General features: G+C 68.8%; 51 protein-coding genes. 22 read left to right on the forward strand and 29 right to left on the reverse strand.

The window, feature by feature from the left end; genetic code table 11:
• Positions 1 to 52 precede the first annotated feature (52 nt).
• Together ACFWMR_RS24610 and ACFWMR_RS24615 are read right to left on the reverse strand one after the other, a co-directional pair.
• Positions 53 to 1432, reverse strand: coding sequence for a dicarboxylate/amino acid:cation symporter (locus tag ACFWMR_RS24610; protein ID WP_378380048.1), 1380 nt, complete (start codon positions 1430 to 1432; stop codon positions 53 to 55).
• Between the two features lie 100 nt (positions 1433 to 1532).
• Entirely contained in the window at positions 1533 to 2162 is a 630-nt protein-coding gene (locus tag ACFWMR_RS24615; protein ID WP_093934971.1) for a Maf family protein, read from the reverse strand.
• 166 nt (positions 2163 to 2328) lie between these two features.
• Between ACFWMR_RS24615 and ACFWMR_RS24620 the strand changes: the two genes are divergently transcribed.
• A complete protein-coding gene (locus ACFWMR_RS24620) occupies positions 2329 to 4134 on the forward strand; it encodes a glycoside hydrolase family 3 protein (protein ID WP_378380049.1) in 1806 nt (601 codons plus the stop codon).
• Positions 4135 to 4259: 125 nt separating this feature from the next.
• On the opposite strand, the gene ACFWMR_RS24625 is transcribed toward ACFWMR_RS24620, so the two are convergent.
• The 11 genes from ACFWMR_RS24625 to ACFWMR_RS24675 all read right to left on the reverse strand — a co-directional run bounded on the left by ACFWMR_RS24625 (position 4260) and on the right by ACFWMR_RS24675 (position 14277).
• Positions 4260 to 5873 (reverse strand): DHA2 family efflux MFS transporter permease subunit, encoded by a 1614-nt coding sequence (locus ACFWMR_RS24625; protein WP_378380050.1) that lies wholly within the window; start codon positions 5871 to 5873, stop codon positions 4260 to 4262.
• Positions 5854 to 6480, reverse strand: coding sequence for a PadR family transcriptional regulator (locus tag ACFWMR_RS24630; RefSeq protein ID WP_093934905.1), 627 nt, complete (start codon positions 6478 to 6480; stop codon positions 5854 to 5856). Before ACFWMR_RS24630 ends, ACFWMR_RS24625 begins: the two co-directional genes overlap by 20 nt.
• 400 nt (positions 6481 to 6880) lie before the next feature.
• Positions 6881 to 7201, reverse strand: a complete 321-nt coding sequence (locus ACFWMR_RS24635; RefSeq protein ID WP_093934904.1) for a hypothetical protein — start codon at positions 7199 to 7201, stop codon at positions 6881 to 6883.
• On the reverse strand, positions 7198 to 7407 hold the full coding sequence (locus ACFWMR_RS24640; protein WP_378276734.1) for a DUF397 domain-containing protein: 210 nt from the start codon (positions 7405 to 7407) through the stop codon (positions 7198 to 7200). The genes ACFWMR_RS24635 and ACFWMR_RS24640 overlap by 4 nt, the downstream gene beginning before the upstream one ends.
• A 197-nt stretch (positions 7408 to 7604) precedes the next feature.
• Complete coding sequence (locus ACFWMR_RS24645; protein WP_378380051.1) at positions 7605 to 8438, reverse strand: helix-turn-helix domain-containing protein; 834 nt, start codon at positions 8436 to 8438, stop codon at positions 7605 to 7607.
• Positions 8439 to 8558: 120 nt separating this feature from the next.
• Entirely contained in the window at positions 8559 to 8777 is a 219-nt protein-coding gene (locus tag ACFWMR_RS24650; RefSeq protein WP_093934901.1) for an acyl-CoA carboxylase subunit epsilon, read from the reverse strand.
• Entirely contained in the window at positions 8774 to 10411 is a 1638-nt protein-coding gene (locus ACFWMR_RS24655; protein WP_378276732.1) for an acyl-CoA carboxylase subunit beta, read from the reverse strand. The genes ACFWMR_RS24650 and ACFWMR_RS24655 overlap by 4 nt, the downstream gene beginning before the upstream one ends.
• 351 nt (positions 10412 to 10762) lie before the next feature.
• On the reverse strand, positions 10763 to 11425 hold the full coding sequence (locus tag ACFWMR_RS24660) for a response regulator (RefSeq protein WP_093934899.1): 663 nt from the start codon (positions 11423 to 11425) through the stop codon (positions 10763 to 10765).
• Positions 11422 to 12573: a sensor histidine kinase gene (locus tag ACFWMR_RS24665; protein WP_093934898.1), complete on the reverse strand. Its 1152-nt coding sequence runs from the start codon at positions 12571 to 12573 to the stop codon at positions 11422 to 11424. Before ACFWMR_RS24665 ends, ACFWMR_RS24660 begins: the two co-directional genes overlap by 4 nt.
• 68 nt (positions 12574 to 12641) lie before the next feature.
• Positions 12642 to 13454 carry an SRPBCC family protein gene (locus ACFWMR_RS24670; protein WP_378380052.1) on the reverse strand — a complete coding sequence of 271 codons (813 nt, stop codon included), beginning with the start codon at positions 13452 to 13454 and terminating at the stop codon, positions 12642 to 12644.
• A gap of 52 nt (positions 13455 to 13506) precedes the next feature.
• A complete protein-coding gene (locus ACFWMR_RS24675; protein WP_378380053.1) occupies positions 13507 to 14277 on the reverse strand; it encodes an NAD(P)H-dependent oxidoreductase in 771 nt (256 codons plus the stop codon).
• 44 nt (positions 14278 to 14321) lie between these two features.
• Here ACFWMR_RS24675 and ACFWMR_RS24680 point away from each other — a divergent pair, with 44 nt between their 5' ends.
• The 5 genes from ACFWMR_RS24680 to ACFWMR_RS24700 all read left to right on the forward strand — a co-directional run bounded on the left by ACFWMR_RS24680 (position 14322) and on the right by ACFWMR_RS24700 (position 18665).
• Positions 14322 to 15332 carry a GlxA family transcriptional regulator gene (locus ACFWMR_RS24680; protein WP_378380054.1) on the forward strand — a complete coding sequence of 337 codons (1011 nt, stop codon included), beginning with the start codon at positions 14322 to 14324 and terminating at the stop codon, positions 15330 to 15332.
• Positions 15333 to 15393: 61 nt separating this feature from the next.
• Positions 15394 to 16092 carry a lysoplasmalogenase family protein gene (locus ACFWMR_RS24685; protein ID WP_378380055.1) on the forward strand — a complete coding sequence of 233 codons (699 nt, stop codon included), beginning with the start codon at positions 15394 to 15396 and terminating at the stop codon, positions 16090 to 16092.
• A 59-nt stretch (positions 16093 to 16151) separates the two neighbouring features.
• A complete protein-coding gene (locus ACFWMR_RS24690) occupies positions 16152 to 16469 on the forward strand; it encodes an ArsR/SmtB family transcription factor (protein ID WP_378380077.1) in 318 nt (105 codons plus the stop codon).
• Complete coding sequence (locus ACFWMR_RS24695) at positions 16466 to 16906, forward strand: SRPBCC domain-containing protein (protein ID WP_378276725.1); 441 nt, start codon at positions 16466 to 16468, stop codon at positions 16904 to 16906. The genes ACFWMR_RS24690 and ACFWMR_RS24695 overlap by 4 nt, the downstream gene beginning before the upstream one ends.
• A 4-nt stretch (positions 16907 to 16910) precedes the next feature.
• Positions 16911 to 18665 (forward strand): S9 family peptidase, encoded by a 1755-nt coding sequence (locus ACFWMR_RS24700; RefSeq protein ID WP_378380056.1) that lies wholly within the window; start codon positions 16911 to 16913, stop codon positions 18663 to 18665.
• Here the strand turns inward: ACFWMR_RS24700 and ACFWMR_RS24705 are convergent.
• The 5 genes from ACFWMR_RS24705 to ACFWMR_RS24725 all read right to left on the reverse strand — a co-directional run bounded on the left by ACFWMR_RS24705 (position 18662) and on the right by ACFWMR_RS24725 (position 21176).
• Complete coding sequence (locus ACFWMR_RS24705; protein WP_093934890.1) at positions 18662 to 19093, reverse strand: VOC family protein; 432 nt, start codon at positions 19091 to 19093, stop codon at positions 18662 to 18664. The genes ACFWMR_RS24700 and ACFWMR_RS24705 overlap by 4 nt on opposite strands.
• Before the next feature lie 57 nt (positions 19094 to 19150).
• On the reverse strand, positions 19151 to 19771 hold the full coding sequence (locus ACFWMR_RS24710) for a LysE/ArgO family amino acid transporter (protein ID WP_378380057.1): 621 nt from the start codon (positions 19769 to 19771) through the stop codon (positions 19151 to 19153).
• 237 nt (positions 19772 to 20008) lie between these two features.
• The gene (gene trxA, locus ACFWMR_RS24715; RefSeq protein ID WP_093934888.1) at positions 20009 to 20344 is read right to left on the reverse strand and encodes a thioredoxin; all 336 of its coding nucleotides are present in this window, start codon (positions 20342 to 20344) and stop codon (positions 20009 to 20011) included.
• On the reverse strand, positions 20345 to 20740 hold the full coding sequence (locus ACFWMR_RS24720) for a MerR family transcriptional regulator (protein WP_093934887.1): 396 nt from the start codon (positions 20738 to 20740) through the stop codon (positions 20345 to 20347). It lies immediately after the preceding gene.
• Between the two features lie 40 nt (positions 20741 to 20780).
• On the reverse strand, positions 20781 to 21176 hold the full coding sequence (locus ACFWMR_RS24725) for a nitroreductase/quinone reductase family protein (RefSeq protein ID WP_378380058.1): 396 nt from the start codon (positions 21174 to 21176) through the stop codon (positions 20781 to 20783).
• A 27-nt stretch (positions 21177 to 21203) separates the two neighbouring features.
• Between ACFWMR_RS24725 and ACFWMR_RS24730 the strand changes: the two genes are divergently transcribed.
• Complete coding sequence (locus ACFWMR_RS24730) at positions 21204 to 22031, forward strand: alpha/beta fold hydrolase (protein ID WP_378380059.1); 828 nt, start codon at positions 21204 to 21206, stop codon at positions 22029 to 22031.
• Positions 22010 to 22567, forward strand: coding sequence for a histidine phosphatase family protein (locus tag ACFWMR_RS24735; RefSeq protein WP_378380060.1), 558 nt, complete (start codon positions 22010 to 22012; stop codon positions 22565 to 22567). The genes ACFWMR_RS24730 and ACFWMR_RS24735 overlap by 22 nt, the downstream gene beginning before the upstream one ends.
• Before the next feature lie 326 nt (positions 22568 to 22893).
• Here the strand turns inward: ACFWMR_RS24735 and ACFWMR_RS24740 are convergent, their stop codons facing one another.
• Positions 22894 to 24009 carry a C40 family peptidase gene (locus ACFWMR_RS24740; protein WP_208635974.1) on the reverse strand — a complete coding sequence of 372 codons (1116 nt, stop codon included), beginning with the start codon at positions 24007 to 24009 and terminating at the stop codon, positions 22894 to 22896.
• A gap of 80 nt (positions 24010 to 24089) precedes the next feature.
• Between ACFWMR_RS24740 and ACFWMR_RS24745 the strand changes: the two genes are divergently transcribed.
• The 5 genes from ACFWMR_RS24745 (at position 24090) to ACFWMR_RS24765 (ending at position 27738) form a co-directional block, all read left to right on the forward strand.
• The gene (locus ACFWMR_RS24745; protein ID WP_378380061.1) at positions 24090 to 24914 is read left to right on the forward strand and encodes a biotin--[acetyl-CoA-carboxylase] ligase; all 825 of its coding nucleotides are present in this window, start codon (positions 24090 to 24092) and stop codon (positions 24912 to 24914) included.
• Between the two features lie 97 nt (positions 24915 to 25011).
• The gene (locus ACFWMR_RS24750; protein ID WP_378380062.1) at positions 25012 to 25593 is read left to right on the forward strand and encodes a PH domain-containing protein; all 582 of its coding nucleotides are present in this window, start codon (positions 25012 to 25014) and stop codon (positions 25591 to 25593) included.
• Positions 25593 to 26525 carry a hydroxymethylglutaryl-CoA lyase gene (locus ACFWMR_RS24755; protein WP_378380063.1) on the forward strand — a complete coding sequence of 311 codons (933 nt, stop codon included), beginning with the start codon at positions 25593 to 25595 and terminating at the stop codon, positions 26523 to 26525. Before ACFWMR_RS24750 ends, ACFWMR_RS24755 begins: the two co-directional genes overlap by 1 nt.
• Positions 26526 to 26641: 116 nt before the next feature.
• Positions 26642 to 27466, forward strand: coding sequence for a TNT domain-containing protein (locus tag ACFWMR_RS24760; protein WP_378380064.1), 825 nt, complete (start codon positions 26642 to 26644; stop codon positions 27464 to 27466).
• Positions 27463 to 27738: a hypothetical protein gene (locus ACFWMR_RS24765; protein WP_378380065.1), complete on the forward strand. Its 276-nt coding sequence runs from the start codon at positions 27463 to 27465 to the stop codon at positions 27736 to 27738. Before ACFWMR_RS24760 ends, ACFWMR_RS24765 begins: the two co-directional genes overlap by 4 nt.
• 1 nt (position 27739) lies before the next feature.
• On the opposite strand, the gene hisN is transcribed toward ACFWMR_RS24765, so the two are convergent.
• Complete coding sequence (gene hisN, locus ACFWMR_RS24770; protein ID WP_378380066.1) at positions 27740 to 28525, reverse strand: histidinol-phosphatase; 786 nt, start codon at positions 28523 to 28525, stop codon at positions 27740 to 27742.
• A gap of 42 nt (positions 28526 to 28567) precedes the next feature.
• Between hisN and ACFWMR_RS24775 the strand changes: the two genes are divergently transcribed.
• From ACFWMR_RS24775 to ACFWMR_RS24785, 3 genes are all read left to right on the forward strand, one after another.
• Positions 28568 to 29272, forward strand: coding sequence for a response regulator transcription factor (locus ACFWMR_RS24775; protein ID WP_378380078.1), 705 nt, complete (start codon positions 28568 to 28570; stop codon positions 29270 to 29272).
• Between the two features lies 1 nt (position 29273).
• Positions 29274 to 30557, forward strand: coding sequence for an ATP-binding protein (locus ACFWMR_RS24780; protein WP_093934876.1), 1284 nt, complete (start codon positions 29274 to 29276; stop codon positions 30555 to 30557).
• Positions 30558 to 30620: 63 nt separating this feature from the next.
• Entirely contained in the window at positions 30621 to 31133 is a 513-nt protein-coding gene (locus ACFWMR_RS24785) for a hypothetical protein (protein ID WP_378380067.1), read from the forward strand.
• On the opposite strand, the gene ACFWMR_RS24790 is transcribed toward ACFWMR_RS24785, so the two are convergent.
• The 8 genes from ACFWMR_RS24790 to ACFWMR_RS24825 all read right to left on the reverse strand — a co-directional run bounded on the left by ACFWMR_RS24790 (position 31111) and on the right by ACFWMR_RS24825 (position 39410).
• Positions 31111 to 31524: a hypothetical protein gene (locus ACFWMR_RS24790; RefSeq protein ID WP_378380068.1), complete on the reverse strand. Its 414-nt coding sequence runs from the start codon at positions 31522 to 31524 to the stop codon at positions 31111 to 31113. The genes ACFWMR_RS24785 and ACFWMR_RS24790 overlap by 23 nt on opposite strands.
• 4 nt (positions 31525 to 31528) lie before the next feature.
• Complete coding sequence (locus ACFWMR_RS24795) at positions 31529 to 32161, reverse strand: helix-turn-helix transcriptional regulator (protein WP_378380069.1); 633 nt, start codon at positions 32159 to 32161, stop codon at positions 31529 to 31531.
• 156 nt (positions 32162 to 32317) lie between these two features.
• A complete protein-coding gene (locus ACFWMR_RS24800) occupies positions 32318 to 32965 on the reverse strand; it encodes a response regulator (protein WP_093934872.1) in 648 nt (215 codons plus the stop codon).
• A 603-nt stretch (positions 32966 to 33568) separates the two neighbouring features.
• The gene (locus tag ACFWMR_RS24805; RefSeq protein WP_378380070.1) at positions 33569 to 34405 is read right to left on the reverse strand and encodes an NAD(P)H-binding protein; all 837 of its coding nucleotides are present in this window, start codon (positions 34403 to 34405) and stop codon (positions 33569 to 33571) included.
• Positions 34406 to 34416: 11 nt separating this feature from the next.
• Positions 34417 to 35775, reverse strand: coding sequence for an MDR family MFS transporter (locus ACFWMR_RS24810; protein WP_378380071.1), 1359 nt, complete (start codon positions 35773 to 35775; stop codon positions 34417 to 34419).
• A 235-nt stretch (positions 35776 to 36010) separates the two neighbouring features.
• A complete protein-coding gene (locus ACFWMR_RS24815; RefSeq protein ID WP_378380072.1) occupies positions 36011 to 36550 on the reverse strand; it encodes a GtrA family protein in 540 nt (179 codons plus the stop codon).
• A gap of 84 nt (positions 36551 to 36634) precedes the next feature.
• Complete coding sequence (locus ACFWMR_RS24820) at positions 36635 to 37123, reverse strand: GtrA family protein (RefSeq protein ID WP_378380073.1); 489 nt, start codon at positions 37121 to 37123, stop codon at positions 36635 to 36637.
• Positions 37124 to 37133: 10 nt separating this feature from the next.
• On the reverse strand, positions 37134 to 39410 hold the full coding sequence (locus ACFWMR_RS24825; RefSeq protein ID WP_378380074.1) for a sigma-70 family RNA polymerase sigma factor: 2277 nt from the start codon (positions 39408 to 39410) through the stop codon (positions 37134 to 37136).
• Between the two features lie 258 nt (positions 39411 to 39668).
• Between ACFWMR_RS24825 and ACFWMR_RS24830 the strand changes: the two genes are divergently transcribed.
• The 5 genes from ACFWMR_RS24830 (at position 39669) to purE (ending at position 44849) form a co-directional block, all read left to right on the forward strand.
• Positions 39669 to 40529, forward strand: coding sequence for a GGDEF domain-containing protein (locus ACFWMR_RS24830; protein ID WP_378276691.1), 861 nt, complete (start codon positions 39669 to 39671; stop codon positions 40527 to 40529).
• An 80-nt stretch (positions 40530 to 40609) separates the two neighbouring features.
• Entirely contained in the window at positions 40610 to 41962 is a 1353-nt protein-coding gene (locus ACFWMR_RS24835) for a glycosyltransferase 87 family protein (RefSeq protein ID WP_093934866.1), read from the forward strand.
• Positions 41937 to 43142 carry a glycosyltransferase 87 family protein gene (locus tag ACFWMR_RS24840; RefSeq protein WP_378380075.1) on the forward strand — a complete coding sequence of 402 codons (1206 nt, stop codon included), beginning with the start codon at positions 41937 to 41939 and terminating at the stop codon, positions 43140 to 43142. The genes ACFWMR_RS24835 and ACFWMR_RS24840 overlap by 26 nt, the downstream gene beginning before the upstream one ends.
• A 13-nt stretch (positions 43143 to 43155) precedes the next feature.
• Entirely contained in the window at positions 43156 to 44340 is a 1185-nt protein-coding gene (locus ACFWMR_RS24845) for a 5-(carboxyamino)imidazole ribonucleotide synthase (protein WP_093934864.1), read from the forward strand.
• Positions 44341 to 44351: 11 nt separating this feature from the next.
• Positions 44352 to 44849: a 5-(carboxyamino)imidazole ribonucleotide mutase gene (gene purE, locus ACFWMR_RS24850; protein WP_093934863.1), complete on the forward strand. Its 498-nt coding sequence runs from the start codon at positions 44352 to 44354 to the stop codon at positions 44847 to 44849.
• A 69-nt stretch (positions 44850 to 44918) separates the two neighbouring features.
• Here purE and ACFWMR_RS24855 read toward each other — a convergent pair whose 3' ends face one another.
• On the reverse strand, positions 44919 to 46568 hold the full coding sequence (locus ACFWMR_RS24855) for a class I adenylate-forming enzyme family protein (RefSeq protein WP_378380076.1): 1650 nt from the start codon (positions 46566 to 46568) through the stop codon (positions 44919 to 44921).
• Between the two features lie 105 nt (positions 46569 to 46673).
• On the opposite strand from ACFWMR_RS24855, the gene ACFWMR_RS24860 reads away from it, so the two are divergent.
• Positions 46674 to 47846, forward strand: a complete 1173-nt coding sequence (locus ACFWMR_RS24860) for an acyl-CoA dehydrogenase family protein (RefSeq protein ID WP_199745652.1) — start codon at positions 46674 to 46676, stop codon at positions 47844 to 47846.
• Positions 47847 to 47898: the final 52 nt, after the last annotated feature.

Below are 47898 nucleotides of genomic sequence, written 5' to 3' on the forward strand. Positions count from 1 at the left end.
TCCTTGCGCCAGGCGCAAGGAAGGGGGCCTTCATGTACTCAAAGCAGAGCCGTCAGGCCCCAGCGGTAGCCGGTTCCTTCTCTGAATCCGAATCCGAATCCGAAGGAGCAGTAGCCGCTTCGCCGCTGTCAGTGGGCGAAGGGTCCGTAGGCGAGTTGAGCACCTCGTCGTCCAGGATGCCTTCGCCGCGAGCGACGACGACCGGCACGACGATCTGGCCCGCGACGTTGGTCGCGGTCCGGATCATGTCCATGATCGGGTTCACCGAGTAGATCAGCGCGATCCCGAGCGCGACCTGCGCCGGGTCGAGCCCGATCACCGAGGCGGTCAGGGTCAGCGCGGCCAGCCAGCCGGTGACGCCCGCGGTCGCCAGCGCGCCGAACACCGCGGCCGCGACGATCCCGAGGTACTGCCAGAAGCTCAGCGAAACGCCGGACAGGTTCGCGATGAAGATCGCGCCGATCGCCGGGAACACCGCCGCGCAACCGTCCATCTTCGTCGCGCTGGCCAGCGGAGTCGCGAAGCCCGCGTAGCCGGGCTGGACGCCCAGGTTCACCGCGGCCTGGCGGGTCAGCGGCAGGGTCGCGCCCGAGGAGGACGACGCGAACGCGAACTGGATCGCGGTGCCCGCCTTGGAGAAGAACCTCAGCGGGCTGACCTTCGCCACGAACTGCAGCAGGATCGGGTAGACCACGAACAGGACCAGGAAGCAGCCGACGTACACCGCGAGAGTGGCGGTGAACAGGGGCTTGAACAGCGAGTCACCGTAGGTCGACACGGCCTTGCCGATCAGGCCGATGATGCCGATCGGGGCCAGGCGCACGATCCAGCCGAGGTAGCGCTGGATGATCTCGAAGACGCTGCTCGTGAAGTCGACGAACGGCTTCGCCTTGTCGCCGAGGCTGTAGGCGGCCGCACCGATCAGGACGGCCAGGAACAGCACCTGAAGCGTCTCGCCCTCGGTGAAGGCGGTGAGGAAGTTCTTCGGCAGCAACCCGTTGATGAAGTCGCTCCACGAACCCCAGGTCGCCTTGGCGGCCTTGTCGGTGTTCTTCGCGGTCGCGGCGACACCTTCGCCGAGACCGCCGCTGCCCGGATTGAACAGCTTCGCGACGGCGATGCCGATCAGCGAGGCGATGAACGAGGTGATCGCGAACCACAGCACGGTCTTGCCGCCCAGCCGCGCGGCCTTCTTGCCGCCGCCGAGGTTGCGCAGGCTGCTGATGCCGACCACGATCGCCGTGAAGACCAGCGGGATCACCGCGATCTGCAGCAGCGTCGTGAAGATCGAGCCGATCTGGGCGAGCAGTTCGGTCAGCCAGCTCGCTTCGGTGCTCCTGGCGAGGACGCCGAGAAGGGCACCCACGACGAGCGAGCCGAGGACTGCCACCGCGAAGACTTTTGGCCTGGTGTAGGTCCGAATGAAAGACACGGGGCGACTCCGGTGCGTGAAAGTTTCCTGATTGGCCGAACGTGAAGAACGTTCGGCGAAGCAGGACTCTTCCGGATCACCCGATCGTGTGGGAGCTGTCTCAGGATGCGGGACGGGTCCAAAGATCGATGACGCTCACGCCGACCTCGGTCAGCAAACGCCGGGTCAGCGGCAGGCTGATCCCGATGACGCTGGAGAAATCGCCGTCGATTCCCTCGATGAACCAGCCGCCACGGCCGTCCAGGGTGAACCCGCCGGCGACCTGAAGCGGCTCGCCGGACGCGATGTACGCCTCGATCTCTTCTTGCGACGGTGTGCCGAAGCGAACAGTCGTGCCTTCGGTCCCGGAGGCTTCCTTCGTCCTCTCGCCGTTCTCGACGCGGATGATCGAGTGGCCGGTGAGAAGTTCACCGGTCTTGCCCGCCATCGACGCCCAGCGCTCGCGCGCGGCCTCCGGCGTGAGCGGCTTCCCGACCATTTCGCCGTTGATCGACAGCATCGAATCGCAGCCAACGATGACCATGTCGGCGTGCGTTCCGGCGAGCGTCTCGTAGACGGCTTCGGCCTTCGCGACGGCGAGCGCGCGGACCAGCTCCACCGGGGCCGGATCGGTCAGGGACGCGGCAACCGCGTCCTCGTCGACGCCGGAGACGACGACGCTCGGATCGAAGCCGGCGGAACGCAGGACACCGAGGCGGGCAGGGGACTGGGACGCGAGGACGAAACGCACCATCGGAAGGTACTCGACGGCCCTCCGTTGCCCGATTGTGACCTGGAACACCCGGGCGTGAAGCTAGTTTGTTGTGGCGCGCAACATATGGATCGTTCGAGCTACGGAGGAACCAATGCCGCCCCGCCTCCGCGTCAGAAGATCACTTCGCACGACGCAAACCACAGTGCTCGCAGGCCTGCTCGTGGCCGGTTCGGCCCTCGCTCCGATGGCGTCGGCCGGCCCCGGGCCGCTGTACAAGAACCCGCACGCTTCGACGTCCGCGCGGGTGAACGACCTGCTCAAGCGGATGAGCCTCGACGACAAGATCGGCCAGATGACCCAGGCCGAACGCGGCGCGGTCACCCCCGAGGGGGCCGCCGCGCTCAAACTGGGGTCCTTGCTCTCCGGCGGTGGCTCGGTGCCCGCCAGCAACACGCCGACCGGCTGGGCCGACATGGTCGACTCGTACCAGAAGGCGGCGGTCTCGACGCCGCTCGGCATTCCCACGCTGTACGGCGTCGACGCCGTACACGGTCACAACAACGTCTACGGCGCGACGATCTTCCCGCACAACATCGGCCTCGGCGCGGCCAACAATCCGCGCCTGGTCGAGAAGATCGGCCGCGCGACGGCGGTGGAAGTCGCCGGAACCGGTCCGCAGTGGGACTTTTCGCCGTGCCTGTGCGTCGCCCGTGACGACCGCTGGGGCCGGACTTACGAATCCTTCGGCGAATCCCCGCGCGACGCCATCGCCAACGCGTCGGCGATCACCGGCCTTCAGGGGCGCGAACTGGGGGAGCGGCCGGGTTCGGTGCTCGCGACGGCGAAGCACTACGTCGGCGACGGCGGTACGACGAACGGCGTCGACCAGGGCGACACCGCGATCAGCGAACGCGAACTGCGCCGGATCCACCTGCCGCCGTTCCGCGAGGCGATCGACCGCGGCGTCGGCTCGGTGATGATCTCGTTCTCCAGCTTCCAAGGTGTGCGCATGCACGCCCAGAAGTACCTGATCACCGACGTCCTCAAGAAGGAACTGCGCTTCTCCGGCCTGGTGATCTCGGACTACAACGCGATCAACCAGATCGACGGCGAGGAAGGCTTCACCCCCGAGGAGGTGCGGCTTTCGGTCAACGCGGGCATCGACATGTTCATGGTCCCGTGGGACGCGCCACAGTTCATCTCCTACCTCAAGGCCGAGGTCGAGGCGGGGCGTGTCTCGCGCGACCGGATCGACGACGCGAACCGCCGCATCCTGACGGAGAAGTTCGAACTCGGCCTGTTCGAGCATCCGTACACCGACCGCTCGCTCCAGAAAGCCTTCGGCGGCAAGGAACATCGCGAACTGGCCCGGCAGGCCGTCCGCGAATCCCAGGTGCTGCTGAAGAACGACGGTGTGCTGCCGCTGGCGAAGAAGGACAACAAGATCTTCGTCGCGGGCAAGAACGCGAACGACATCGGCAACCAGGCGGGCGGCTGGACGCTCACCTGGCAGGGCCAGAGCGGCCCGGTCATCCCGGGCACGACCATCCTCGACGGCCTGAAATCGGGCGCCGGGAAGGGAACCACGGTGACCTATGACCGTGAGGGTGACGGAATCGACAAGAGCTACCGGGTCGCGGTCGCCGTGGTGGGCGAAACGCCGTACGCCGAGGGGCAGGGAGACCGTCCGAACGGCTTCGGACTCGACGCGGAAGACCTCGCCACGATCGCCAAGCTGAAGAGCACCGGGGTTCCGGTCGTCGTGGTGACCGTGTCCGGCCGCCCGCTCGACATCGCCGCGCAACTGCCGCGCTTCGACGGGCTCGTCGCCGCTTGGCTCCCCGGTAGCGAAGGCGCCGGTGTCGCCGATGTCCTTTACGGCGACTACAACCCGACCGGGAAGCTGACGTTCAGCTGGCCCGCCAGTGCGGCGCAGGAACCGGTGAACGTCGGTGACGGCAAGAAGGCGCTGTACCCGTACGGCTACGGCCTGCGGTACCGCCGGTAGGACTCCGCCCTCCCGCGGATGAGATGAAAGGTCCTTTCCTTGCAAATTTCGCAAGGAAAGGACCTTTCATCGCGCCGGTGGTGGGCCCCGCGAACCGCATTCAGAGGACGAAACGCGGAAGGGGGTCAGGCGGCGCTGGGGGCGGGTTCCGGAGCCGGGGTGTGGTGGGCCCGCGGAACCGGACGGCGCATGGTGAGCGCGGCCAGCACGCCCAGCAGCAGCACCGCCGCCGGAAGCAGCAACGTCACCCTGGCCGCGTCGGTCAGTCCATTGTGGACGGCTTCGAGCGCGAGCCGCTGAGCCTGCTCGGCGACACCGGAAGGCAGGCCGGGCATCGTCGCGGGGCCGGAAGACCCGAACTCCCCGGTGGATTCCGCGGCCTTCGCGATGCCTTCCGCGAACGGTGCCCGGTACTGTTCCGGCAACGCGTTCGCGGCGGTCGCCGCCTCGTCGGCGATCGAAGCGCTGATCCGCGCCTGCAACAGCACGCCGACGGCCGCGCTGCCGAGCACGCCGCCGACCTGGCGAGCGGTGTTGAAGATGCCCGACGCGGTCCCGATGAGCCGCGGTTCGACCGAACTCATCGCCAGGTTGCCCATCGGCGCGAAAATGAACCCGATACCCGCGCCCGCCACCAGCAGCGCCGGCGTCAGTGCCCACGCGTTCGCGTCGGCACGGGCGAGCAGCGCCACCAGAACCATCCCCGCGGCCAGCGCGGACAGCCCGATGATCAGCAGGATCTTGCCGTTGACCTTGTCCGACGCGCGGCCGACGAACGGGCCGATCATGCCCGCCAGCAACGACATCGGCGCGAACAGCAGCCCGGACATCGTCGGCGACTCGCCCAGCACGGCCTGGATGTAGATCACCAGCGGCAGGAACATGCCGGTCATCGCGAAGCCGACGGTGACCGAGGTCAGCGTCCCGGCCGAGAAGTTGCGGTTCCCGAAAACGCTCAGCGGCAGCAGCGGTTCCTTGCGGTTGTACCGTTGCCACACCACGAAAGCGATCAGCAGGGCGACGCCGAAACCGATGATCTCGAGCACGGTGACCGGCCCGAACACCCGGCCCCAGTCGTAGTGCTGTCCATTTTGGACGCCGTAGACGATGCAGAACAGTCCCGCGCCGGACAGCAGGATTCCCGGCACGTCGAAGGAATGCGAGTGCTTCGGCTGCCAGTCCGGCACCTTGAGCAGCGCCAGCGCGATCGCGACCACGCCGACCGGCAGGTTGACGAAGAAGATCCATTCCCAGCCGAGGTGGTCGACGAGCACGCCCCCGAGCAGCGGACCGACGATGGCCGCGATTCCGGCGACACCACTCCAAAGACCCATGGCGGGGCCACGCTTCGACGGCGGGAACAGGTGACTGATGAACGCCAAGGTCTGCGGCGTCATCAAGGCGGCGCCGAGACCCTGCACCGCGCGGGCCGCGATGAGCATCTCGACCGAGCCGGACAGGCCGCACCACAGCGAGGCCAGCGTGAACACCACGAGCCCGGCCAGGTAGACGCGCTTCGGCCCGAAGCGGTCACCGAGGCGGCTGGCGAACAGCATCGGCACCGCGTAGGTGAGCAGGTAGACGCTGATCACCCAGACGATGGCGTTCAACCCGGCGCCGAGTTCGCGCAGCATCGCGGGAATCGCGGTCGAGACGATCGTGGTGTCCAGCAGGATCATGAAGAAACCCAGGCACAGCGCGGAAAGCGCGGCCCAGGGATTAGCTTGTCTTGCGTTCATCGCTGTCTTCCTCGGTGACCAGGTTCAGTTGTGGCGTGCAGTGGCCCTGGAACCGGATACGGCCGGATTCCAGGTCCTCGATCAGTTTTCGGGTCCACTCCAGCTCGAAGGCGCGCCGAGCGGAGGCGTAGGACCAGTCGAGCCAGTAGATCTCGGGCAGGTGCTGCTCGTTGACGACGCTTTCGAGCACGACCTTGTCGGCGGCGGCGGAGGCCTGGAGCCGCAGCACGCGGTGCTTGAGCTGGGTGATCGACATCTCCGGGCCCAGCTCGTCGATGACGGCGAGCGCGCTGAGGTACTCGGGGTACTCCTCGGCGGGCGTGCTGAGCATGTGCTGCGCGCGGACGACGAACTCGTCGCGGCCGGTGTCCGTCATCGCGTACACGGTGCGTTCGGGGCGCCTGCCGTCCCGTTGTGTCTCGACGACCTCGATGAAACCGTTCTGCACCAAGCGATCCACCGTGTGGTACAGCGACCCGGCCTTCACCTTGACGCGCGTGCTGACGTACCGCTCCTTCATCAGCTGCGCCATCTCGTAGGGGTGCATGGGCCGCTCGTGGAGGAGTTCCAGTACCGCCATGGCGAGCGGGGTGAGCTTCGCGGCCATGCCTGTTCCTCTCGGAAGATTCCGTATCGATTATTCCGCGTGGACTATATGGCACGACTCCGGCGGTCTTCAAGGGGGTTACGCCGTCCGTCGGCGGGCCGGGCGGCTCGCGCGGACGCACCTCGACGGAGGTGCCGGCGCCGGATGGGACGCGGGCCTCGCTCAGGAAACGGTCGAGACTATGGGGCGTCGGGAAACCGGTCAGCGCGGGCGACTGGGGCTCGGCTGGACGCTCTGAGACCGGGACGGCACGCCCGGTTACGGCCACGACGGCTCGGCCGTCGGGCGATACGCCTACCTGCGGGTGATTCCGTCCGCGGGTGCGGCCTTCGCGCCGGTGACATGGCGGACCATTCGCCACGGCCGGCCCGGGGCCTGGTCCCCGTCACCGCGGGGACGCTTAGTTCAGCGGTCTCGGACCGATTTCGCGGTCGAGGAAGCGGTGGTACTCGATGGCCGCCACCGAATTCTCGAGCTGTTCGAACGTCGGCGCGGGGAGCGCGCCGTTGAAGACGATCGTCAGGCTCTTCCGCGGGATGTTGATGACGTACGGATCGACGCCGAGCTCTTCGCAGTACTCGCGCAGGACGGCGGTCCAATGGTCCAGGTCCTCGTTCTCGCCGAGGTGCTCCCACCTCGCGACGATCCAGTTGCCGTTGATCAACTGGCCCGCCATCTCCCGTGGATGGTGGACCATGTACGGCTCGGCGACGTCGTTCATCGACCGAGGTGATCGAGGAGCGCGCTGAAGGACGCGGCCGGGACGACCAGAATCGGCCGGGACCGGTCCGGCAGCGCCCACTGCTTGGTGTCCCGGATGCCGACGAGGCCGGGCGCGCCGCCCACCTCGACACAGGCGTTCTCTTCCCAGTGCGTGTAGGTCGACTTGTGCCAGCCGGTCATGTTCTCGTGCCAGGTGGTGGTCATAGGAGGGCCTTTCCCCAGTGACTGTTTCGGCAAGTAGACGGGTTGCGCCGCAGCAAGGTTGGCGAAATCGGGTGATCTGTTCCGAATGGTCGGTGAACGGCTCGGCCGATCGCGTTCGGCGCACGAAAAGGGGCCTTCACCGACAGCCGCTTTACTCAAGATGCACCCTCAGGGTGCATAGCGCAAAGGGTCTTTTGTCACCGAAGTGGTTCGACCGCGAGCTGTCGGTAGTCGGCCGCGATCCGCGCCAGATGCGAGCAGGCGACGTCGTCGTAGGTGGCGTAGCGCTCGACTTCGGCGAAGTTCTTTTCGTAGTCGGCCACTTCGCGTTCGTCCGTGACGAGCGCCGTGGCCGTCTGCGTCCCGAGGAGCACCGCGCGCGAGTCGTAGATGTCGAAACCGTGGAGGACCGGGACCGAAACCGCCGTGGTCCACGGGATCACGCCCAGCCGGATCCGGCCGCGGCGCGACAGCTCGATGAGGTGGCAGACCTGGGCCTGCATGGTCGCCGCCCCGCCCATGTTCCAGCGCAGGGCGCCCTCGGTCACCACGAAGTGGAACTCACGGTCGGAGTCGAGGATCCGCTGGCGCTCCAGCCGGGCGTCGACCGTCTGGTCGCGCTCGGCGTCCGGCAGGGAAGTGCCGAACAGCGCGGTGATGTAGGCGCGGGTCTGGAGCAGGCCGAACACGATGGTCGGCTGGAAGCTCCGGATGCGGGCGGACGCGGTCTCGATCTTGCCGATGCGCTGCTGCATCCGCCAGGCACCGCGCTGGAAGACGACCCGGGCGGACGACGCTTCTTCGCGGAGGTCCCGCGTGATCGCGACCAGTTCCCGCCGGATCTTCGCCGGCGCGCGGTAGGCGCGGCACAGCGCGACGACCTGCTCCTCGGTCGGCATGAAGGCGCCGGTTTCGACGCGCGACACCTTCGATTGGCTGAGGCTCGTGAGCCTGGCCGCTTCGGTTCCGGACAACCCGGCGGCCTTGCGTAGACGGCGCAATTCGGCGGAGAGACGGTCTTGGTTGGTCACGCACGGCTTTCTGGGGCGATCGCGGATACCGAAGACCTGGCGAACCGGACGAGCCGGACCGCCAGATCAGCAACGATAGCCCGCGAAAGCCCGATCCGCGCGGTTCGCCGTGACCCGGTTTCAGCGAGGAAGCGCCGAGGCCCGCCAAGCGCCTTCGCCGGGCGCGAGCGGTGCCCGGACCAGCGAAGCCTTGTCGGCCCACCATGAATCCCGCTTCGGCGCCGGTTCCGGTGCCCGCGCGCTCGCCGCCGCCGCGACGACGGCGGTGAGCGCGGCGAGTTCGGTGTCGCTCGGATCGCCCTTGACGACCCGCAGCAGCGGGGTTTCGGGCGCGCTCACAGCGGGATGTTCCCGTGCTTCTTGGGCGGCAGCGTCTCCCGCTTGCCCTGGAGCAGCGAGAGCGCCTTCGCGATGTGCCCGCGGGTGTGCGCGGGCACGATCACCGAGTCGACGTAACCGCGCTCGGCCGCCGCGTACGGGTTCAGGAGCGTGTCTTCGTACTCCTGGATCAGCTCGGCCCGCAGCGCGTCGACGTCCTTGCCGTCGGCGGCGGCCGCGGCGAGCGTCTTGCGGTGCACGATGTTCGCCGCGCCCTGCGCGCCCATGACCGCGACCTGCGCTGTCGGCCACGCCAGGTTGACGTCCGCGCCGAGGTGCTTCGAGCCCATGACGTCGTACGCGCCGCCGTACGCCTTGCGGGTGATGACGGTGACGAGCGGGACGGTCGCCTCGGCGTAGGCGTAGATCAGCTTCGCGCCGCGCCGGATGATGCCGTTCCACTCCTGGTCGGTGCCGGGGAGGAAGCCCGGGACGTCGACGAAGGTCAGCACGGGGATGTTGAACGCGTCGCAGGTGCGCACGAACCGCGCGGCCTTCTCGGACGCGTCGATGTCGAGGCAGCCGGCGAACTGGGTCGGCTGATTCGCCACGATGCCGACGCTGCGCCCGTCCACCCGGCCGAAGCCGACCAGGATGTTGGGCGCGAACAGCTCGTGGACTTCGAGGAAGTCGCCGTCGTCGACGACGCGGTTGATGACCTCGTGCATGTCGTACGGCTGGTTCGGCGAGTCCGGGATCAGCGTGTCGAGCTCGCGGTCGGTCTCGGTGACGTCGTCGAAGAAGCCACCAGGCGCCGAGTCGGTCTCGAACAGCGGAGCCTCGGACAGGTTGTTCGCCGGGAGGAACGCGAGCAGTTCCTTGACGTAGGCGATGGCGTCCTCGTCGTCGGAGCCGAGATAGTGCGCGACGCCCGAACGGGTGTTGTGCGTGCGCCCGCCGCCGAGTTCTTCGAAGGAGACCTCTTCGCCGGTCACGGTCTTCACGACGTCGGGGCCGGTGATGAACATGTGCGAGGTCTTGTCGACCATCACCACGAAGTCGGTCAGCGCCGGGGAGTAGACGTGCCCGCCGGCGTTGGCGCCCATGATCAGCGAGATCTGCGGGATGACGCCGGACGCCTTGACGTTGCGGTTGAAGATCTCGCCGTACAGCCCGAGCGAGACGACGCCTTCCTGGATGCGCGCGCCGCCGCCTTCGTTGATGCCGATGATCGGGCGGCCGGTCTTGATCGCCAGGTCCATCACCTTGACGATCTTTTCGCCGTACACCTCGCCGAGCGAGCCGCCGAAGACGGTGACGTCCTGGCTGAACACGCACACCGGGCGCCCGTCGACCGTGCCGTAACCGGTGACGACGCCGTCGCCGTAAGGCCGGTTCTTCTCCTGGCCGAAGTTGACCGAGCGGTGCTTCGCCAGCTCGTCCAGCTCGACGAAGGAGCCTTCGTCCAGGAGCAGGTCGATTCGCTCGCGAGCGGTCTTCTTGCCCTTGGCGTGCTGTTTCTCCACCGCCCTCGCGGAACCCGCGTGCACCGCCTCGTCGTACCGGCGGTACAGGTCGGCCAGCTTGCCGGCCGTGGTGTGGATGTCCGGTTCGTTCTCGGGCGGCGTCCCGAGCGGCTCCGTCGCACTGCTCATGAAACCGCAGCCTAGCTACTCGACGGTCACTTCGCGTGTGGCGTAGGCAACGTCCCACGTCAGGCGGAAGCGCGTATGCCGGGGTCGCGGCGGGCCCGGCTCGGTGACCAAGCTCTGCACTTTCGCGTGACTGGGTGGACGGCGCATGTGATCAGGTGGACGACACGCGTGACCAGATGGACGACACTCTCGCGGCCGAGGCTCCGGTCCCTGGCGTCCATCCAGACACGCGTGTCGTCCGTCCGGTCACGCGTGTCGTCCACCTCGTCACGCGAAACCGCCTGACTGTCGGTACCCAAGACACCCCGGACGAGACGCGTGACCAGACCAGCCCGCCGGTCGGACAGAGCGCTAGACCGAGGCCCGGACCAGGCCCGACTCGTAGGCCGCGATCACCAGCTGCGCCCGGTCCCGCGCCGCGAGTTTGTGCAGGAGGTGGCTGATGTGCGTCTTCACCGTCGCCAGCCCGAGGTGCAGCGAGCCGGCGATCTCGTCGTTCGACAGGCCTCGCGCGATCAGGCTCAGGACCTCCCGCTCGCGCGTGGTGATGTTGTCGAGTGAGGCCGCGACGCGCTGGCCGGGTTCGGGCAGCCGGGCGAACTCGGCGATGAGCCGGCGCGTGATCGACGGGGCGAGCAGCCCTTCGCCCGCCGCGACGACCCGGATCGCGGTCAGCAGCTCGGCGGGCGGGGTGTCCTTCAGCAGGAATCCGCTCGCGCCCGCGCGCAGCGCCGAATAGACGTAAGAGTCGAGGTCGAAGGTCGTCAGCATCAGCACGTGGACCCCTTCGGTGCCGCTCGACGCGCAGATCCGCCGGGTCGCCTCGATCCCGTCCATCTCGGGCATGCGGACGTCCATCAGCACGACGTCGGGGCGTTCCTTCCCGGCCAGTTCCACCGCCTCCGCGCCGTCGCCGGCCTCCCCGACGACTTCGAGATCCGGCGCGCTGTCGACGAGCACACGGAAGCTGCCGCGCAGCAGCGCCTGGTCGTCGGCGATCAGTACGCGGATCATCGTGTCCCCATTTCCTTGGCGGCGTACGGCAGCCGCGCGTACACCCGGAATCCCCCGGCGGGCAGGGGGCCCGCTTCGAAGTCTCCACCGTAGACCGCGACGCGTTCGCGCATGCCGATCAGACCGTGGCCGCCGACGGTCGCGGGCGAGCCTTCGCCGCGGCCGTCGTCGACGATCTCGACGCTGACCTCGCCCGGGTCTTCGGTGATCGTGATCCGGCAGGACGACGGCCCCGCGTGCTTCACGACGTTGGTCACCGCCTCCTGCGTGATGCGGTAGACGGAAAGCGCGACGCCTTCGGGAAGGTCGTCGATCAGCTCGCCGGTCAGCTCGACGCGCACTCCGGCCTGTCCGGCGCGTTCGGCCAGCGTCCGCAGGTCGGAGAGTTTCGGCGCGGGACCGAGCGCGGCCTCGGGCGTTCCGTCGCCGGAGCGCAGGACGCCGAGCATCCGCCGGAGTTCGACGAGGGTTTCGCGGCTGGTGAGTTCGATGACCCGCAGCGCTTCCTGCGCTTCTTCGGGTTGTTCCCGGGCGACGTGGTTGCCGACGGCCGCCTTGACCGCGATCAGGCTCATGCTGTGCGCGACGACGTCGTGCATCTCGCGGGCGATCCGCAGCCGTTCGTCGGAGACGGCCTGATTCGCCTGGGTTTCGGCGAGCTGGGCGAGGTTCGCGCGTCGTTGCCGCGTCATCCAGCCCAGCGCCCACGAACCCGCCACCCCGCCGCCCGCGAAGGCCGTCGACGCGATCGTGTTCGGCCCGAGCCGCAGGAGCTCGAAGATCATGACGACGACCAGGCCGAGGCCCATCGCGATCAGCGACGTGATCCGGTGGTGTTTCAGCGCCACGGTGTACAGGGCGCACCCGGTGGCCAGGAGTGCGGCCGGGGCCAGTCCGTTGCCGGCGATCAGGGCGGGAACGAAGCTGCCCAGGCCGAGGCCGTAGGCGATCAGGGGCCGGTGACGGCGCAGCGCGATCGCGACACCGCTGGCGGCGACCGTCGCCCACGCGAGCCACATCGGGATCGCGACGAGGAACGTCCAGGTGCCCGCCGAAAGGTTCCCGCCGACGGCCACGACGAGGACCAGCGCGAGGAGCACGTCGATCGTGTTCGCGACGCGGCGGGAAAGCCCCGACGGTTGTTTCATACGGCGAACTTATCCGGGAGGCCGCGATATCCGCGTCCGTCCGGTGGAGGTCATCCCCTGGGTGGAGATCAGCTTCGGTGCGCCGCCGCGAAGAACTCCTTCAGTTTCTCGCGCCAGCTTCGCAGCGCCTCGGGCACGACGTCTTCCTGTCCGGCCGGGACGGTCTGAGTCACCTCGACCATGGTGCCTTCGAGGTCGGAATGGCTGAACTCCCAGCGGACGACGCCGCCCTGCGGCAGCGAGTACTCCAGCAAGCGCGGGGGTTCCTCGCGGATGACCGTGCCCTTTTCGGCGGCGAGAAGGGCCCAGACCTCATCGAGGGGTTTCCAGACCAGATCCCGGCGGAAGCGGATCACCTTGCCCTCGCCGGTTTCCAGGACCTCACCGTCGGCGAGCCCGAACTCCTCGACATAGGCCTCGATGGGGCCGACCCAGTCCTTCGGCTGCTCAGGGTCTTCGCCGTCGAGCGACGCGGTGAGCGCGACGAGGCAGCTGTCCCAGCCGGCGGCGGTGCGGCCCGCCGCGATCCTCGCGATGGCGGGTTCGCCGCGGCCGAACGTATGCGTGAACAGCAGACGGCTGCCGTCACCGTCCGGGGTGATCTCCCAGCGCAGCACGTCGTCGTTCCAGCTGAACGCGAACAGGCGAGGCTCGTCGGCTTCGAGGACCTCGCCCGCCGTCGGGGTCTCATCGCCCTCGAAGGTGAACTCGATGGTCCCGCCCGGTCGTAAGTCGACGACGACCGCCGCCGGGAACCATTTCGCCAGCTCGGAAGGTTCGGTGACCGCTCGCCAGACCCGCTCCGGGCGGTGCGCGAGACGGCGTTCGATCCGCAGCGCGGGCCGTTCTCCGACGGTTTCCAACCGGGCGCGAGGGTTCACGGTTACCTCCTAATGTGCCTCCAGGGGAATATAACCGTGACGTGATATTAGGTCAACCGGCGAGGTGGACGCCGATGCCGCTCCGGCCGGGCGCGAACTCGTCGCGCAGGACCAGGCTGTCGTCGTAGTCGCCGCCGTTCTGGTGGCGGAACGGGATCGGGTCCTGAGTGGACAGTGTCCGCAGGCGCTCCCGCAGCGCTTCCGCGGCGGCGTCGTACTGCTCGGCGGAAAAGCGGTCGGCGCCGCAGATCGTCAGCGGGGGAAGGACGGACATCCCGGTGTACCAAAGGGCTCCGTGCTGCAATGGGAACAGGATCTCGTTGATCTCGCCGTTGACGCCGCGTGGTCCGACCGCGGCCTCCGGCGAGCCCGTGGTGAGTACGACCATGGCGCGTTTCCCGTTCATCGTGCCTTCGCCGTAGCGGGCCGTCCGGCCGTCGGGACGCTGGATGCCGTAGCCGAGACCCTTGACGAAGACGCGGTCGAACCAGCCCTTGAGGATGGCGGGCATTCCGTACCACCACAGGGGGAACTGGACGATCACGGTGTCCGCCCACGCCAGCTTCTCGTGTTCGGCGCGGATGTCGGCGCTGAGTTCGCCGGTCTGCAAGGCGCTCTTCGACGTCGAGCCGACGAACAGCCGGTCGCTTCCGGCGGCCGAGCCGAAGTCGTCGGCGTCGACGACGGGGTTCCACTTCATCGCGTACAGGTCGGATTCCCGGACGTCGGCGCCCTGCGCGCGAAGGGTGCGTACGCCCTCGTCGCGCAGTGAGCCGCCGAGGGAACGGGGTTCAGGGTGGGCGAAGATCCACAGCACGTTCATGTCCCCACCGTCGCGCGGCCGGGTGGTTCGGCGCGAGTGGCCCGATGGCCAACATGTGCAAGAATCAGGCCATGGGCTTTTTCGCACGTCCTGGCCGTCACCGGGTCGCCGTGCTGGTCCGGCACGGGATGCTGGTGATGGAGCTGGGCATCGTCACCCGGCTGTTCGGCACTGCCAAATCGGCCGACGGCGAGCCGCTCTACGAGGTCATCACCTGCACGCCGGAGCCCGGCCGGATCCGGACCGACGCCGACGTCACCGTCTCGGTCGGCCTCGGCCCGGAGGTCCTGGCCGAGGCCGACACCGTGATCATCCCGGCGTCGTCCATCGAGTACGAACCCTCGGGGCAGGACCTCACCGAACCGCTCGCGCGGGCGCTGGAGCTGATCCGGCCGGACGCCCGGATCGCGTCGATCTGCTCGGGCGCGTTCGTGCTCGCCGCCGCGGGCCTGCTCGACGGCCGGAAGGCGACCACGCACTGGCGTTCGGCGCTGGATTTCCAGGCGAAGTTCCCGAAGGTCGCCCTCGATCCCAACGTGCTCTACACCGACGACGGGAACGTGCTGACCTCGGCGGGTGTCGCGTCCGGGATCGACCTCTGCCTGCACATGATCCGGTGCGATCACGGCGCCGTCGTCGCGAACGAGGTCGCGCGCGGAACGGTCGTCTCGCCGCATCGCGAGGGCGGGCAGGCGCAGTTCATCCGGCGGCCGGTGCCGGAACCGCAGTCCTCGTCGACGGCGACCGCGCGGGCCTGGGCGCTGGAGAACCTCGACCGACCGCTGACCCTGCGCGAACTCGCGGCGAAAGAGGCGATGAGCACGAGGACGTTCACCCGGCGATTCCGCGACGAGGTCGGGATTTCGGCGTTGCAGTGGCTGACCCAGCAGCGGATCGAGCGAGCTCGTCAGCTGCTCGAAGAAACGGATCTGCCGGTGGACAAGGTCGCCACCGAGGCGGGTTTCGGCACCGCCGCGTCGCTGCGTCAGCACTTGCAGGCGGCGCTGGGAGTCTCGCCGAGCGCGTACCGGAACACCTTCCGTGAGGCCGTCTAGGAGACGCCCAGAGAGCTGACCTCCTGGTAACTTACCCAGAAATAAGTTCCGGAGGTGGTAGGTGAAGGCCCTCAAAATCGCCGAACGGGTGCTGTTCGGCGCCGCCGCGATCGGCACCGTGTATTCCGCCAGGACGGGCAATCGGAAGTTGCAGCTGGTGACCAAGCCCGCCGCGGTCCCGGTGCTCGTCGCCCGGGTCGCGCGGGCGCGCAAGCTCGCGCCGGGGGAGAAGGGCCTGCTCGTCGCCGCGCTGGTCGCGGCCGGGGCGGGCGACCACTTCATGGGCAGGTCCGACGAGGACGGCGAGCTGATCAAGGGCGCGACGTCGTTCGGCGTGATGCAGGTGCTGTATTCGGTGCTGCTGTGGCGTCGCGGCGCTCGTCCGCGCGCCGCGACCGCGCCGCCCCGCCTCGGGGCCTGGGCGGCGGCCGCCGTCGCGATGGCGCTGCCGAAGCCGTCTCCGGTGTCTTCGGTGCTTTCGGTCTATGGCGGCCTGCTGAGCACGACGTCGACCCTCGCCGCCGACCCGGTCCTGGCGCCGAAGGCCAAGGTCTCGGGCGGCATGGTCGTCCCGTCGGGTGACCGCCGGACCTGGATCGCGGCCGGCGCGCTGCTGTTCTCCGCGTCCGATCTGGCGATCCTGATCCGCCGCAACTTCGTCACCAGCGAGCGGGTGCGGGCCAACCTGGAGACCTTCGTGCTGACCTCGTACCTCGCCTCGCAGTGGCTGCTCGTCGAAGGTATGACCGCAGAAAGTTAAGTACTTGCTTGACTATTTCCTGGCGCGGGTGCATGGTTAAGCATGTGCCTAACCAACGGATGGACCAGGTGTTCAAGGCGCTTTCCGACGGAACGCGCCGCGAAATGATCGAGCGCCTCACCCGGGGACCCGCCTCGGTGGGGGAGCTCGCGCAGCCGTTGTCGATGTCGTTGCCCGCCGTGATGCAGCACCTCCAGGTGCTGGAGGCCAGCGGGCTCGTCCGGTCGGAGAAGGCGGGCCGCGTGCGGACCTGCCACCTCGAATCGGACGGCCTGCGGATGGCCGAGGACTGGCTCGGCGGGCAGCGCACCGGCTGGGAACACCGGCTCGACCGTCTCGGTGGCTTTCTGGAGTCCGACGAAGGGAAAAGGTCATGACCGTCAAACACGCCACTTTCACCCTGGAGCGCGTCTACCCCGTGTCGCCGGATCGCGTTTTCGCGGCCTGGTCCGACGCCGCCGCGAAAGCCGGCTGGTTCACCGTGCCCGGTGGCGGGCACTCCCTGGACTTCCGCGTCGGCGGCCGCGAGGTCACCACCGGTCCTCCCGACGACGGGAAGGGGATGGTGTTCGACGCGCGCTACGAGGACATCGCAGAGAACGAGCGGATCGTCTACTCGGGGACACTGTCCGCGAACGACGTCCTAGCGACGGTGTCGGTCACGACGGTGCTGCTCGAAGCCGAGGACGACGGCACCCGGCTGACGCTGATCGAACAGGGCACTTTCCTCGACGGGCACGAAGAACCGAGCTGGCGCGAGCAGGGCACCGGGACTTGGCTCGACAACCTGGGGAAGGTTTTCTCGGCAGTATGAACACATGCTGACCGCTGAGCTGATCGTCGACCATCATGTCCCGTCGGAACCCGCGCTGTCCCCGGACGGACTCCGGATCGCGTACCAGGTCGAGACCGTCGCCAAAGGCGCCCCCGAGATCTGGCTCGCGGACAGCGGCCGAGAACCCCGGAAGGTGGCCGAGGGAAGCTCGCCGAAGTGGTCGTCGGATTCCCTTCACTTCCTACGGGACGGCCGGATCCACACGGTGGACGGGCAACTCTTCGCCTGGGGGAGTGAGATCACCGGGTTCGTCCCGATGCGCGACCGGATCGTGTTCATCGCCGAGGACGAGACGCCGGCCGCGGACATCTGGGTCTGGAGCGAAAGTCTCCGCCCGGCGCGGCTGCGGAGCTTCGATCCGAAGGCCGGTGAGATCACCACACTGATCGAGGACCACGTGGTCGGGGTCGCCGGTCGTCAGGACGACAAGGCGGTCGCCGTCATCACCTGGTCGACGCCCGAGATCGATCCCGGCGGGCTCGAACCCCGGCTTTCCTTGCTGGACCTGGAAACCGGGGAACGGCGGGAGCTCGGGAAGACCCCGTTCGAGGCCGAGAGCCCGGTCTGGTGGCGGGAAGGCGACAGCTGGCACGTCGCGTATCTCGCGACGCCGGAGAGGGTGGGTGGCCGGGCGGTCTTCGACGTTCCCGTGGAAACAGGGGAGCACCGGAATCTGACACCGGAATCGGCCTGCCCGATCAGGCTCGCGCAGGTCGATTCCGGTGCGCCGTTGGTGCTCGTCGCGGACGGGCTGGACACCGCGCTTCATCGTCTCGGTGACGGCGAAGTGTCGTTCTGGCGCGGGCAAGCGGACGCGATCTCTTCGAACGGCGAGATCGTGGCCATCGTGCTGAGCACCGCCCATCAGCCGAAGGGTGTCCACAGTGGACCTGTGAGTGGGGCTTTGACGCGCGTCTCTGACCTGGTTCCGGAGTTCGCCGATATCACCTGGGGAACACAGGAACGCTTGTCCTATAAGGCTTTCGATGGCCTCGCCCTGGATGGCTTGCTCGTCCTTCCGCCGGGTAAGACGCGAGAGGACGGGCCCTTCTCCCTGATCACGATCCCGCACGGCGGACCGTACGACCGGCACGCGGACGGGTTCCGGCTCGCCTGGTTCCCGTCCGCGCAATGGCCGGCCTCGGCGGGACACGCCGTCTTCCTGCCGAATCCCCGTGGGGGACAAGGCCATGGTCATGAGTTCGCCGCTTCGGTCGCCGGACGTGTCGGCCTCGAAGAATGGAGGGACATCGAAACCGGGATCGACCTCCTCGTCGCCGAAGGGGTCGCCGATCCGGACCGGCTGGGGATCATGGGCGGGAGTCACGGCGGTTTCATGACGGCCTGGGCGGTCGGGCAGACCAGCCGGTTCAAGGCGGCCCTGATGGTGGCCGGGATCTGCGACTGGGGGATGCTCGCCGGGACCGGCGAATTCGGTCCTTACGATGCCCTGCTCGGCGGAAGTACCGGCTGGGAAGGGGAAGGCCCGCACCGGCACGACCGGCTGAGCCCGATCTCCTACGCGTCGAAGATCGAGACCCCTGTGCTGATCGCGCACGGCGCTGACGACACGAACGTCCCGTTGTCCCAGGCGGAATACTTCCACCGGGCGCTACGGCACTTCGGCGTCGAACACGACTTCGTCGTCTATCCAGGCGAAGGGCATTCGTTCCGCAAGCGGGAAAACCAGCTGGATCTGCTTCGCCGTATGCACGAGTGGTTCGCGCGCCTGCTTTAGCTCCAGTCGGTCGGCTCGCCGGGGACGTGCGTGCCGAAGGTCCATTCGTAGCCTTCGAGATCGTCGACGCGGAAGCGGTAATTGCCCCATTCGGTGTTCTCGGGCTTCCAGACCGTCGTCGCGCCGGCTTCGACGGCGGAGGCGAAAACGGCGTCCACGGCCTCTTGCGTCGGAAGGCTGACGTAGAGGCCGTGGCCGACCGTTTCCCCCTTGCGGTTCGCGCGGTCGTAGTCCTCCTCCGCGCTGAACACGATGATGGAGGCGCCGCCGAGCCGCAGTTCCGAATGCTGGATCAGGCCCTTGTCGTCCGGGTACTCCATGACGGTTTCGAAGCCGAAGGCGCGTTCGAGCCAGCGGAGCGCCTTCGCCGCGTCGTGGTAGGCGAGGTAGGAGTGGAGGGAGGCGGGGCGTTCCTGGGTTTCGGTCATGGGCACAGCCTGGCAACCGATGCGGACTGCCGCTGTCCTCGATTCTTTTCGGTGTCGTCAGATCAGGCGGATACCGAGTACGGCGATGAGCGCGCTGGACGTGAGCGCGGTCGCCAGTCGTCCACGACGTCCGGTCAACGCCTTGCCCAGCACCGCGCCGCCGCTCGCGAGGAGCAGTTGCCAGCTGGCCGAGGCCGCGAACGCCGCGATCACGAAGACCACGTGCTCCGACGTGCTCGCGGCGGCCATGTCCTCGCTGCCGAGCACGAGCGCGGTGAAGTAGACGACCGTCGTCGGGTTGAGCAGCGTGATCCCGAGCAGGCGCACGTAGGCCTTCAACGGTCCGATCGCGGCCGGTTCGGTCAGCTCGGCTTTCGCGGAGTCGCGGAAATTCCTTACCCCGGTGATTCCGATGTGGACGGCCAGCACGAGCAGCACCGCCACCGAAACCCAGCGCAGCGGCTCGGCGATCGGCTGGATGACCGAGACGAGGTTGCTGCCGCCGAGCACCGCGATCAGGGCGTAGAGCCCGTCGGCCGTGGCGATGCCCAAGGCGGCGTACGCGCCGATCTTGAGGCCTGCGCGAGCCGTCAGCACCACGAGATAGGTGCCGACCGCGCCCACCGGAATGGCGATGCCATACCCGGCGAGCAGGCCCGCGACGAGCGCGGCGCTCACGATCGGACTGGTGCCGGCCTCCGCCAGGACGTCTTCTGCTGCTGCGCCCGCACCCGTCGGACGACGGTGGGCGACGGCAGGAAGGCGAGGGTCGATGTCATGTGCTGAAGGATGCGAACGGACGGCCCCGGGCGCAACACAATTACGTCGCCGCCCACGCACCTGGATGTCATGAAAGGGTCTTTCCTGACGAAATTCGTCAGGAAAGACCCTTTCATGACACTGCCGGAAGGCGAGTCAGACGCGGGCCGCCTCCAGGACGGCGTCCAGGTCGGCCAGCAGCCGCGCCTTCGGCCGGGCCCCGACGGTCGTCCAAACAGGACTTCCGTCCCGGAAGAGGATCAGCGTCGGCAGGGACATGACCTGGTAATCCCTTGCGGTGAGGGGATTTTCGTCGGAGTTGAGCTTGCGGATGATCAGCGAGTCGGCGCGTTCCTCGGCGATCTCGGTGAGCACCGGGACGATCATGTGGCAAGGCGGGCACCACTGCGCCCAGAAGTCCACCAGGACGGGCTTCTCCTGCTCCAGGACCAGCTCTCGGAAGGTTTCGTCGGTGACGACGGAAAGGGACATTCAGGCCTCCTCGGTTCGCGGCACGACGACGCACGGCCCCGGCGGTGTCTTCAACGCGCCCGCGAGCTTGGTCAGCAGGCTGTCCCGCACGTCGTTGAGCCTGGCAAGACAGGCGTCCACCTCGGCGAGTTTGCGTTGGTAGACCTCGATCGAATCGGCGCACGAGTCGCCGGTCTCGTGACCGGCGCGCAGGCATTCGACGAACGGCCTGGTGTCCTCCAGACTGAGCCCGACCGCTTGCAGGGTCAGGATCTCGTTCACCAGGCGGTAGTCGTCCTCGTCGTACTCCCGGTACCCGTTCGACGCGCGCCGAGCGTCGAGAAGCCCTTGTGACTCATAGAAACGCAGCGCGCGCGTGGTGGTCCCGGTCCGCGCGGCGAGTTCGCCGATCCGCATGGTCCGAGCGTAAACCTTGCCCTTGGCGTCAAGGCAAAACTCATTCGTCGAGATCGACCCGGATGGTGAGGAGATCCGTGCCGATCGCCTGCACGGCGGCGCTGTTGAACCTGGGCAGGGCCTTCAGCCGGGCGCGGGGGTCGTCGTCCGGGAGCAGGTGCGCCGTGCCGGTGTGCCACTGGCCCTTGAGCCGGAGCCGGACGCGCGGATCCGCCTGGATATTGCGGACGTACTGCGATTTCTCGCCGAACTCAGAGACGATCCAGAACTCGCGGCCCACCTTGCGGCCGCCGATCGGCGTCTGCCGGGGTTCCCCGGACTTGCGACCGGTGGTCTCCAGGACGGGCTGGGCGGGCAGCCGCCGGAGGAGTGGGTTGCCGACGTGCCGCTGGAAGGTGGTGGCCACCCGGTGCTTGATCTCGTGATAGCGCGACATGGGTCCAGGGTGCCCTACGCTCGGCCGATGGTGAACGAGTTCGACGTGGACCTGGGGAACGGGACCATTCTGCACACGTACGACACCGGCGGCACCGGTCCGGTGGTGTTCTGGCACCACGGGACTCCGAACATCGGCGCCCCGCCGTCACCGCTCTTCCCGGCCGCCGAACGGCTCGGGCTGAGGTGGGTCTCCTACGACCGGCCCGGGTACGGCGGCTCCTCGCCGCGCCCCGGCCGAGATGTCGCGTCGGCGGCGTCGGACGTCGAGAAGATCGCCGATGCCCTGGAGATCGAGCGGTTCGCGGTCTACGGGCATTCCGGCGGCGGACCACACGCGTTCGCGTGCGCTGCTCTGCTGCCGGAGCGGGTCTCGGCGATGGTCGGCGTCGCGAGCATGGCTCCGTACTCCGAGAGCTGGGAATGGTTCGCGGGGATGAGCGCGGCGGGCGTCGGCTCGCTGACGGCGGCCCTGGCTGGGCGGGAAGAGAAGGAGCGTTACGAGGCGACGGCCGAGTACGACGCCGAGATGTTCACCCCGGCGGATCACGCGGCCTTGGCGGATGACTGGAAATGGCTGCTCGACGTCGTCGGTCCCGCGATCGAGGGCGGCCCCGGCGCACTGATCGACGACGATCTCGCGTACGTCGCGCCGTGGGGATTCCAGCCGTCCGACGTCAAGGCCCCGGTGCTGCTCGTGCACGGCGGCGCCGACCGCATCGCGCCCGTCGGGCACGGGGAGTGGCTCGCGCGGCAGTGCGCCACGGCCGAGTTGCGCGTGTTTCCGGAGGACGGTCACATCTCGGTTCTCCGTCAGGGGGAAGCCGCCCTCGAATGGCTGGCCGACCGTTTGTGAACTGCGAAATCGTCCTCGTACGGCACGCCGAGTCCGTTCCGCCGTCGCCGGGAAAGCCCGACGACCCGGATCGGCCTTTGACAACGGCGGGCATCGCGGCCGCGGAGCTCCTCGCGCCCGAACTCGCCGCGATGAACCCGACGGCGGTGGTGTCGAGTCCGTACCGGCGAGCGGTCGCGACGGTCGAACCCACGGCGAGACTGGCCGGGCTCGAAGTCACCACGAGCTGGGAGCTCCGCGAATGGGACTCAGGTCTGGAGCCGACGCCGGACTACGCCGTGCACTACGCGCGCAGCTGGGCCGATCCGGATTTCGCTCGTACTGGCGCCGAGAGCCTGCGGCAGCTGACAGCGCGGGCGATCGCGGCCGTCGAGCGGCTGGCGGAGCAATACGCGGGCGGTGTCGTGCTGGTGGGGAGCCACGGGACTTTCGTGTCACGCCTGCTGGCGGGAATCACCCCGGGAATCGACTGGCCCTTCTCGCGGGACATGCCGATGCCCGCCATCCACCGGCTGCGCTGGCCGCCCGGCTCATGAGTGACTGAGACGTGATCAGGCGGCGATCACCGAGTTCGCCCTCTGATCACGCGAGTTCCGTTCCTGATCACGCGAGTCACGCCTTCGCGCACGGCGGGTTCGGACACGACGCCACCTTCGCCGTACCCCTCACGACCCTTGGCCCAGCGGAGTCTGGTGGGACGGCGGTGTTGCGAAAGCCACTTTCGCAACCTTCAACGTTGGCTTTCGCAACATCCGAAGCCGGTCGGCCCCCCCGGTTCTGATCCGCTTCGGTGTCCCGAGCGCCACGCACGGGACGCTCAACGTCTCAAGCGTGGCGCTCGGGACGTGGAAATCAGCGGAAATCAGGCGGAGGGCCGCCCGGCGCCGGTGTAGTCGTCGCCCTTCGAGTGGTACGTGTGGATCTGGATCGCCTGGCCCTCGGTGGGCGCGTTGATCATCAGGCCGTTCCCGAGGTACAGCCCCACGTGGTGGATCCGCGTCGACGGGTTCCCGTAGAACACGAGATCGCCGAGCTTCGGCTCGCCGGGCACCTGCTGCAAGGCCCGGAACTGGCTGTCCGCGGTCCGCGGGAGCGCGACCCCGGCCTCGTCGTAGGACGCCTTCGTCAGCCCGGAGCAGTCGAAGCCCGCCGCACCCGCTTCCGGTCCGTTGCCGCCCCACACGTACGGGAGTCCCAGCTGGCCGAGCGCGAACCGGGTCGCCTTCACCGCGGGGCTCGAGCTTCGCGCGGGGTCGAGGGACAGGGTCGCGTACAGCTGAGCGTTGCCCAAGACGCGCTGGCGGAACAGTTCGGCCTCGTTGCCCTTGCCGCCCTGGTAGCCGGCGATCGCCTTCCACCAGCCGTTGCCGCCACCGAGGTCGGCTCCGGAGGAGCACAGCGCGCGACCGGCGGCGACCGAGGAGGAGTCGGGGTCGGCGAGCGCGGGCTTCGCGATGCCGGGGATCGACCCGCCGTGCTTCTTCCACTGCTGTGCCGAGAGGCCGAGGGGGTTCTCGCCGCCGCGTCCGTGGTTCGAGCTCGCGGCGCCGATCCCGGCCAGGGTGACCCAGGACAGGTGACAGTTCGGCTGCTCGCCGCGCAGCGCGAGTTCGCCGTTCGCGTAGCCGATGAGCGACTTCGCCGGGATGTCGAGCGGTCCGGCGAGTTTCTCGGCCCACTCTTCGAGCGGCCGGACGCCCTTCGGGGTCTCCTGTGCCTTGACCGGCGCGCTGACTTCGAGGACCGACGGACCCGCGCCGCCGCCGACGGTGGCCGGATCCTGCTTCGCGGCGGGAACGGGCACCGGCTGGTTCCCGTCGGCGGGCGCCGGGTCGTTGCCGCCCGCGAGCAGCCAGCCCGCCGTCGCGAGCCCGGCGACCAGCGGGAGCGCGACCAGGCCGCGCATCGCCACGCCGTGCGCCCACGACTTCTTCGGGCTGGTTTCGGGCGCGTTCGAAGCGGAGTCGGGCTCGGTCACGCCGTCAAGATTATTGGAGACCACCTCTGCGTAACGAGCGAACGCCTTGCACGTTAGGGGGACTCTCATATTCTGGGCAGATGAGTGAGACGGGAGCCCTCGACGCCGAGCGTCTGAGCGCCGCGCTGTCCGGCCGGTACGCCGCGATCCAGGTCGTGGCGAGCACCGGGTCCACCAACGCCGACCTGCGGGAAGCCGCCTCGAAGGGGGCCGAAGACCGCACAGTGCTGATCGCCGAAGAGCAGACGGCCGGCGTCGGCCGCCGCGCGCGGCAATGGTCCTCGCCGAAGGGAGCGGGCCTTTACGTCAGTGTCCTGCTGCGTCCGGGCGGGGTCCCGTTCGCCAATTTGGGTTCACTTTCCGTGGTCGCGGGACTCGCGGTCCGGGAGGTCGCCGCGGGCCTCGGGGTCGACGCGGTCCTCAAATGGCCGAACGACGTCCTGGCCGGTCCGGAGCGCGCGAAATGCGCGGGCATCCTGGCGGAGGCCGTCGCGGGCGACCAGACCACCGTGATCCTCGGCATCGGCCTGAACGTGCTGCCGCTCGGCGAGAACGTCCCGGCCGGGCCCGGTGGCCTGCCCGCGACCTCGCTGGCCGAGCAGGGGGCGACGGAGACCGACCGCGCCGAGATCGCCACCCGCCTGCTCACCGGCTTCGACGAGCTCGAACACCGCTGGCGGCTCGCCGGTGGGTCGCTGGCCGAGGCGGGCCTGCTCGGGGACTATCGGCGGCATTGCGCCACGCTGGGTCAGGACGTCGAGGTCCAGTTGCCCGACGGTTCGGCGCTGACCGGCCGCGCCGCCGACATCGATCCCGCCGGTCAGCTCCAGGTCGACGTTCCCGGTGGTGAGCGCTACACGGTGTTCGCCGGAGACGTCGTCCACGTGCGGCCCGCCGGGTCCTGATCCGTGCGGTGTGTTTTGCGGCGTCCGGTCTTCCACCGGGACCGTTCGCCGGTACGGTGAGCTCACCAGCGCCGAACACACTTTGGGAGCGTCCGTCGTGGCCTATCCGGACGATTTGCTCAGCGAGAACGAGCACGTCGTGGTGCACAGTCACCCGCATTTCAAGATGCTGATCTTCCCCTTCCTCGCGTTGATCGTCACGCTCGGCGGGGGCATCGTGCTCGGCCTCTTCGCGAAGGACGCGGCGGCCCCATGGGACCTGATCTGGCTGATCGCGATCGCCGCGGTCGGCCTGGTCCTCGTCGTGTGGCTCTTCCTGGCCCCGTTCGTCCGCTGGCGCACGACGCATTTCATCGTGACCACGGACAGGCTGATCGCCCGTGAAGGAGTGCTGAAGCGGACCGGGATCGACATCCCGATGTCGCGGATCAACAGCGTCCAGTTCGAGCACGGCCTGCTGGACCGCGTGTTCGGCTGCGGCACCCTGGTGATCGAGTCCGCCTCGGACGAACCGCTGAAGTTCGACGACATCCCCAAGGTCGAGCGCGTGCACACGGTCATCTACCGGGAGGTCAACGACAACCCGTACGACGACTACGCCCCGCCCGCGGGGGCGCCGCAGCAGACCGAACCGCTTCCTCCGCAGGGCCGCCCGCCGCGCGGAAACCGGCGGCGTTGATGGGCACGCGAGAGCTGGGACTGCCGGACCGCGTCCCGTCCGCCTCGGCCCTGCCGGAGCGCGTGACGATCTGGGAGGTCGGCCCGCGCGACGGTCTCCAGAACGAGAAGGCGATCGTCCCGGTCGAGGTCAAACTCGAATTCCTGGACAAACTCGCCGATTCCGGGCTGACCACGCTCGAGGCGACCAGTTTCGTGAGCCCGAAGTGGGTGCCGCAGCTGGCCGACGCCGAGCAGCTCCTGGCCGGGCTCGACAAGCGCGAAGGCGTCCGTTACCCGGTGCTCGTCCCGAACGAGCGCGGGCTGGACAGGGCGCTGGAGGCCGGGGTCTCGCATATCGCGATCTTCGCCAGCGCCACCGAGACCTTCGCCAAGAAGAACCTCAATTCGACGGTCGACGACCAGTTCGCGATGTTCGAGCCGGTCGTCACCCGGGCGCGGGCCGAAGGTCTCGACGTCCGCGGATACGTGTCGATGTGCTTCGGCGACCCGTGGGAGGGCGCCGTCCCGGCCGCGCAGGTCGCCGGAGTCGGTAAACGGCTCCTGGACCTGGGCTGCTCGCAGCTCTCGCTCGGGGACACCATCGGCGTCGCCACCGCGGGACAGGTCGAGGCACTGATCGGGCTGTTCCCCGACGTCGGCACGCTGGCCGTCCATTTCCACGACACCTACGGCCAGGCGCTCGCGAACACGTTGGCGGCCCTTCGCTGCGGCGTGTCCACTGTGGACTCTTCGGCCGGTGGACTGGGTGGCTGCCCGTACGCCGAATCGGCCACCGGCAACCTCGCCACCGAAGATCTGGTGTGGATGCTCGACGGCCTCGGCGTCGAAACCGGCGTCGATCTCGACGCGCTGGTGGCGACGAGCAAGTGGATGGCCGGGAAGCTCGGCAGGCCCAGCCCGTCCCGGGTGGTCAACGCGCTCGCCGGCTGAGGTGCGCGCGCTTTCGGGTATCCGCCGACGAGAACGCCGGTCGGCGCTAAAGTCGTAGCGCGTCCTGTCCGCTGCCTCCCCCTTCACGGTGGGATCGATTCCTTGGGGGAGGTGCGGTGACCGATCCGAGCGAGGCCGGGACGGGGCCCATCCGGCTGCCTGCCGATTACGACGCCCCGACACCCCAGCACGGGGCGCGCGCTCCGTACGCGCCTTCGCCGTGGCCTGCCTCGGTGGCGCCGTTGCGAGTGCCCTTCCCACAACCGCAACCGCAACCGCCGCCTCCCGTGCCGCCGCCCATGGGGGCTTTGCGGACCGAGCGGGAGAGCGTGATCGCGCTGTTCCTCGTGCACATGTTCCCGATCGGGCACCTGCCGGTCGCGATGGGGAAACCCGCGCGCCAGTTGCCGCTGCCGGAAGGCGCTTCCGGCCCGCAGGATCACCCCGAGGCGGGCGTGCTGGACGATCTGGACGCGTTGTCTCACGTCAGCAGCGGTTTCCGGCGATCGCCGACGACACCGTCCGTCGCCGCCCCGGCGGAGCTGACCCGGGGACACGACCCTTGGGGCGGAGAGTCCCAAGAGGACTGGCGAGAGCGCTTCGTCGGCGAGACGGGTTATCTGTGGCCGCCCGGCGAGGGCGGGATCGACCCGGCGACGCCGGTGATGCTCGACGTCGGCACCCATCTCGACCGCTTCGGGGATCAGCACGGCCGGGTGTTCGCCGAGGACGCCACTTTGTTTTCGATGCGTTCCCTGCCGCCGGACCAGCTCGCCGCGTACCGGCGCTACCGCGTCGTCCGGCCGTTGCCGGTCTGGCGTTCGGTGACCGCCGAGTGGTTCGGCCAACCGGGCGGCGGGGTGCGTTTCCGCGCGGTGCTGGGCGCCGATGAACTCGTCACGCTGGGCTTCCTGGCGGACGTCACGGGGGAGGTTCGGTGAACACGGGGACGATCCTGCGGTGGCTGGCGGCGCTGGGCGTGCCGGCCGAGGTGGTCTCGGTCGGCACGGAAGCCGACAACGCCTGGTGCCTGATGCGCACGGAGGAAGAGAGCGCCGAGCCCGCCTGGGAGGTTTTCTGGCGTGAGCAGGGCAACCGGTACGACTGGGCACGGTTCACCAGCGAACAGGTCGCCTGCCACTACCTCTTCGGACGTCTCGCCTGGTCACAGGTCGCGCGAGGCGCCGTCGGCCTGCTTCCCGGCGCGCAGTGACTCAGCGCTTCAGGATCGCCAGCGCCTCGTCGTGCAGCAGGCCGTTCGTCGACAGCGCCGAGCCGTTGTCGTAGCGAGCTTCGCCGTTCAAGTCGCTGAATCGGCCACCGGCTTCGGTGATCAGCACCTGCGCCGCCGCGACGTCCCACGGGTTCACGATGCATTCCGCGGTGACGTCCAAAGCGCCCTCGGCCACCAGGCAGTGGTGCCAGAAGTCGCCGAAGGCCCGGCTTTCCCAGCACGCGTTGACCAGGTCGAGGTACTTTTCCCGCGAGTGGTACTCCACCCACGAGTTCAGGTCCGTTGTGGACAGATACGCGTCTTCGAGCGACGCGACCTTCGACACCGAGATGCGGCGCTCCCCGGCTGAATCGCTCATCCAGGCGCCGTCCCCGGTGGCGGCCCACCAGCGGCGCCCGAGCAGCGGCGCGCTGATCATGCCCACCACGGGCGTGCCGTCTTCGACGAGCGCGATCAGCGTCGCCCAGACCGGGACGCCGCGCAGGAAGTTCTTGGTCCCGTCGATCGGGTCGAGCACCCAGGCGCGGCCGGTCGCGGCCGAACCGCCGCGTTCCTCGCCGAGCACGGCGTCGTCCGGGCGGTCTGTGGCGAGGATCGCACGGATGGCGTCCTCGACGGCGGTATCCGCGTCGGTGACCGGGGTCCGATCGGGTTTGCGTTCCACGGCCAGGTCCAGCGCGCGGAACCGGGCGGTGGTGATGGCGTCGGCGGCGTCGGCCAGCCGGGTGGCGAGTTCCAGATCATTCTCGTAGCCAGGCACGGTCACGATGCTTTCACGCCCGGCAGTCGTAGAGTTGGCCAGGTGAGCATGGTGCTACTCGCCGAGGACGACCCGGCCATCGCCGATCCGCTTTCCCGCGCACTCCAGCGGGAGGGGTATGACGTGCGTGTCGTCGGCGACGGGCCCGCCGCTCTCGACGCGACCGCGAGCGATCGGGTGGATCTGCTGGTCCTCGATCTCGGCCTGCCCGGGATGGACGGCCTCGAGGTCTGCCGTCGCCTGCGGGCCAGCGGCACCGAGGTCCCGGTGCTGATGCTGACCGCGCGTACGGACGAGGTCGATTTCGTGGTCGGGCTCGACGCCGGCGCCGACGACTACGTCGCCAAACCGTTCCGGCTCGCCGAACTGCTGGCCCGCATCCGGGCGCTGCTCCGCCGCCGGGCGCCCGAAGTGCTCGAAGCCGGGGGAGTGCGGATGGACCTCGGTGCCCGGATGGTCACCGTGGACCTGCACGAGGTGCAGCTGGCCAACAAGGAGTTCGAGCTGCTGCGGGTGCTGATGAGCCGCGCGGGCCAGGTGGTCAGCCGCGACGAGATCCTCGCCGAGGTGTGGAACGACCTCGAATCGAAGACTTCGAAGACACTCGACATGCACATGTCCTGGCTGCGCAGGAAGCTCGCCATCGCGGCCGACGAAGCTGCGGGCCGGACGGGCAAACCCGGCGGGAACGGCGACGGCGAACGGCGGATAGCCACCGTCCGCGGCGTCGGTTTCCGTTTCAACGCGGAATAGCATGCGCCGCCGCATCCTCCTGGCGATCCTGCTCGCCGTCGCGGTCACCGCCGCCGTGCTGGGCATCCCGCTGGGGATCACCGCCTGGCAGCTGGTCGAGAACCTCAACCGCGAGAACCTGGCGTCCTCGGCCCGGGGGATCGCGGCGACGCTGGACAGCGAGATCGCCGTCGGCCAGCCGATCAACCTCGAACTGGTCCGGGTGGCCGTGCCGCAGGGCGGATTGCTGACCGTCCGCGCGCAAGGGCAGATCGAGAAACGGTACGGCTCCGACCCGGGCTCCGACGTGGTGTCGGAGAAGGCACCGATCGCGTTGCACGGCGAAGTCGAGCTGGCCGTGCCCGCCGGGCCGATGCGCACTCGCCAGACCCAGATGACGCTGCTCGTGGTGCTGCTGGTCGTGCTGTCGGTGGGCACCGGCACGGTGGTCGCGACCGTGACCGCGCGGCGGCTCGCGAAACCGCTGAGACACGTCGCCGATCGCGCGGTCAAACTCGGCGGCGGCGATTTCCGGCCGGATCCGAAACGCTACGGAGTCGGCGAACTCGACATGGTCGCCGAAGCGCTCGACGCGTCCGGGACGGCGCTCGCGCAGCTCGTCCAGCGAGAACGTCAGCTGGTCGGCGACGTCTCGCATCAGCTGCGAAGCCGGTTGACCGCGCTGCAGCTGCGGCTCGAACCGCTGACCATCCACCCCGATCAGGACGTCGTCGACGAGGCGAAGGCCGCACAGGAACAGGCGGACCGGCTGGCCGAAGCGCTCGACGAACTGCTCGCCGCCGCGCGGGCGGCGCGCGAGGTCGGCGCGGAACCGGTGAGCCTGCCGGGAATGCTTCCCGAGATTTCGGAGGAATGGCGACAGCTGCTTCGCGCCGAAGGCAGGCATCTCCGGATCCGCGTCACGGACGGGCTCAGGGTGAGGGCGACGCCGGGCCGCCTGCGCGAGGTCGTCGGGGTCCTCCTCGACAACGCGCTGCGCCACGGCGCGGGAACGGTCACGCTCGCCGCCCGGCGAGGCGACACGGAGGGCACCGTCGTCATCGAGGTCGCCGACACCGGATCGGGAGTGCCCGACGAGCTGGCGCCGCACATCTTCGAACGCGGATTCTCCGGCGGCGGCTCGACCGGTGTCGGGCTCGCCCTGGCCCGCGCGCTCATCGAGGCCGACGGCGGACGGCTGGAGTTGTCGAGCAAACAGCCCGCGGTGTTCAGTCTTTTCTTGAAGGTCCCGAGGCCGGGCGATGTGGCCGAAGTGCGCTGGCCCGCCGAACGGGTCCCTCGCTAAGACCTCCCGAAGGATCACCCCATCGGGCAGGGCGGCGGAAGCGCGCCGACCTAACGTCGGGGAGTGCGAGCGACGGCGTTCCGGTACCGCCCACCGGTGAGCCCGGTGGCCGCGGCGACCGTGGAGATCGGCAAGGTGGCGATCTCCGTGCGGTTGTCCTTCGACGGCGACCTGTACGCGTGCCGTCGTCAGCCCGGCGTGGTGGAGCGGATGGAGGCCGAGGCCCTGGACCTGCTTTCGAAGGGCTTGTTCGTCAGCGGGATCGACACCCCGGTCGCGTCCGTCACCGCAGCGGCGGGGCACCGGTTCGTCCAGGAGAGCGCCGTGTTCCGGCCCCCGGGCAGCTGGGTCTACCGGGGCACCTGCTGGGTCGGCGCCGGCCGGAACGGGCTGACCCTGACCGGCTTGCTCGGCTACTGCCTCGAAGTCCGGGCGAAGTGGGCCATGCGGGCCGGTGAATGCGGCCCGCCCGAGACCGCCGCCGAATGGTGCGAGCTCTTCGGCACGCAGCTGGCGTCCATCGGCGGGGTGGTCCTGCGGCGGGCCTCGGTGCTCAGTCTCGGTACTCCGCCGTGACCGTGACGACGAACGCCGCCCTGGCGGGCAGGCCGAGGCTGACCCAAAGCCCGGTCGGATCGGTCTTCCCGATGGTCAGCCGCAAGGGCTGCTCGTCGACGACGAGGAACTCGGTCCCGAGCAACACCCGTAGCGACCGGTCGAGCAGGGTGTGCTCGTCCCGGACCTTGTCCGCCCGCGCGGTGATCAAATAGGACAGTTCGCACCGCTTCGCCCGCACGGCGCCGGTTCCCGGACCGGCGCCGTGCAGGGCGAAGAGGAACAGATCGACGGTCGAAACCGGTGTCTCGGTCTGCCAGGTGGGTTTCGGCGGATCCAGCCGGACCACCGTTCCTTCCGGCAGCCGCGTCGCGATGAGCCGGCACAACGCCCCGTCGATCTCGGTGATCACGACGTCAGATCAATCCCTCACGCAGTGCGTAGGCCACCGCGTGCGACCGGTTCCGGAGCTGGAACCGGTTGGTGACGTCGTGCAGGATGCTCTTCACCGTGCGCTGCGAATAGCAGAGCTGGTCGGCGATCTCCTGTGTCGAGAACCCCGACGCGACCAGCTTGAGCACCTCGGTCTCCCGGCTGCTCATGCCACCGAGATGCAGGCCGCGCGGCTGCAAGACCTGACGTTGCAGCCGCGAGACCCGGTGCAGGAGCCTGCCCAGCAGGTCGGGCGGGAGCGCGCCTTCCCCGGCCGCGGCCGCCTTGATCAACCGGACCAGGACGTCGGCGCCCGCCTCCGAACGGCGGGCGACCGCGCAGACGCCGTGCTCGATGGCGCTGAGGATCTCGTTGTCGTCGACTTCCCCCGCGATGAGCACGATGCGGGTGAACCCCTGGTGGTGCAGCGCGGACAGCAGTTGCGTCATGGCCTCGTCGAGACGATCGGTGACCAGGAGGGCCACCATGCTCGGGTCGGCGGTCTCCCCGTCCACCAGCCAGACGTCGTCACGGGAGCGGAGCGTCATGCAGACGCCGTTGTGCAGGATCGGATCGGTGGCGCGGACGACCACGGGTGTCCTGTTCGGTTCGAACATGTGATTCCCCATTCCCCTCGAACTGTGCGAGGGCCCCACCCCTCGCACCACTCACCCTGCCGGGTGAGGTGTCCCGGGCGCATGGGACTCCGGTCCCGGAATTGCCCGAAAAGCCGCCCTTATCGGGGTCGATTTTTCAACGGCGGCTTGTGGGCCTCAACGACCCAGCCCGGCTTCGCGGGCGCGCACGATGGCCTCGGCGCGGTCCGCGACGTGGAGTTTGCTGAACACGTTGGAGATGTGGTTCCGCACCGTCTTCGGGCTGAGACAGAGGGTGCTGGCGATGACGGTGTTGCTGTGCCCGCCGGCGATGAGCGAGAGGACCTCTCGTTCGCGGACGGTCAGTTCCGGGAACACCGTGTCCGTGTTCGGCTGCGAGTGGTTGAAGAAGCCGAGGACTCGCGTCGCGATGTCGGGCCCGAAGATCGCTTCGCGCCTCGCGACGGCGTGAACGGCACGGATGATTTCGTCGGGTTCGGCGTCCTTGAGCAGATATCCGCGCGCCCCGGCGCGCATCGCGGAGAAAACGGATTCGCTCTCGTCCGCCATCGTCAGCATGAGCACGCCGACGCCGGGCTGCTCGGCGACGATGTGCCGGGTCGCCTCGGCGCCGCTGATGTCGGGCAAATGCAGGTCCATGACCACGACGTCGGGCCCGAGGGCGCTCGCCGCGCTGATCGCGTGCGCCCCGCTCGCGGCCTCGCCGACGACGTCGACCTGCGGTTCGTTGGCGAGCAGTGTGCAGACCCCGAACCGGAAAAGCGGATGGTCGTCGACCACGAGCACGCGCAGGCGTTCGTTCATACGGTCTCCCCCTGTCTCCCCGTCGCGGCACGTTAGCGAGCGGGCCGGTCGCGGACAACGCGTGGTCCGGACAGCGGACCGGCGAGAATTAAACGCCTGATGAGTGTCGCGTATCCGGGGGATCCGCCCCAAGTCATTAACCCTTTCGGCCCAGGCGCTTGTCTCAATGTTGAGAGAAGCGATAGCAAGGGTCCTTTGCTATCGCTGGGGCTCGCTCTGGGGGTTGGCCGGGCTGGGTGCGGGCCCGTGAAGGCCTCCTTGCCTACCTTGAAGGTAGTGAAGGAGGCCTTCACGGACAGCCGGAGCACCTCAGGTGCCTCAAAACCCCCAGAAACCCCACACATCACAGCGGGCGCGCGTGAAGGCCCCTTCCCTCGGCTCAGCCGAGAAACTCGCCCTTCGCGGCGGCAGCCCAAGTACATGAAGGGGTCCTTCACGGAGCCAGGCGCAAGCAAGAGGCCCCTCGCCCGCGCCGATGCAATGAAAGGCTCTTTCCTTGCAAAATTTGCAAGGAAAGAGCCTTTCATTGCAGGCGCTCCCTCCGGCCGATCACCCAGGCGACAGCAAAGGTCCCTTGCTCTCTTCCGGCCGCGCAGCCGCAGGTCAGGCAAACGCGCCGGCGTGCTCCCGAGCCCAGTCGGCGAACGTCAGCGGTGCCCGCCCGAGAAGGTCGCGGACGGTGCCGAACACGATCTCCTCGTTCCCGGCGGACTGCCGTTTGAGCTCGAAGATCCCATCGATAGCCGAAGCGGGCCAGCCGAAGCCGAGCATCCGCGCGCGGGCGTCGGCTTCGGGTTCTTCGACGTAGGTCAGCGGCCGGCCGAGAGCGTCGCCGAGGATCTCGACCTGCCGCCGCGTCGTCAGCGCTTCGCCGCCGGTGATCGGGTACGTCTTGCCCGCGTGCCCGTCGGTGGTCAGCACGGTCGCGGCGACCGCGGCGATGTCGCGGACGTGCACCAGCGCGGACGCCGGATCGCCGACGGGGACGCGGATGACGCCGTCGCCGCGCACGGCGAGCAGCCAGGCGAACCGGTTGTCCATGAAAGTGCCGGGGCGCAGGATCGTCCAGTCCGGCCCGGCCTCACGCACGGCCTTCTCGGCTTCGGTGTGGATCAGGGAGATCGGATCGGTCTGTCCGAAGTGGACTCCGGTCGTCGAAAGCTTGACGACGTGCGCGACACCGGCGGCGGCCTTGAGCACGGTTCGTTCCTGGGAAAGGGGGTCGGAGCCGTGCCCGGAGGTCAGGACGAAGACGCGCTCGACGCCGTCGAGCAGCGCGGGGTCGAAAGCGTCGAGATCGCCGGCGGCGACTTCGGCGCGCGGATCGATCCGGGCGCGGGAGGGGTCGCGCGTCAGGGCGCGCACGCGCGCGCCCTTGTCCAGCAGCGCGGGAACGAGTTCGCGGCCGATTTTGCCGGTGGAACCGAGAACGAGGATCATCGTGAAAGCTCCTAGTGATTGCGCCGCAGCGAAACGCGCGGCAGGAAGAGGGAAGCGGCGAGGCCGAGCACGAGGACCGGGACCATCACCCAGAACACGCCGTCAAGCGCGGACGCGTATCCGGTGGGGCTGTCGGTGCCGAACGAATTCGTGAACACCGCGCCGAAAACGGTCAGTCCGGCCGTGGTGCCGAGGGACCGCAGGAAGCCGACGGTCGCCGAGACGGCGCCGAGGTCGGTCCGGGCGACGTTCTGTTGCGCCGCCATGGAAAGCACCTGCATGTTGAGCCCGGCCGCCGCGCCGAACACGACGAGATAGGCGACGACGAGCGGCAGCGGGGTCGTTTCGTCCATTGTGGACATCGCGAGAGCGGCGGCGAGGCCGAGGGTCATGCTGAGGATCGGTGCCCAGCGGTAGGCGCCGGTCTTGGCGATGACCTTGCCCGCGACCATCGACGACGCGGCGACCGCGAGCGTCATGGGCAGCAGCAGGAGCCCGGCTTCCGACGGCCCGGCGCCACCCGCGGTCTGCAGGAAGAGCGCCAGGTAGTTGACCGAGCCCAGGAAGACGAACCCGGCCGCGGCACTGGCCAGCACGCTCAGGCTGAACATCCTGGCGCGGAACAGCCGAAGCGGGATGATCGGTTCGGCCGCCCGGCGCTCGATGAGCAGGAAAGCGACGAGCAGCACGGCGCCGATCGACGCCGACAGGGGAGTCGCCAGGGTCAGGCCGACGATCGCGCCGGACAGGACGACGATGCCCGCGAAGTCGAACGGAGCGGTCGTCCGGCGTCGTTCGAGCCGCAGGAACCTCGCGACGATGACGAGCGCGACCAGGCCGATCGGAACGTTGAGCCAGAAGATCGAGCGCCAGCCCGCGAAGTCGGTCAGCAGGCCGCCGACGACAGGGCCCGCCAGCGAGGACCCGGCGAAACAGATCGAGAACCAGGCGAAATAACGGGCGCCTTCCCGGCCGGGGAACAGTTCGCCGATGATCGCGGCGACCGCGACGAACAGACCGCCGGAGCCGACGCCCTGGAGGACGCGGGCGGAGATCAGCAGCGGCATCGTCGGCGCGAGCGCGCAGGCGAGCGAGCCGAGAACGAACAGCGTGATCGCGACGGCGACGACGCGTTTGCGGCCGAAGAGGTCACCGAGTTTTCCGTAGACGGGCGCGCTGACGCTGCCCGCCAGCAGATAGGCGGTGGTGACCCAGGCGAACGACGTGGCGCCGCCGAGTTCGGCGACCATCCGCGGCAGGGCGGTCGCGACGACCTGGGCGTCGAGCATCGCCAGGAAGACGGAGGCGAAGAGCCCGACGAGGGCAAGGGTGTTTCGGGCGCGCGGAGGCGCGCCGAGAGCGGTGCTCAAGAAAGGATCCGTTCACTGGAAGAAACGAGGGAACGCGAGGGACGCAGAGCACTGCTCTGGATCCCCGCCAAGACGGGAAAAGGCTCAACCGTCATCCGAACCGGATGCGGTCCTCTTCGCGCTTGGCGATCACCTCGAATTCGTCCCGCTCGACCGTACGAACCCGGTCGGCGTCATCAGTGAAGGAACATTGACATGGATGACCCTAGACAATCACATGTCTTTTGGCAAGTACTTACCGGAGAGGGACGACGTCGTCGTCCGGCTCGTCGCTGTCCCGGCGCCGTTCGCCCAGCTCGTCGGGGAAGACCCACTTCTTGAAACCCCAGAAACGGAAGAACATCGCCAGGAACATGCCGATGATCGAGCCGCTCGTGAAGTCCGCGAACTCCTGGACGAACCGGGTCACGTGCGGCACTTCGAGATCCAGGATGTACCGCGACATGTAGAGCGGGATCAGGTTGACCACCACGGCGATCCCGCTGATCACGAAGAAGAGCGCCGCCTCGTGATGCCGCTCGCGGCCGCCGCGGGTGCGGAAGGACCATTCGCGGTTGAGGATGTAGGACACGATCGTCGCGACGATGATCGCGATCGCCTTCGCCGTGGTCGGCTTCGACTCCAGCACGCTGAGTTTCAGCAGGTACCAGACGCCGTTGTCGACGAGGAACGTGGTTCCGCCCACGATCGCGAACTTCAGCAGCTCGCGGTGCTTGATCAGCACCGATCGGAGCGGCTCGGGCGTCCGGGAAAGGACGGATTCGACCACGGTCACCCGACCAGTCTAATTCGCGCGGGCCGCCGAATGGGGCGGGAGGGGATGGACAGCGCGTTATATGACGCTTTGGGTGGTTTCGAATCAGGCGGCGTCTCGCTGCTCGGATCGCCCTTCGCCCCGCACCAGGCGCGGTCGCGCGCCTGCCACCGGGAAGACCCATTTCTTGAACGACCACCAGCGGAACACCGTTCCGAGCAGGGTCCCGACGACCACGCCGCTGACGAAGTCGGCGATCTCCTGCGTGAGCAGCCCGACATGCGGCTGTTCCAGTTCGAGCACGTATCGCGAAAACAGCTGAGGCAGGGCGTTGAGGCCGAGTGCGATCGCGCTCAGCAGGAAGAAGAGCGCCGCTTCGTGGGCGCGCTCACGGCCGCCTCGGGAGCGAAACGACCATTCGCGGTTCGCGACGTACGAGAAAACGGTCGCGACCAGCACGCCGATCATCAGCGCCGTCACCGGTTTGTCGGTCAGCACGGTGAATTTGAGCCCGTAGTTGATCGTCATCGTGATGACGAAACTCGCGCCCCCGACCACGGCGAAACGCAGCAGTTCCCGATGCCTCCCCAGCATGCGGGGCACGCTACTCGAAGATGCGGTCCACCACACCGTTGGGCCGAGTGGTCGGCTTCGACTTGCCAGGCCGGGGCGGCGCGCTCGTGGTCGTGGCGGGCGGGGCGGGCTCCTGCTTCGCCGACTCTGTAGGCGTCACAGACGGCGAAGGCTTCTTCGACGGCGAAGGCCACCCAGGCCGTCCCGGCTTCGGAGTCTGCGAGGTGGACGGAGGCTTCGAAGTGACCGAAGGCAGCGAAGGCACAGTGGTCGGCGGAAGCAGCGCGTTGTCGTCACACCAGTGGTGCCAGCAGCCGAAGTAGACCTCGACCGGCTTCGCTTTCGCGGTGCCGAGGGTGGCGTTCACCGTCACCGGGACGTTGTCCGCCGGACGGCCCTTGAGCCGGACCCACAGGCTCACCTGACGCCCCGGAGCCACCGACCCGCGCGAAGTGCACGAAGCGCCTTCGCCGGTCGGAGTGCACGGGATGCCGTAGACGCTCCAGGAGGTGAGGACCCGGTGATCGAGGGTGATCGTCACCGGCTTCGTCGTCTCGCCCGTGTTCTTCACGCGGACCAGGACCAGCGGATTGCGGTTCCACGGGAACGCCGACAGCCCGTCGCTTTCGGCCGACAGGATGAGAGCGTCCTTCGGCGGCGGCTTCGGCGCCGGCACCTTGACCTTCACCTCGACCCTGACCATGATCTGCGCGCCGGCCGTGATCGAGCCCTTCACCACGCCTTCTTTGGCCGTTTCGTCCGCGCGCAAGCGGAACGTCAGCACCGCGGACTGTCCCGGTTCGAGGCCGGTACCGGTCTTGCAGGTCACCGTGCCGCTGCCGCCGGGGCAGCTCACCGTGATCGGGGCGGGCCCCTGTTGGCGGAAGCCGCCCAGCGCGCCGCCGCCGGCGGCGGGAACGGCCGTCACGCCCTTCGGCAGGTCCAGTGACACGGCGACGGGTTCGGACTTCGAGCCGCCGTCGTTGCGGACGGTGATCGGCAGGTTGGCGTCCTTGCCCGGTTCGAGGGTGACGCCACCCGCCGGGGTCGACGCCGTCATCACGGGACTCCCCGGCGAAGGCGGGGGCTGCTCGGCGGGCGGAGTCGGCTGAGGCGTAGGAGTCGGCTGCGGCTGAGGAGTCGGCTGGACAGGCGGCGGCTGTTCCGCGGGCGGCGGCACTGCCGGAGGAACGACAGGCGGCACCACCGGAGGCACGACCGGCGGCTTCACCGGAGTGGGAGCCGGTGCCACGGCGGGCGGCGGGACAGCTGCGGCCGCGGGGATCTCCTGAGTACCGCCACCGGCGGCGAGCGCCACCGCCACGGCGGCGACGATGGCCGCGCCCGATCCGGCCACGGTGGCGAATTGGCGCGGTCCGGCCGCGGCGGCACCGGCGGCGCCACCCGTGTTCGAACCCGCCGCACCCCCGGCCGCGGCGGCCGAGGTCGTGCCCGCGGTGATGGCCGTTCCGGCGGCGGTGGCCGCGGCCGCTTTGCCCGCACCGGTCGTCGCCAGGTAACCGAGAGCCGCGCCGCCGAGCACGATCGGCGCGATGATCCCGCGCAGACCGGTGTTGACGTCGGCCAGCTCCGCGGCCAGCGCGCGGCACTTCTCACATTCGTCCAGATGGCTCTCCACCTGGGCGCGCTCGCGTTTGGACAACCCGTCGCGCGTCCACGCGCCGAGCTTGTCCGCACTCGCGCGGCAGCGTTCGCCGGAGTTCTCGGCCAGGTGGACCTGGAGATAGGCCTGCCGCAGCCCCTCACGGGCGCGATAGGCGAGTGCCGAGACGCCGTTCGCGGTCAGCCCCAGCAACGGCGCGACCTCGGCGGGGCTCTGCCCCTCGATCTCGGTGTGCCACAGCACCGCCTGCCAGCGTTCGGGCAGCCGGGCGAACGCCTTCGCGGCGAGCGTGCGCTCGAGCCCGGCGACGGCGGTGTCGGAGAAGGGGACCGTCAGCGCTTCGCCGACGGCGCCGCCGACGTCGGACATGTCCTCGTTCAGGTCGACGCGCTTGTCCTTGCGCGTCTTGTCGTAGGCGGTGTGCCGGAGCGCTGTCAGCAGGTACGCGCGGAACGCGGCGTCGGGGCCCTTGCCGCCACGCAGCGTGTCCAGCACCTTCGCGAAGGCCTCTGAAACGAGGTCGTCGGCTTCGGAGCTCGAACGGGCCAGCTGACGGGCGAGGTTGTGCGCCGCGCCGGCGTGACGTTCGTAGAGCGTTCCGTAAGACGCGATCTTCCCGTCACGCACCTCGGCGATCAGCTCGGCGTCACTCTTACCGGAGAGATCGGCGGGAACGGTGGACACGGGACTCCTTCATCATGCGGGTTAGGCGGCTCTACTCTTCCTAACGCCCGAACACGCTCAGTGTGACGGAACGGGCGACGCACGTCACCTCGCGGCCCTGCCGATGACCCGGAGAGCCCAACACCTTCACCCGGGACGGGTTACCGAAGAGTTCGGAAAGATCCTTGGAAAACGCCGTCACGCACGACGTGGACCGGCGTCCCCACCCTGAAGCGATCGCAAGATCGAAAAGATCCGGAACGGAAGGGGCGGTGGGTAGTGGACGTACCGGCGACTGGTGCGCCCGACGGGCAAGCCGCCTGGAACCGGTTCGAACGAGATCGCTCTCTTCGCGCCCTGCGGGCCCGCTGGCGGACGGCCAGCCTGGCCGCGGGCTGGCGTTTCCCCAGTGACTGGGGCCTCCCCGAGGTCGACGCCGTCTGCGCGGCGGTGATCAAGAACGGCCGGGTCGCCACCGCCGAGGTGGCGGAAACCGCGCTCGCGGGACTGGGCCGGGCACGTGCCGCGGCGGGTGCCGGGCTGGCGGAAACGCTCGCGGATCTCGCGGCGTTGCACGCCGTGCTCGCCGACCCGGACGCGGTGGACGGATTCATCGCACCGGATGTCGACACCACGCCCTCCCGGTTACTCCGGGTGACAGCGTTGGCTTGGGCGGACGTCGCGACCGATCAGCTCGTGAACACCGAAGTCACCGAACCGCTCACCGGACTGCCCACCGCCGCGTACCTGAGGACCCGGTTGAGTGAGCTGTACCGCCAGGCCCGCCGGGACGAACGGCCGGTCGCGGACGTGCACACCCTGCTCGTGGTCTCGATGGACTTCAGCTCGGTCGCGGGCTGGCCCCGGCTGACCGGGATGATCCTGGTCGCGGACGCGTTGAAGCAGGTGTTCGACGGCGGGGAGAGCGTCGCCTCGCTCGGACCGTCCGTCGCGGGCGCACTGGTGCCGAAGGACGCGAGGCTCGCTTCGTCCGGCGTCGCGTTGCGAAGGGCGCTCAACGAGCGGCTTTCGGTGGACGCCCAGCTGCGGGACACCGGCCGACCGCAGATCTCGGCCGTCCGGCTCCCGGCGACCTACGACCAGGCGTGCGATCTCCTCGGTTCCCTCGCGCGGTCCTGAGCCGGGCTATCGCAAGACGTTCGCCAGGTCACGGCGACCCTGCGGACCAGCGACGACCCGGTTCATGATTTCCTGTTTGCGTGACCCGGACTGTTCCCGCCGACACCAACGGCGACGTTTCGGCGAGCCGCCCGCAGCATCGTCTGTCGCTGCGGAGGTCGCTCGCCCGCTTGTCCGTCCGGCCGAGGTCGATCCTGATCCTGTCGGTGATCCCGCTGGTCGCGATCGGTTTCGGTATCTGGGGCTGGCAGCACGACTGGGTGCTGGGCGTGGACAGCGCGGTGTACCGCGCCGGTGCCGAGACACTGCTCAACGGTGATCCGCTGTACGACGCGAACACACTTCCGGTGGAACCGTGGTGGGCGCTGCTGCCCTTCACCTATCCGCCGACGGCGGCGCTGCTGTTCATCCCGCTCGCGATGGTCCCGACGCAGGTCGCCTGGGGGCTCCTGACCGCGGTCTCGCTGCTCGCGCTGGCGCTGTGCGTCCGGATCGCCATCGGCGCGCTGCCGAAGCCGTCGACCGACGGTCCCCGCTGGTGGGCCTCGCCCGCCCGGTCCACGATCGCGTTCTTCCTGGTCTTCCTCGGCCTGGAACCGGTGTGGCGCACGATCTTCCTCGGCCAGATCAACATCATCCTGATGGCGCTGGTGATGCTCGACATCCTGGTCATCGGCGCCAGGGGCAGCCGCTGGGGCGGGGTGCTCGTCGGCGTCGCGGCCGCGGTCAAGCTCACCCCGATCGTCTTCCTGGGGCATCTGTTCATCACCGGCCGCCGGATGGACGCGGTTCGCGGGCTCATCACGTTCATCGTGATGCAGGGCCTGATGTTCCTGATCATCCCGCACGACGCGGCCCGGTACTGGACCTACACGCTGCCCGACACCGGCCGGATCGGCCCGGTGCACTGGGCGGGCAACCAGTCGCTGAACGCGCTGATGAACCGCTTCACCGAACTCGCGCCCTGGGCGTCGAAGGCGGCGATGGGGATCGGCGCGCTGCTCGCGATCCCGGCGATCTGGCTGGTCCTGCGTTTCCACCGCAAGGGCCAGGCGCTCGCGGCGATGCTGGTGACCGCGTTCTGGATCCTGCTGATCTCGCCGATCTCCTGGACCCACCACTGGGTGTGGGTGGCGCCGCTGGTCGTCCTGCTGGTCTCGCGCCTGCCGAAGACCACGCCCGCCACCGCGTGGAAACGCTGGCTCGGCACCTTCGCGGTGTTCTTCGTCTTCATCAGTTGCGTGCTGTTGATCCTGCCGAACGGCCGCAATGTCGAGTTGCACTGGAAGGTGTGGCAGAACATCCTCGGCAGCGCGTACATCTTCATGCCGCTGGTGCTGGCGGTCGCGCTCGCCGGACGCTGGTGGTACTTGCGCCGGAAGCGGGGCTCGGGGGACGAAGAAAAACATGCTGAAGTCGCGTCCGGCGGCTGACCCCCGGATCGTCGGGGTCGCGCTGGCCGGCGCGCTCGCGCTGGCGATGCTCGCGCTGGGCGTCGTCGCCTGGCTGGGCGAATGGCACCTCGGCGCGGACAGTGCCGTCTACCGCGCCGGCGCCCTCACCCTGCTGAAGGGTGAGCCGCTGTACACGCGCGAAGCGCTCACGACGCTGCCGCCGTGGGTGCTGCTGCCGTTCACCTACACCCCGGCCGCGGCGCCGCTTTTCCTACCGCTCGCGATCGTCCCGGCCGGGCTGACCTGGGGTGTCGCGGGCGCGCTCTCCCTGGTTTGCCTGAGCGTCGTGATCTCCGTGGTCGCCCGCGCCTGCGGCGCCCCGATCACCCGCTGGTGGGTGCTGCCGCTCGCCACGGCGGGCGCGCTGGCGCTGGAGCCGGTCTGGAAGACGATCTTCCTCGGCCAGATCAACCTCATCCTGATGGCGCTGATCGTCCTCGACGTCCTGGTGCTTTCGGCGCGCGGTTCGCGCTGGGCCGGGGTGCTGATCGGGATCTCGGCCGCGATCAAGCTGACGCCGTTGATCTTCGTGCCGCATCTGCTGTTCACCGGCCGCTGGAAGGACGCGCTGCGGGCGCTCGGCACGTTCGCCGGGCTCGAAGCCGTGATGTTCGCGGTGATCCCCGGCGACGCCGTCCGGTTCTGGACCGAATCGGCGACCGACCCCAGCCGGGTCGGCTCCGTGCACTGGATCTTCAACCAGTCACTCAACGGTCTGGTGAACCGCGCTTCGGAGCTGGCGCCGTGGTCGCTGACGGTGGCCATCGCGATCGCCGCCGTCCTGGCCGTCCCCGCCGTCTGGCTGGTCGTGCGCCTGCACCGCCGCGGCGACGCGGTCGGCGCGCTGCTGGTGACCGCGTTCTACGGGCTGCTGGTCTCGCCGGTGTCGTGGTCACACCACTGGGTGTGGACGGTGCCGCTGCTCGTCCTGCTCGTCGTCCGCCGGGCGTGGGTTCCGGCCGCGGGCGTCGCGGTGCTGTTCGCGAGCGGCGTGATCATGTTCGTGCCCAACGGCGGGGTGACCGAGTTCGGCTGGGGGCTCGGCTGGTCGCTGCTCGGCAACGTCTACGTCCTCACCGCTGCGATCGTCATCACAGGCCTGGCCGTGCGGGAGCTGCGACGCGGGTCCGCCCAGGTCGCGGCGGTGGCGGCCAAGTAATCTGCTCCTCGTTATGGACAAACGAACCGGTCTTCCGATCGTGGGCATGGTGGGCGGCGGACAGCTGGCCAGGATGACCCACCAGGCGGCGATCTCCCTCGGCCAGTCCCTGCGCGTGCTGGCCGCCGGGGAGAACGAATCCGCCGGCCTCGTCGCGGGCGAGGTCGTGCACGGGCACCACACCGACCTCGAAGCGCTGCGCTCGTTCGCCGCCGGGGTCGACGTGCTGACCTTCGACCACGAGCACGTGCCAGGTGAGCACCTGCTGACGCTCGCGATGGAGGGCGTCACCATCCGGCCCGACCCGGCCGCGTTGTCGATGGCGCAGAACAAGCTCGTCATGCGCGAGATGATGGCCGGACTCGAGATCCCCGGCCCCGGCTTCGCCGAAGTGTCCTCTGTGGACGATGTGATCTCCTTCGCCGACAAGCACTCCTGGCCGGTGGTGCTCAAGGCCGCGCAGGGCGGTTACGACGGCCGCGGGGTCTGGATGCTCGACACCGCGCAGCACGCGCGCGAGACCGTCCCCGAACTGCTCGACGCCGGAACTCCGTTGCTGGTCGAGGAAAAGGTCGTCATGCGGCGCGAACTGTCCGCGCTGGTGGCCCGGTCCCCGTTCGGGCAGGGCGCGGCGTGGCCGATCGTGGAGACCGTGCAGTCCGGCGGGATCAACACCGAGGTGCTCGCCCCGGCGCCGGGGCTGAGCGTCGCGCGCACGCAGGAGGCGCAGGACCTCGCGCTGCGGATCGCCGCGACGTTGAACGTGACCGGGCTGCTCGCCGTCGAACTGTTCGAGACCGACGAAGGCCTGCTGGTCAACGAACTCGCCATGCGCCCGCACAACTCGGGACACTGGACGCAGGACGGCTCGCGGACGTCGCAGTTCGAACAGCACCTGCGCGCGGTGCTCGACTACCCGCTCGGGCTGACCGACCTGATCGCCCCCGCCTGTGTGATGGCGAACGTCCTCGGCGCCCCCGAGACCCCGGAGATGGGGCCGGACGAGCGGCTGCACCACCTTTTCGCGCGGTACCCGGACATTCGCGTCCACCTGTACGGCAAGGGAGAGCGTCCCGGCCGCAAACTCGGCCACGTCAACCTCGTGGGCGAACGCATGGAGGAGCTGCGCGATCGCGCGCTGCTCGCCGCGCACTGGCTTTCCCACGCCGTCTGGCTCGACGGCTACGAGATCCACTAGGAGTAATTGGTATGTCGCCGCAGGTTGGCCTGATCATGGGCAGCGATTCGGACTGGCCGACGATGGAAGCGGCCGGGCAGGCGCTGGACGAATTCGGCGTCGAATACGAGGTCGGCGTCTACTCGGCGCACCGCACTCCGCAGCGGATGCTCGACTACGCGACTTCGGCCGCTTCGCGTGGCGTGCGCGCGATCATCGCGGGTGCCGGTGGCGCCGCGCATCTGCCGGGCATGGTCGCGTCGGCGACGGTGCTGCCGGTGATCGGGGTGCCGGTGCCGCTGAAGTACCTCGACGGCATGGACTCACTGCTCTCGATCGTGCAGATGCCCGCCGGTGTCCCGGTCGCGACCGTTTCCGTCGGCGGGGCACGGAACGCCGGGCTGCTCGCGGTCCGCATCCTCGCCGCGTCCGACGAGGGCCTGCAGGCGAAGATGGCGCAGTTCCAGGCGGATCTCGCGCAGCTCGTGCTCGACAAGGACGCGGCCCTGCGCAAACGCGTCGAAGGCTGACGCATTTCGTCCTCTGAATGCGGTAGTTCGCCACCGAACTACCGCATTCAGAGGACGAAATGCATGGCGTCAGTCGGCGAGCTGCTTCCGTAGCTCCCGTTTCAGTACCTTCCCGGCGGCCGACACCGGGATCTGGTCGACGAAGTGGATCGCCCGCAGTCGTTTGTACGGGAGGACGCGGGCGCCGACAGCCTCCAGGAGTTGCTCGGCGGTGACGTTCTCGTCGCTGCGGACCACGAACGCGACCGGCAGTTCGCCGACCTCGGTGTCCGGTTTGCCGACGACGGCCGCCGCGGTGACGCCGGGCAGGGTGATCAGCAGCTCTTCGAGTTCGCGCGGGAAGACGTTGTATCCCTTGTACAGCAGCATGTCCTTCTTGCGGTCCACAATGGACAGGTAGCCGTCCTCGTCGAGGAGGCCGATGTCGCCGGTGTGCAGCCAGCCGTCGACGAGCGCGGACGCGGTTTCCTCGGGACGGCTGCGATAGCCGGTCATCACCTGCGGGCCGCGCAGGCACACTTCGCCGCTTTCCCCGGCGGGCAAAGGATCTTCGCCGCCTTCGGCCGAGACGATCTTGATCTCGGTGTCGGGCAGCGGCAGGCCGACCGAACCGACCTTCCGGACGGCAGACCGGTAGGACGGCGCGATGACGGCGCCCATGGTGACCTCGGTGAGGCCGTAGCCCTCGATGATGAGCACGCCGGGGAAGCGGTTCTGCAGGGCGCGGATCATCTCGTGGTTCATCGGCGCCGCCCCGGAACCGATGGTCAGTACCGAAGACAGGTCGGCTGTGTGAAACTCGGGGCATGAGAGCAGCGCGGCGAACAGCGCGGGCGCTCCGCCGATGGTGGTGACCCGCAGCAGTTCGGCGTCGGCCACGTACGCGGCCGGGTCGAAGCGGTCGTGCAGCACGATGGTGCCGCCGTCGAGCAGTGGCACGTTGAGCGCGGCGATGGTCCCCATCGCGTGGAACCACGGCGTCAGGTTGAGGGCGATCCCGGTGCCGATCCGGGACGGCCATTCCTCCGGACCGCCGAATTGCTCGACGATCACCTCGCCCGAGGCGTCGACGGCGGGGACCGCGCCCAGCCGGTAGCAGGAGCTCTGCAAGCTGTTGACCACGACGTTCCGGTGCGGCAGGCAGACACCCTTCGACCGTCCGGTGGTGCCGCCGGTGTACGCCAGATGGGCGAGGTCGTGGTAGATGTCGATCTCCACGTCCGGCCGCTCGTCGGAGTGACCGGAGTAGAACTCCGTGAACTCGACCTCGCCCGTGGCGAGTCCATCCGGCGGGTGAACGACGATGCTCAGCCGCACCGAGGTCCGGTCACGGACCGAAGCCAGCACGCGGGCGACCGGGCCGACGGTGACGGCGGCGACCGCCCCGGCGTCGGCGAGCTGGAAGGCGAGGTCGTCCGGTGGGAGCAGGGGATTCGCCGGACTGAAGGTGGCCCCCGCGAGCAGCGTCCCGTAGTACGCGACCGGGTACGCCAGGCAGTTCGGCAGGTGGAGCGCCACGACGTCGCCCCGTCCGATGCCCTCGGCACGCAGGGCGTTCGCGAACCGGCAGGCCGCGCTGTACGTCTCGGCGAAGGTGAGGCGCTGGTCTCCGTGGGCGAAGGCCGTGCGGGAGCCCCAGCGAGCAGCGGCGCCTGCCAGCACCGAGCCGACCGGGACCTCGGGATAGTCGAGCGACCGGGGGAACGGGGTGAGCTGCATCACCCGAACGTACGGACTTTGCGGTCAAAGACACAAGCGCTCGCGATGTCGCGGAATGTGAACGAGCGCTAACATCGGACAAACTCCCAAACGCGGTTAGAAGAGGTGACGAAGGTGTCTGACGGCCCGGGTCTGTACCAGCTTGCCGAGGAGCACGAGGAGCTGCGGGCCGCGGTGCGTGCCCTCGCGGAGAAGGAGATCGAGCCGTACGCGGCCGAGGTCGACGAGGACGAGCGCTACCCGATCGAGGCGTACAACGCCCTGGTCAAGTCAGGTTTCAACGCCGTGCACATCGACGAGGCCTACGACGGCCAGGGCGCGGACGCCATCGCCGCCTGCATCGTGATCGAAGAGGTCGCGCGCGTCGACGCGTCGGCGTCGCTGATCCCGGCGGTGAACAAGCTGGGCACGGTGCCGATCATCCTGTCGGCGTCGGAAGACCTCAAGAAGCTCGTGCTGCCTTCGATCGCCTCCGGTGAGGCCTCGGCGTCCTACGCGCTTTCGGAGCGCGAAGCCGGCTCGGACACCGCCTCGATGCGCACCCGCGCGAAGCTCGACGGCGACCACTGGGTGCTGAACGGCACCAAGTGCTGGATCACCAACGCGGGTGAATCGTCCTGGTACACCGTGATGGCGGTGACCGACCCCGAGGCCGAGAAGAAGGCCAACGGCATCTCCGCGTTCGTCGTGCACAAGGACGACCCCGGCTTCACCGTCGGCTCGAAGGAGCGGAAGCTCGGCATCAAGGGCTCGCCGACCCGCGAGATCCACTTCGAGAACTGCACCATCCCGGCCGACCGCATCATCGGCGAGCCCGGCACCGGCCTGAAGACGGCGCTGCGCACCCTCGACCACACCCGCCCGACCATCGGCGCGCAGGCGCTGGGCATCGCGCAGGGCGCGCTCGACGCGTCCATCGCGTACGTCAAGGAGCGCAAGCAGTTCGGCAAGTCGATCTCGGAGTTCCAGGGCGTCCAGTTCATGCTGGCCGACATGGGCATCAAGATCGAAGCCGCCCGGAACCTCGTCTACGCCTCCGCCGCGGCGACCGAGCGCGGCGACAAGCGCGGCGGCTACATGGCCGCGGCCGCGAAGGCGTACGCGTCGGACATCGCGATGTCGGTGACGACGGACGCGGTGCAGCTCTTCGGTGGCGCGGGCTACACACGCGACTTCCCGGTGGAGCGCATGATGCGCGACGCGAAAATCACCCAGATCTACGAAGGCACCAACCAGATCCAGCGCATGGTGATGGCGCGCGCCCTGCTCAAGGGCTGATTTCCGCTCAAGTACATGAAGGCCCCCTTCCTTGCGCTAGACGCAAGGAAGG

This window comes from Amycolatopsis thailandensis, from assembly GCF_042723255.1.
In the GTDB taxonomy this organism is placed as follows: Bacteria; Actinomycetota; Actinomycetes; order Mycobacteriales; family Pseudonocardiaceae; genus Amycolatopsis; species Amycolatopsis thailandensis.

What these genes read in the sequence shown, in the direction of transcription:
- ACFWMR_RS24625 (WP_378380050.1), bottom strand. Translation starts at nt 5,873, where the DNA reads ATGAACGCAAGACAAGCTAATCCCTGGGCCGCGCTTTCCGCGCTGTGC.
- ACFWMR_RS24630 (WP_093934905.1), bottom strand. Translation starts at nt 6,480, where the DNA reads ATGGCCGCGAAGCTCACCCCGCTCGCCATGGCGGTACTGGAACTCCTC.
- ACFWMR_RS24635 (WP_093934904.1), bottom strand. Translation starts at nt 7,201, where the DNA reads ATGAACGACGTCGCCGAGCCGTACATGGTCCACCATCCACGGGAGATG.
- ACFWMR_RS24640 (WP_378276734.1), bottom strand. Translation starts at nt 7,407, where the DNA reads ATGACCACCACCTGGCACGAGAACATGACCGGCTGGCACAAGTCGACC.
- ACFWMR_RS24655 (WP_378276732.1), bottom strand. Translation starts at nt 10,411, where the DNA reads ATGAGCAGTGCGACGGAGCCGCTCGGGACGCCGCCCGAGAACGAACCG.
- ACFWMR_RS24660 (WP_093934899.1), bottom strand. Translation starts at nt 11,425, where the DNA reads ATGATCCGCGTACTGATCGCCGACGACCAGGCGCTGCTGCGCGGCAGC.
- ACFWMR_RS24665 (WP_093934898.1), bottom strand. Translation starts at nt 12,573, where the DNA reads ATGAAACAACCGTCGGGGCTTTCCCGCCGCGTCGCGAACACGATCGAC.
- ACFWMR_RS24675 (WP_378380053.1), bottom strand. Translation starts at nt 14,277, where the DNA reads ATGAACGTGCTGTGGATCTTCGCCCACCCTGAACCCCGTTCCCTCGGC.
- ACFWMR_RS24680 (WP_378380054.1), top strand. Translation starts at nt 14,322, where the DNA reads ATGGCCAACATGTGCAAGAATCAGGCCATGGGCTTTTTCGCACGTCCT.
- ACFWMR_RS24690 (WP_378380077.1), top strand. Translation starts at nt 16,152, where the DNA reads ATGGACCAGGTGTTCAAGGCGCTTTCCGACGGAACGCGCCGCGAAATG.
- ACFWMR_RS24695 (WP_378276725.1), top strand. Translation starts at nt 16,466, where the DNA reads ATGACCGTCAAACACGCCACTTTCACCCTGGAGCGCGTCTACCCCGTG.
- ACFWMR_RS24700 (WP_378380056.1), top strand. Translation starts at nt 16,911, where the DNA reads ATGCTGACCGCTGAGCTGATCGTCGACCATCATGTCCCGTCGGAACCC.
- ACFWMR_RS24705 (WP_093934890.1), bottom strand. Translation starts at nt 19,093, where the DNA reads ATGACCGAAACCCAGGAACGCCCCGCCTCCCTCCACTCCTACCTCGCC.
- trxA (WP_093934888.1), bottom strand. Translation starts at nt 20,344, where the DNA reads ATGTCCCTTTCCGTCGTCACCGACGAAACCTTCCGAGAGCTGGTCCTG.
- ACFWMR_RS24720 (WP_093934887.1), bottom strand. Translation starts at nt 20,740, where the DNA reads ATGCGGATCGGCGAACTCGCCGCGCGGACCGGGACCACCACGCGCGCG.
- ACFWMR_RS24725 (WP_378380058.1), bottom strand. Translation starts at nt 21,176, where the DNA reads ATGTCGCGCTATCACGAGATCAAGCACCGGGTGGCCACCACCTTCCAG.
- ACFWMR_RS24730 (WP_378380059.1), top strand. Translation starts at nt 21,204, where the DNA reads ATGGTGAACGAGTTCGACGTGGACCTGGGGAACGGGACCATTCTGCAC.
- ACFWMR_RS24735 (WP_378380060.1), top strand. Translation starts at nt 22,010, where the DNA reads ATGGCTGGCCGACCGTTTGTGAACTGCGAAATCGTCCTCGTACGGCAC.
- ACFWMR_RS24745 (WP_378380061.1), top strand. Translation starts at nt 24,090, where the DNA reads ATGAGTGAGACGGGAGCCCTCGACGCCGAGCGTCTGAGCGCCGCGCTG.
- ACFWMR_RS24755 (WP_378380063.1), top strand. Translation starts at nt 25,593, where the DNA reads ATGGGCACGCGAGAGCTGGGACTGCCGGACCGCGTCCCGTCCGCCTCG.
- ACFWMR_RS24775 (WP_378380078.1), top strand. Translation starts at nt 28,568, where the DNA reads ATGGTGCTACTCGCCGAGGACGACCCGGCCATCGCCGATCCGCTTTCC.
- ACFWMR_RS24780 (WP_093934876.1), top strand. Translation starts at nt 29,274, where the DNA reads ATGCGCCGCCGCATCCTCCTGGCGATCCTGCTCGCCGTCGCGGTCACC.
- ACFWMR_RS24795 (WP_378380069.1), bottom strand. Translation starts at nt 32,161, where the DNA reads ATGTTCGAACCGAACAGGACACCCGTGGTCGTCCGCGCCACCGATCCG.
- ACFWMR_RS24800 (WP_093934872.1), bottom strand. Translation starts at nt 32,965, where the DNA reads ATGAACGAACGCCTGCGCGTGCTCGTGGTCGACGACCATCCGCTTTTC.
- ACFWMR_RS24805 (WP_378380070.1), bottom strand. Translation starts at nt 34,405, where the DNA reads ATGATCCTCGTTCTCGGTTCCACCGGCAAAATCGGCCGCGAACTCGTT.
- ACFWMR_RS24820 (WP_378380073.1), bottom strand. Translation starts at nt 37,123, where the DNA reads ATGCTGGGGAGGCATCGGGAACTGCTGCGTTTCGCCGTGGTCGGGGGC.
- ACFWMR_RS24840 (WP_378380075.1), top strand. Translation starts at nt 41,937, where the DNA reads ATGCTGAAGTCGCGTCCGGCGGCTGACCCCCGGATCGTCGGGGTCGCG.
- ACFWMR_RS24845 (WP_093934864.1), top strand. Translation starts at nt 43,156, where the DNA reads ATGGACAAACGAACCGGTCTTCCGATCGTGGGCATGGTGGGCGGCGGA.
- purE (WP_093934863.1), top strand. Translation starts at nt 44,352, where the DNA reads ATGTCGCCGCAGGTTGGCCTGATCATGGGCAGCGATTCGGACTGGCCG.
- ACFWMR_RS24855 (WP_378380076.1), bottom strand. Translation starts at nt 46,568, where the DNA reads ATGCAGCTCACCCCGTTCCCCCGGTCGCTCGACTATCCCGAGGTCCCG.